The sequence below is a fragment of the Mycobacterium sp. MUNTM1 genome, assembly GCF_054660795.1.
On record NZ_BAAGDE010000019.1, the window covers coordinates 10,045 to 67,169 of the forward strand.

52 protein-coding genes and 1 pseudogene (1 of these 53 running past the window's edge) are annotated in these 57,125 nt (G+C 67.1%); 13 read left to right on the top strand and 40 right to left on the bottom strand.

Annotation, left to right across the window (positions count from 1 at the left end):
• Positions 1–115: 115 nt before the first annotated feature.
• The 16 genes from ACYQ8K_RS13065 to ACYQ8K_RS13140 all read right to left on the bottom strand — a co-directional run bounded on the left by ACYQ8K_RS13065 (position 116) and on the right by ACYQ8K_RS13140 (position 22,565).
• Positions 116–661, bottom strand: coding sequence for a DUF4190 domain-containing protein (locus ACYQ8K_RS13065; protein ID WP_459969523.1), 546 nt, complete (start codon positions 659–661; stop codon positions 116–118).
• Positions 662–791: 130 nt separating this feature from the next.
• Positions 792–1,790, bottom strand: a complete 999-nt coding sequence (locus tag ACYQ8K_RS13070; RefSeq protein WP_459969525.1) for a sensor domain-containing protein — start codon at positions 1,788–1,790, stop codon at positions 792–794.
• A 3-nt stretch (positions 1,791–1,793) separates the two neighbouring features.
• Positions 1,794–2,756, bottom strand: coding sequence for a sensor domain-containing protein (locus ACYQ8K_RS13075; RefSeq protein ID WP_459969527.1), 963 nt, complete (start codon positions 2,754–2,756; stop codon positions 1,794–1,796).
• Positions 2,757–2,773: 17 nt separating this feature from the next.
• A complete protein-coding gene (locus tag ACYQ8K_RS13080) occupies positions 2,774–3,928 on the bottom strand; it encodes a hypothetical protein (protein WP_459969658.1) in 1,155 nt (384 codons plus the stop codon).
• A gap of 23 nt (positions 3,929–3,951) precedes the next feature.
• Positions 3,952–4,884, bottom strand: coding sequence for a hypothetical protein (locus ACYQ8K_RS13085; protein ID WP_459969529.1), 933 nt, complete (start codon positions 4,882–4,884; stop codon positions 3,952–3,954).
• Positions 4,884–7,373: a GAP1-N2 domain-containing protein gene (locus ACYQ8K_RS13090; RefSeq protein ID WP_459969530.1), complete on the bottom strand. Its 2,490-nt coding sequence runs from the start codon at positions 7,371–7,373 to the stop codon at positions 4,884–4,886. Before ACYQ8K_RS13090 ends, ACYQ8K_RS13085 begins: the two co-directional genes overlap by 1 nt.
• On the bottom strand, positions 7,370–9,421 hold the full coding sequence (locus ACYQ8K_RS13095; protein ID WP_459969531.1) for a hypothetical protein: 2,052 nt from the start codon (positions 9,419–9,421) through the stop codon (positions 7,370–7,372). Before ACYQ8K_RS13095 ends, ACYQ8K_RS13090 begins: the two co-directional genes overlap by 4 nt.
• 2 nt (positions 9,422–9,423) lie before the next feature.
• A complete protein-coding gene (locus tag ACYQ8K_RS13100) occupies positions 9,424–12,075 on the bottom strand; it encodes a hypothetical protein (RefSeq protein ID WP_459969533.1) in 2,652 nt (883 codons plus the stop codon).
• A gap of 2 nt (positions 12,076–12,077) precedes the next feature.
• Positions 12,078–15,623: a tubulin-like doman-containing protein gene (locus ACYQ8K_RS13105; protein ID WP_459969534.1), complete on the bottom strand. Its 3,546-nt coding sequence runs from the start codon at positions 15,621–15,623 to the stop codon at positions 12,078–12,080.
• On the bottom strand, positions 15,623–18,574 hold the full coding sequence (locus ACYQ8K_RS13110; RefSeq protein WP_459969536.1) for a vWA domain-containing protein: 2,952 nt from the start codon (positions 18,572–18,574) through the stop codon (positions 15,623–15,625). The genes ACYQ8K_RS13105 and ACYQ8K_RS13110 overlap by 1 nt, the downstream gene beginning before the upstream one ends.
• 11 nt (positions 18,575–18,585) lie before the next feature.
• Positions 18,586–19,140 carry a hypothetical protein gene (locus ACYQ8K_RS13115; RefSeq protein WP_459969538.1) on the bottom strand — a complete coding sequence of 185 codons (555 nt, stop codon included), beginning with the start codon at positions 19,138–19,140 and terminating at the stop codon, positions 18,586–18,588.
• Positions 19,141–19,145: 5 nt separating this feature from the next.
• The gene (locus tag ACYQ8K_RS13120) at positions 19,146–19,811 is read right to left on the bottom strand and encodes a DUF4190 domain-containing protein (protein ID WP_459969540.1); all 666 of its coding nucleotides are present in this window, start codon (positions 19,809–19,811) and stop codon (positions 19,146–19,148) included.
• Between the two features lie 4 nt (positions 19,812–19,815).
• A complete protein-coding gene (locus tag ACYQ8K_RS13125) occupies positions 19,816–20,487 on the bottom strand; it encodes a DUF4190 domain-containing protein (protein WP_459969542.1) in 672 nt (223 codons plus the stop codon).
• Positions 20,488–20,858: 371 nt separating this feature from the next.
• On the bottom strand, positions 20,859–21,629 hold the full coding sequence (locus ACYQ8K_RS13130; protein ID WP_459969544.1) for an Rv3717 family N-acetylmuramoyl-L-alanine amidase: 771 nt from the start codon (positions 21,627–21,629) through the stop codon (positions 20,859–20,861).
• Between the two features lie 16 nt (positions 21,630–21,645).
• The gene (locus ACYQ8K_RS13135) at positions 21,646–21,936 is read right to left on the bottom strand and encodes a hypothetical protein (RefSeq protein WP_459969546.1); all 291 of its coding nucleotides are present in this window, start codon (positions 21,934–21,936) and stop codon (positions 21,646–21,648) included.
• Positions 21,937–22,088: 152 nt separating this feature from the next.
• Complete coding sequence (locus ACYQ8K_RS13140; protein ID WP_459969547.1) at positions 22,089–22,565, bottom strand: hypothetical protein; 477 nt, start codon at positions 22,563–22,565, stop codon at positions 22,089–22,091.
• Between the two features lie 213 nt (positions 22,566–22,778).
• Between ACYQ8K_RS13140 and ACYQ8K_RS13145 the strand changes: the two genes are divergently transcribed.
• Entirely contained in the window at positions 22,779–23,948 is a 1,170-nt protein-coding gene (locus ACYQ8K_RS13145) for an acyl-CoA dehydrogenase family protein (RefSeq protein ID WP_459969549.1), read from the top strand.
• Here ACYQ8K_RS13145 and ACYQ8K_RS13150 read toward each other — a convergent pair.
• The 5 genes from ACYQ8K_RS13150 to ACYQ8K_RS13170 all read right to left on the bottom strand — a co-directional run bounded on the left by ACYQ8K_RS13150 (position 23,928) and on the right by ACYQ8K_RS13170 (position 27,538).
• The gene (locus ACYQ8K_RS13150) at positions 23,928–24,470 is read right to left on the bottom strand and encodes a TetR/AcrR family transcriptional regulator (protein ID WP_459969659.1); all 543 of its coding nucleotides are present in this window, start codon (positions 24,468–24,470) and stop codon (positions 23,928–23,930) included. The two genes, ACYQ8K_RS13145 and ACYQ8K_RS13150, sit on opposite strands and share 21 nt — an antisense overlap.
• A 123-nt stretch (positions 24,471–24,593) precedes the next feature.
• The gene (locus ACYQ8K_RS13155) at positions 24,594–25,139 is read right to left on the bottom strand and encodes a carboxymuconolactone decarboxylase family protein (RefSeq protein ID WP_459969551.1); all 546 of its coding nucleotides are present in this window, start codon (positions 25,137–25,139) and stop codon (positions 24,594–24,596) included.
• Entirely contained in the window at positions 25,136–25,687 is a 552-nt protein-coding gene (locus ACYQ8K_RS13160) for a carboxymuconolactone decarboxylase family protein (RefSeq protein ID WP_459969553.1), read from the bottom strand. The genes ACYQ8K_RS13155 and ACYQ8K_RS13160 overlap by 4 nt, the downstream gene beginning before the upstream one ends.
• A gap of 138 nt (positions 25,688–25,825) precedes the next feature.
• Positions 25,826–26,497: a C39 family peptidase gene (locus tag ACYQ8K_RS13165; protein WP_459969555.1), complete on the bottom strand. Its 672-nt coding sequence runs from the start codon at positions 26,495–26,497 to the stop codon at positions 25,826–25,828.
• A gap of 201 nt (positions 26,498–26,698) precedes the next feature.
• Entirely contained in the window at positions 26,699–27,538 is an 840-nt protein-coding gene (locus tag ACYQ8K_RS13170; RefSeq protein WP_459969557.1) for an ANTAR domain-containing protein, read from the bottom strand.
• Between the two features lie 164 nt (positions 27,539–27,702).
• Between ACYQ8K_RS13170 and ACYQ8K_RS13175 the strand changes: the two genes are divergently transcribed.
• Positions 27,703–28,413 carry a cutinase family protein gene (locus tag ACYQ8K_RS13175; RefSeq protein ID WP_459969559.1) on the top strand — a complete coding sequence of 237 codons (711 nt, stop codon included), beginning with the start codon at positions 27,703–27,705 and terminating at the stop codon, positions 28,411–28,413.
• A gap of 53 nt (positions 28,414–28,466) precedes the next feature.
• On the opposite strand, the gene ACYQ8K_RS13180 is transcribed toward ACYQ8K_RS13175, so the two are convergent.
• From ACYQ8K_RS13180 to ACYQ8K_RS13215, 8 genes are all read right to left on the bottom strand, one after another.
• A complete protein-coding gene (locus ACYQ8K_RS13180; RefSeq protein WP_459969560.1) occupies positions 28,467–28,979 on the bottom strand; it encodes an Rv2253/PknI dimerization domain-containing protein in 513 nt (170 codons plus the stop codon).
• A 7-nt stretch (positions 28,980–28,986) separates the two neighbouring features.
• A complete protein-coding gene (locus ACYQ8K_RS13185) occupies positions 28,987–30,255 on the bottom strand; it encodes a cytochrome P450 (RefSeq protein WP_459969562.1) in 1,269 nt (422 codons plus the stop codon).
• A 24-nt stretch (positions 30,256–30,279) separates the two neighbouring features.
• Positions 30,280–30,885, bottom strand: coding sequence for a TetR/AcrR family transcriptional regulator (locus ACYQ8K_RS13190; protein WP_459969661.1), 606 nt, complete (start codon positions 30,883–30,885; stop codon positions 30,280–30,282).
• A gap of 116 nt (positions 30,886–31,001) precedes the next feature.
• The gene (locus ACYQ8K_RS13195) at positions 31,002–32,204 is read right to left on the bottom strand and encodes a thiolase family protein (protein WP_459969564.1); all 1,203 of its coding nucleotides are present in this window, start codon (positions 32,202–32,204) and stop codon (positions 31,002–31,004) included.
• Positions 32,201–32,614, bottom strand: coding sequence for a Zn-ribbon domain-containing OB-fold protein (locus tag ACYQ8K_RS13200; RefSeq protein ID WP_459969565.1), 414 nt, complete (start codon positions 32,612–32,614; stop codon positions 32,201–32,203). Before ACYQ8K_RS13200 ends, ACYQ8K_RS13195 begins: the two co-directional genes overlap by 4 nt.
• Positions 32,611–33,822: a CaiB/BaiF CoA transferase family protein gene (locus ACYQ8K_RS13205; protein ID WP_459969567.1), complete on the bottom strand. Its 1,212-nt coding sequence runs from the start codon at positions 33,820–33,822 to the stop codon at positions 32,611–32,613. Before ACYQ8K_RS13205 ends, ACYQ8K_RS13200 begins: the two co-directional genes overlap by 4 nt.
• Positions 33,823–34,875: a phosphotransferase gene (locus tag ACYQ8K_RS13210; RefSeq protein ID WP_459969569.1), complete on the bottom strand. Its 1,053-nt coding sequence runs from the start codon at positions 34,873–34,875 to the stop codon at positions 33,823–33,825. It lies immediately after the preceding gene.
• The gene (locus ACYQ8K_RS13215) at positions 34,872–36,224 is read right to left on the bottom strand and encodes an alpha/beta hydrolase domain-containing protein (protein WP_459969571.1); all 1,353 of its coding nucleotides are present in this window, start codon (positions 36,222–36,224) and stop codon (positions 34,872–34,874) included. The genes ACYQ8K_RS13210 and ACYQ8K_RS13215 overlap by 4 nt, the downstream gene beginning before the upstream one ends.
• 221 nt (positions 36,225–36,445) lie before the next feature.
• Between ACYQ8K_RS13215 and ACYQ8K_RS13220 the strand changes: the two genes are divergently transcribed.
• Entirely contained in the window at positions 36,446–36,811 is a 366-nt protein-coding gene (locus tag ACYQ8K_RS13220; protein WP_459969663.1) for a hypothetical protein, read from the top strand.
• On the opposite strand, the gene ACYQ8K_RS13225 is transcribed toward ACYQ8K_RS13220, so the two are convergent.
• From ACYQ8K_RS13225 to ACYQ8K_RS13260, 8 genes are all read right to left on the bottom strand, one after another.
• Positions 36,800–37,132 carry a cupin domain-containing protein gene (locus ACYQ8K_RS13225; RefSeq protein WP_459969665.1) on the bottom strand — a complete coding sequence of 111 codons (333 nt, stop codon included), beginning with the start codon at positions 37,130–37,132 and terminating at the stop codon, positions 36,800–36,802. The two genes, ACYQ8K_RS13220 and ACYQ8K_RS13225, sit on opposite strands and share 12 nt — an antisense overlap.
• Positions 37,133–37,234: 102 nt before the next feature.
• A complete protein-coding gene (locus ACYQ8K_RS13230) occupies positions 37,235–37,855 on the bottom strand; it encodes a TetR/AcrR family transcriptional regulator (RefSeq protein ID WP_459969667.1) in 621 nt (206 codons plus the stop codon).
• Between the two features lie 62 nt (positions 37,856–37,917).
• Entirely contained in the window at positions 37,918–38,346 is a 429-nt protein-coding gene (locus ACYQ8K_RS13235) for a nitroreductase family deazaflavin-dependent oxidoreductase (protein WP_459969573.1), read from the bottom strand.
• Complete coding sequence (locus tag ACYQ8K_RS13240) at positions 38,339–39,589, bottom strand: cytochrome P450 (RefSeq protein ID WP_459969575.1); 1,251 nt, start codon at positions 39,587–39,589, stop codon at positions 38,339–38,341. Before ACYQ8K_RS13240 ends, ACYQ8K_RS13235 begins: the two co-directional genes overlap by 8 nt.
• Positions 39,586–40,371: an SDR family NAD(P)-dependent oxidoreductase gene (locus tag ACYQ8K_RS13245; protein ID WP_459969576.1), complete on the bottom strand. Its 786-nt coding sequence runs from the start codon at positions 40,369–40,371 to the stop codon at positions 39,586–39,588. The genes ACYQ8K_RS13240 and ACYQ8K_RS13245 overlap by 4 nt, the downstream gene beginning before the upstream one ends.
• Positions 40,371–41,600 carry an amidohydrolase family protein gene (locus ACYQ8K_RS13250; RefSeq protein WP_459969579.1) on the bottom strand — a complete coding sequence of 410 codons (1,230 nt, stop codon included), beginning with the start codon at positions 41,598–41,600 and terminating at the stop codon, positions 40,371–40,373. Before ACYQ8K_RS13250 ends, ACYQ8K_RS13245 begins: the two co-directional genes overlap by 1 nt.
• Positions 41,597–43,063: an aldehyde dehydrogenase family protein gene (locus tag ACYQ8K_RS13255; RefSeq protein WP_459969581.1), complete on the bottom strand. Its 1,467-nt coding sequence runs from the start codon at positions 43,061–43,063 to the stop codon at positions 41,597–41,599. Before ACYQ8K_RS13255 ends, ACYQ8K_RS13250 begins: the two co-directional genes overlap by 4 nt.
• A gap of 104 nt (positions 43,064–43,167) precedes the next feature.
• Entirely contained in the window at positions 43,168–44,712 is a 1,545-nt protein-coding gene (locus tag ACYQ8K_RS13260; protein WP_459969583.1) for an AMP-binding protein, read from the bottom strand.
• A gap of 264 nt (positions 44,713–44,976) precedes the next feature.
• Between ACYQ8K_RS13260 and ACYQ8K_RS13265 the strand changes: the two genes are divergently transcribed.
• The 7 genes from ACYQ8K_RS13265 to ACYQ8K_RS13295 all read left to right on the top strand — a co-directional run bounded on the left by ACYQ8K_RS13265 (position 44,977) and on the right by ACYQ8K_RS13295 (position 53,490).
• Positions 44,977–46,233 carry an MCE family protein gene (locus ACYQ8K_RS13265; protein ID WP_459969585.1) on the top strand — a complete coding sequence of 419 codons (1,257 nt, stop codon included), beginning with the start codon at positions 44,977–44,979 and terminating at the stop codon, positions 46,231–46,233.
• The gene (locus ACYQ8K_RS13270; protein WP_459969587.1) at positions 46,230–47,255 is read left to right on the top strand and encodes an MCE family protein; all 1,026 of its coding nucleotides are present in this window, start codon (positions 46,230–46,232) and stop codon (positions 47,253–47,255) included. Before ACYQ8K_RS13265 ends, ACYQ8K_RS13270 begins: the two co-directional genes overlap by 4 nt.
• Positions 47,255–48,319 (top strand): MCE family protein, encoded by a 1,065-nt coding sequence (locus ACYQ8K_RS13275; protein WP_459969589.1) that lies wholly within the window; start codon positions 47,255–47,257, stop codon positions 48,317–48,319. The genes ACYQ8K_RS13270 and ACYQ8K_RS13275 overlap by 1 nt, the downstream gene beginning before the upstream one ends.
• Complete coding sequence (locus ACYQ8K_RS13280; protein ID WP_459969590.1) at positions 48,316–49,653, top strand: MCE family protein; 1,338 nt, start codon at positions 48,316–48,318, stop codon at positions 49,651–49,653. The genes ACYQ8K_RS13275 and ACYQ8K_RS13280 overlap by 4 nt, the downstream gene beginning before the upstream one ends.
• Positions 49,650–50,858 carry an MCE family protein gene (locus ACYQ8K_RS13285; protein ID WP_459969592.1) on the top strand — a complete coding sequence of 403 codons (1,209 nt, stop codon included), beginning with the start codon at positions 49,650–49,652 and terminating at the stop codon, positions 50,856–50,858. Before ACYQ8K_RS13280 ends, ACYQ8K_RS13285 begins: the two co-directional genes overlap by 4 nt.
• 2 nt (positions 50,859–50,860) lie before the next feature.
• On the top strand, positions 50,861–52,441 hold the full coding sequence (locus ACYQ8K_RS13290) for an MCE family protein (protein WP_459969669.1): 1,581 nt from the start codon (positions 50,861–50,863) through the stop codon (positions 52,439–52,441).
• 713 nt (positions 52,442–53,154) lie between these two features.
• Positions 53,155–53,490 carry a hypothetical protein gene (locus ACYQ8K_RS13295; protein WP_459969593.1) on the top strand — a complete coding sequence of 112 codons (336 nt, stop codon included), beginning with the start codon at positions 53,155–53,157 and terminating at the stop codon, positions 53,488–53,490.
• Here the strand turns inward: ACYQ8K_RS13295 and ACYQ8K_RS13300 are convergent.
• A complete protein-coding gene (locus ACYQ8K_RS13300; RefSeq protein WP_459969595.1) occupies positions 53,487–53,939 on the bottom strand; it encodes a VOC family protein in 453 nt (150 codons plus the stop codon). The genes ACYQ8K_RS13295 and ACYQ8K_RS13300 overlap by 4 nt on opposite strands.
• Positions 53,940–54,089: 150 nt before the next feature.
• Between ACYQ8K_RS13300 and ACYQ8K_RS13305 the strand changes: the two genes are divergently transcribed.
• On the top strand, positions 54,090–55,358 hold the full coding sequence (locus tag ACYQ8K_RS13305) for a cytochrome P450 (protein ID WP_459969597.1): 1,269 nt from the start codon (positions 54,090–54,092) through the stop codon (positions 55,356–55,358).
• 4 nt (positions 55,359–55,362) lie between these two features.
• Here ACYQ8K_RS13305 and ACYQ8K_RS13310 read toward each other — a convergent pair whose 3' ends face one another.
• Positions 55,363–55,962, bottom strand: coding sequence for a TetR/AcrR family transcriptional regulator (locus ACYQ8K_RS13310; RefSeq protein WP_459969671.1), 600 nt, complete (start codon positions 55,960–55,962; stop codon positions 55,363–55,365).
• Positions 55,963–56,041: 79 nt separating this feature from the next.
• Between ACYQ8K_RS13310 and ACYQ8K_RS13315 the strand changes: the two genes are divergently transcribed.
• The gene (locus tag ACYQ8K_RS13315; protein ID WP_459969598.1) at positions 56,042–56,470 is read left to right on the top strand and encodes a DUF1707 domain-containing protein; all 429 of its coding nucleotides are present in this window, start codon (positions 56,042–56,044) and stop codon (positions 56,468–56,470) included.
• Positions 56,471–56,545: 75 nt separating this feature from the next.
• A complete protein-coding gene (locus tag ACYQ8K_RS13320) occupies positions 56,546–57,067 on the top strand; it encodes an IS1096 element passenger TnpR family protein (RefSeq protein WP_459969600.1) in 522 nt (173 codons plus the stop codon).
• A 2-nt stretch (positions 57,068–57,069) separates the two neighbouring features.
• Here the strand turns inward: ACYQ8K_RS13320 and ACYQ8K_RS13325 are convergent.
• Positions 57,070–57,125 (bottom strand): annotated as a pseudogene (locus ACYQ8K_RS13325) (HipA domain-containing protein); its annotated part runs 46 nt beyond the window's last position; the annotation flags it as partial.

Here is a 57,125-nt window from a genome sequence, read left to right on the forward strand (position 1 = left end):
CACCCGCGGCTGTCTCGCCTTTCCGCAAGCCCTATTGCACCGCCCCCCCCCCGAATTCCCCCAAACCCGATACCCCCCTGCCCCTGGGGCCCGGGCCCGGGGTGGCCTCGTCAACCTATGCCACCACCTGCCCGGCGGACCATTGTTTGGATAGATCGTGAAAGTCAGTGAAATCCGCCTCGGAGTAGCCGACGGTGGCTGAAGGGTCGTAGTTTTTCGGCTCGCCGACATCTAAGGCACCCCAGCACTCGGGTCGGTCGATCTTATTTCTTCCAGCATTGACCGTGGGTTGTCGGTACGTCGCTTCAACGGTCATCGCCGGATCCCCCGTGAAGTTCTTGATGTCGTCGAGACTGGCCAGCAGGCCGTCCAGATCGGCCGGTGCCACGATCGGCGGCGGCGGGGTGGTGCTGGTGGTGGTCGTGGTGACGCGAGCTGGCGTCGTAGTCGCGGTCGCGGCGACGTGGGTTGGGGCGCTTTCGGGCAGCGTTGCGCGGACAATCAACGCGACCACCAACGCCGTGATGAACACGTACGACAAAGTCACACCGACCAAAGCGCGATCGCGGCCACGCTGTCCGGTGCGACGGATCTGCGCTAAACCCAAGTGTCCAAGGATCAATCCCGCTGGCGGGAACACGAATGCGAACACCACCGACAACGTCGCCAACACATTGGCCTCATCGCGCGGCGGGGACGCGGGTGGTTGCATTGATTGCTGCGGCCCGGGCGGTCCTCCACCGAATGGATTAGGCTGAAACGGGTTGGCACCAAAGGGATTACTCATCGGCTCACCCCGGAATCTTGCCCAGAATGTAGTTGGCGATGTCAAGCGCGGCCTGCTGGCCACGATCGGTGTCGACCAGCACGACGTTGATGTCAACGACCACATTGTTTTTGGCGGCGATCGCACGATCGTTGCGCGACCGCAGTACCGGTCCCTGGGCGGTCAAGACCATGGCGGTGATCCCGTTTCCGGCGTCGGAGGGCACACCCATCGACACCGCGACCGGCGCCGACTGCTTGCCCGGTGGCGGAAGGATGTTCATCGTCGACCCGCCGCATCTGCGCCAGATCGATACCAGGTTCGCCAACTGCCGCTGCGCACCCGGTGGGTCTCGGAAGGCCATCAGCACCTGTCCCGCCTCTTTCATCGCGGGTACGTCATGGTCGTCGATCAGCACCAACCCGAAGTACCCGACGAGGGCCTGCATATCGGTGTTGGGGGCGCCGCCGCCCATGACCGGCCAGCATTCGGGACGGTCAACGGTTGCGCTGTCGGAATCCGGGCCGGGCTTGAATGTCGGCGGCAGGGCAACGAGATTGGGGTTGGCCATGAACCTCTTGACGTCATCGATGGTCGGCAGCAACCCGGGTAGACCCGTGGGCGTGACGATGGACGACTGCGGTGCGGAGCCGGTCGAGACCGGCGCGCTGGTCCGCGACGCTGTTCGCGACGAGCCGTCGTCACCCTGCGTCGCCCACGCCACCACGGCCACCACCGTCAGCGTGATGACCGCATACGACAGCATCAGCCCAACGAGCGCGCGGTCACGGCCCCGTTCGCCGGACCGCCGGATCTGCGCCAGGCCCAGATGGGCCAGCACCGCACCGGCGGGGGCGAAGACGAACGCGAACACCACCGACAGCGTCGCAAAGACGTTGGTGCGCGGCTGCTGTGGCGGCGGCGCCGTGTAGACCGGAGGCCTCGGCGGCATGCCGTACGGCGGGCCGCCGTAAGGGTTGGCGCCAAAGGGGTTGGGGCCGAACGGCTCCTGCGGGTTCGTCATTGTTCAGCCCGGAATCTTGTTGAGGATCTGGTTGGCGACGTCCACCGCGGCTCGCCGCGCGCGGTCGATGCCGTTGCCGGTGTAGGAGACCAGCAAATCAATGACCACGTTTGCCTTGGCAGCGACCGCGTGCACGTTCAACGCACCCGGTGATGTCAATTCGACAGTGCTGATACCGTTTCCGGCGTCGATCGGCCCGCTCACCGAAACTGTGAAAGGTTGTTCGTTCGGCTTGGTGTCTTTGACCGATGCGCCATTGCAGTGCCGCCACACTGACAGAAATTTCGTCAGTTGTATTTGCGCCGCCGCCCCGTCGACATACGCTGCGACGCCAGGACCCACCGCGACCGTGTTGAATGTATCGCCGCCGCCCCCCTCGACGTACATCGCCACATAGAAGCCGAGCAGCGCCTTGCCGTCGTACACGTCCGGCACGCCCACGTCGAGCGCTCCGCGGCAGTCCGGTGGGTCGAGAGTCTCTGAGGCCAAGCGCGGCTGGTGCGCTACTCCGCCGATCGTCAGGCCCTGATCGCCGGTGATCGTCTTCACGTCGTCGAGACTCGGTATCAGCCCAGGTAAGTCGGACGGGGTGACCTGCGCAGGCGGCACCGAGGTGGGCGCGGCCGTGCGGACGGGCGTGCTGTCGGGCCGGGTCAGCCACACCACCAAAACACCGACCAGGACAACGATCACCGCATACGACAGCACGGTCCCGACCAGAGCGCGGTCACGGCCGCGCTGGCCGGTGCGCCGGATCTGTCGTAGGCCCAGGTGTCCCAGAACCGCCCCGACGGGGGCGAACACGAACGCGAACACCACCGATAACGTCGCCAGGGCATTGACCGGTGGGCGATCCGGCGCTGGTACGGGCGGCGCGGTATACACCGGAGGCCCGGCGGGGCTGCTCCCGAACGGGGCGGCACCAAATGGATTGTGCTCGAACGGATTCTGAGGGGGGATCGTCATGTCTGCCGCACGGAATCCTAGAGCACACCGAAACTCGACGTGACCCAGCGGACCGGGTCGACACAGCGGAACGGGGCGATGCCGCGGGCGTGCAGCCGCTGGCCGCTGGGTGGCTGGCCGAGGGCGGAGACGACAAAGAACCGGTGCCTCAATCGCCGTGGCGTGGAAGGGTTTTCGACGCCAGCGATGATCGAGCCGGCATTGAGTCGGGTGAGCAGGCTGCGCACCTCTTCGTGCAGCAACTGACCGTCGTTGTCGTCGTACAGCACTGAATCCGACGGGTCGCGGAGATAGGCGGCCCCGGCGTTGGACATCACCATGCTCCACTCGGAGCCGTCGACGTCGCGCAACGCCCGCAGGGCGTCGAACTTCGACAGGATGACGGCCAGCCGTGGTTCGCCGGAACCGATGGCCATCATCACATTGTTGAGCACGCCGCGCGGGTCTCCCCCGCTCACCATCTGCGGGGGCAGCAGGTCCTGCAATTGGTCCCGAATCGATTGCACACGAAGCGGATCGAACATGAAGAACACGGCCTCGGCGTTGCTGAAGAATCGAAACGGCGGTGAGTGGAGGTTCCCGGACTCCATGTCCTCACCGGCGACGTCGCGCAGCACCAGGTACCGCTGCACCCCGTGCCAGGTGCCCAGGCTGAAAATCAGCGGCTCGCGCTGGGTCGAGGTCTGGGTCATCATCGTGGGCGTCGGCGGGATCAGCCCGCGCTGGACGAACAGCGGTGTCTCGTAATGGGTGGCGTACGCGACCGCGGTCGAGCGCGTCGCGGGCGCCATGGCAAACCCGAGGTGTTCGCACAACAGCTGCAGTTGGCGGACCAGCACGGCGATGTAGAGACTCTTGCCCGTGGCGCGGGCACCCGCCATCGCGATGCAATAGGCCTGACCGTCGCGCCACCTGTCGGGCAGGGTGAAGTGGCAGACGGGGCAGATCTCGTGGACGGGACCGCGCAGCGCCTGCGCGGCGATGTTCGGCGGCGGCGGGCCGTTGTACCCGGGTGGGCGATCCCAGCGGAACATCGGCCCGATGTCGGCCTTGGCGCCCAGGAACGCCGACCCGACCTCGTCGTGGTAACGGGGCGCGCCGCTGGTCGGCGCCAACGTCCACAGGTGATGGTCGGGATCCAGAAGCGCAAAGCAGCGTGGACATTTCGTCAAGATCGCCTGCGCTGTCGGAGCGCTCATGTCAGCGCCCGAACAAGCCCGGCGGTGATCTCGTCGAGCACCTGCGGATGCGCCAGCAGTTCGGCCGAGGCGTCCTGCCCCGATCGCGGCGCCGGCAGCCTGGGCCCGGAAACCCGGCGGTCATCGGACAAGGTGATCAACGCGAATCCGCGGTGCACGCCGCTGGCCGGAAAGTCCGAACAGGCCACGGTGGCGATGTCGGTCCGCAGCCGCGACCAGCGCGCGCCCGCCGACCACCGCGGCTGCACCTTGCGTACCGCCTCGGCGAGCCCGAGGCCGGTCCCGGGGGCATGGCTGTCGACCGGGACCTTGGTGACGTCGGCGCCGACGAGCACCGCGGCCACGTCGTGAATCCCAAAGGCGTCGGCCACCCCGACGGCCACGTCGGTGGCGGCGGCCGCGCTGCCGTCGGCGAACCAGGGCCGCATCGATGCCGAACTGTTCAGCGCGACAACAAGTTCGGCGTGGGCGAGCTTGCGGTCCCGGCCGATGATGCGCCGCGCGGACGTTCGCGCGGCCGCGGCCAGTGGGCTCAGCGCCGTGTCGGCGGCCGCGGTGACCGCTACTTCGATGTGGTGGCCGGCCGGACGCAGCTCGGCGAATACCACCGCGCCGTCACCGCTGACGTCCACCGGATCGAACAGCACCTGAACCGGGTCGGCTTCGTCCGGCACATCGTGCGCGATCGCCAGGTGCACGACGGTGCCGGCGCCGAATTGCGTTGTGAACGCGGGCCGGACGGCGATGGTTACCGGACCGGTCAGCGACGGCAACACGACGTGCTGTGGGCTGGAGCGCACCACGGGCTGACCTTGTGCGGCCTGGATGTCGAGCGCGGCGTCCTGAACCGCACCGCTGATAGAGATCGAAAGCGGCCCGACGGGTATGTGCGCGCGCTGATTACGTGCGGTCAGGGCATAGATCGGCATCAGTGGTTCCTCCACATCTGTGCAGGCGGGGCCGTGAGCGGCGCGCGCTGGTCAGCGCGGCGGGTCAGCATCGTGCTCACCAGCTTCCGGTACCGCCGTGGCGGCGATCCCTCGTTGCTGCCGGCCATCCGCATCATCGTCGCCAGCACCCGCTCCTGGTCGTCGTCGCTGAACTGCCGGCTCGCGGCCAGCGCGGCGGCCGCCGCGCCCAGCACGCCATCGACGGCATCGCCCGGCTCTGCGGCGTCGGTCCGCAACAGGCTGGCCGCCACAATGTCTGCGGCCGTGACGATGTTGTTGTCCACCAGCCCCAGCACCTGCTCGCCGGCCGCTGTGGCGACCGCGGGATCGGCGGCGAGTTGTGCGGCCAGGACGGGTCGCGGTTGTCCCGCTATCAGGCCGAGGACGGCCAGCACCGCCACGCGCACCGCGCAGTCGGCATGCACTCGCCCAGGGCCGATTTCGTTCAGCGCAACATCCCACAGACCCGCGTACGCCTTTTGATGGGTGTTGATGTAGCCGCGCTGCACCCAGGACGCCGGGCTGACCATGCGCAACGCCGCGCACGCCACCGCGAGATCATCGTTGTTCGCTGCGGTGATCTCGTCGGCCAACCGGGCCAGCGATTCACCGTCGGGCGCCCCAAGCAGGGTCGGCAACAGCGAGGCCGTGCTCAGGGCGGGCCCGCCCGCCACCAGGAGCTCCGCGGGATCCCAAATATGTTGGGCCGCCAGATCATCGCGGCGCGGCGATCCATTGGCCGCGTGCCACCACAGCTCGGGAAAGGGATCCGCCTCATCGGGGTTGCGTTCGGCGCGCATGCCACACACCGCCGCCCGGGTCCACGTCGCGTCCCACGGTCGCGCACCCAGCAGTTCGGCCGGCGGGGGCATGGTGGATCCTTCGGCGAACCAATCCAGCACGGCGTCGCTGATCGGTGCGGCGCTCTCGCAACTCAGGCGCAGGGTTGCGGCGGCCGCGGCGATCCGGGTTTCGGGGCCGAGCCGGTGCGGCAGCCGCCGGGCCAGCGAGGGCCCGGTGTCCGGGTCGGCCAGCACCGCCGCGACCCGTTCGGTGAGGGCCTCAGTAAGGCGGTCGTCGTCGACGCCCGCGCGCAGTAACAGGTCGACCAGTTTGAGCAGCCGTTGCGGATCACCGCTGGCGCCGGCCCGCTGCACCGCCGGACCCAGCGCGCCGGCCAGTGACTCGGGAACCGGACGGCCGTGATAGGTGTTGGCGCTCAACGGGATCGGGCCCAGTTGGTCCAGCCAGGTGTCGTCGCCGATGGCGCGGCACAGGTAGGTCAGCGTCGCGTGCTCGCCCGCGAAGCCGGGCAGGTTCTGTTCGGCGGCCTTCCAGGCGTCGGGCGTGGTATCGCCGACGAGGGCCGAAAGCGCCTCGTCGACAAGGCGTTCGGTCGGCGATCCGGAAGTGATGCCGGCCGGCGAGTGCGCGGTGATGATCGCGTTCGCTTCGGGATGGGCAGCGGCGAATTCGTCGTCGGCGGCGATCGTGATCGCCAGCGGCCAGGCCGGGTGCAGGTCTCGATCGTCGGTTTGCGCGGCGCGACTGTCGAGTTCGTCGAGCACCGCGAGCGCCGACCGCGGATCGAGCAGCACTTCTTGTGCCATCACCGACCAGGCGGTGACGGCGATCGCCTGACCCGATGCGGTCCGATGCGGCTCGCCACCCAACTCCCCCAGGGACAGCGTCGCGGTCTCGTCGATGGCAACGAAACCGGTTGGCAGCATGTCCAAGTCGCCGACGGGCACCGCGGCCAGGTGCTGGATGGCGTGCTGCGCCGGGCCGAGTTGGTCGGCGCGGTCGAAGGTGCTGAAGTTCAGGGTGGCCGCGGTCCCCGGTGACATCAGGAAACTCACCAGGCCGATCCACTGTGCGGCCGAGTCGACGGAGACGGCGCCCAGGGCGACGGGTGCGCCGCCATCGAGGGCGGCCGCGACCGCGTCCAGCAATCCCAGCAGGGTGCCGACCCGCCAGGTGCTGGTGTCCAGCGCGAAGGCGATCGCGCTTTCCCGGGTGACGACGGGCGCGACGCCCGGCGGTTCGGCGGGCAGGGCGGCGCGCCCGACGGCCGCCGCGCCGAACGGTCGTAACCAGGCCGGCGAGCCCCATCGCTGGATGGGGCGTAGCCGCGGCGCGGAATCCGGTGCGCGGTCGAGCAATACGTGGGCGAATACGTTGCCCGGGCGTCCCGTGCTGTCGGCGCCGGCGGCAACGGTATGCCAGTAGCCCGCGGCGTCGCTGGCCCAGCGTCGGTACTCCAGCCGTCGCGGCGCCGCGTCCAACTGCTCCGGGGTCGGATAGTCGGGCAGCGGCGTGACGGGCCGAAACGCGGTGCGCACACCCGACGCCAGGCGTTGCGTTTCCTCGGGCGACAGCTCACCGGTGGTCTGCTTGACCTGCCATCCGCCCGCGCCGCCCGGCTGGTCGAAACTCGTATAGGCGAGTTGACCGTAGCGCGGGGTCATGGCGCGCCCACGCTCAACCGGAGGCTGTGCACCGGCGGATCCAACAGCGCGATGGTGCGCAGCCGCGCCGCCGAGGGCGTGTTGACGAACAATCGGATCCATCCGCGCCGGCCGCGCAGGTCGACGGCCCACGGCTCGGCGGTACCGGCGGTGGTCAGGGCCGACCACCGCAGTTCCTTAGACGGCGTGGCCGCCAGGCCGCCCTGCGCGTCCAGCGGCGCCGCGTCGAGCGCTTCACCATCGGTGGGCGACAATGGAATTCGGTCGGGGTGGTTGACCAAGACGAATGCCGGCGATCCCGGCACCTCGTATTCGGACCGCATGTAGATGGTGGCGTGCGACGGCTGCCCGGCCGGGTCGCGGCTCAACTGCACCGCGTACTGCAGCCGCAACAGGCCCGCGTATTCGATGCTGCGCACGGCCCCGATGGCGCGGCGACCGGCAGAAAACGCGACCGGCGCCAGATGCAACGAACACCCGCTGACCGGTAGTTTGCCGTTGGGCAGTTGCAGGCCGCCGTACTTCTCGTATTGCTCGACGGTGATTTCGTAGGACGTGCCGGTCAACCCGTTGCGCGGGTCGTAGCCCTTGGGCGCCAGATACACCACGACGACGGCCGCGCCCTGCGGCCAGTCGAACGTGAGAACCTGCTTGTTGCAGTATTCGGCCAGTTCGACATCCCGGATGACACCGGTGCGCACCGAACAGAAGGTCTTGCCCAGCAACGCACGACCGGCCAGCACGGTGACCGGGGTGAAGTAGGCGCGGCTCCAGTTCGTCGGCCAGGACACCCCCGACATCACCGACCGAGGCCGTCCGTCGGGACCGGGCTGCTCGGTAATCGGTTGCGTCAGGCGCAGATCCGGGGTCAGCCCGACCTGCTCGAGCGCCGCCTCGGGCAGGTCATTGGCCTCGGCGCCGGCGGACGGGCCGGTTTGGCTGCGATAGATCACCACCTCGCCGGCCGAGGGTGCCTTCCAGGTGAGTTCGAAGCCCTCCGCGGCCCCCGGCGCCGACGTCACCATCAGGTCGGTGACCGGCGTTAGGACGGCGGCGATTTCGACTTCGGCGTCGACCGGCGCGGCCAGCCGAAGCACACCGTTGACCGGAACCGCGGCCCGGATCCGATACACGTAGTGCCGCCCCGGCGCAGGGTCGGGGTCGACGAATCCGGCGCGGTTGTCGCGGTCCAGCAGGATCCGGTGCTGGGGTCCCTCGCGGCCGGCCTCCTCGGCCGGCATCCGGGACACGAACACGGTGCTGACCGCCGAAGGCACGGTCCAGCTGCCGATGACCTTGCCGTTGTCCTGCCGAACCACACAATCGCGAACCGGGCTGACGGCCACGCCCTCCGCGTGCTTGATCGGTTGTGCCGCAAGCGCTTCGGCGCGGGTGCCGCCGACGTTGACCCACACCTGGTAGTAGCGCACCGCCGCGGCCGAGGGCACCGGGTCGGCCGCGGTGGTCTCCGGGGTGGCCGCCACCAGCCGGGCCCGGTCCGGGGAGTACGGCGCGTTGTCCTCCTGCGCGACCAGCCGGTAGATCACCACGGCATCGCCGCCCGGCAGGTACGGGGTCCAGGTCAGCTCGCAGCCACCGGCGCCTTGGTCCTCGCGCGATGGCCTGACGGTGACGGCGGCCAGCGGGCCGGTCTGTTCGCCGAAGGTATACGCCGCGAAATCGCTTGCATTCAGCGGTATTTGGTCATTCGTCGCGCCTTCCGCCAGCGGCGCGGTGCCGGTCGGTGCACCGGCGGGCTCCACCGCCGACAGGGCTGCCGTCGAGCGCTGATGGCGGCCCGGTGACGACTCCGACTCCACCTCGGCCAGGACGGCCGCCAGCTCCTCGGCGTACTCGGCGACCGAGCCGGGCAGCATCGCCCGAATCTGTTCCACATCGGTGCGCCCGGACCGCAGTATCAGGCGCAGGTGGGTTTCCTTGAAGCCCGCCTTGGATACCGCCCCGGAGTCGATCAGGCGCTGGCGCCACGCGATCAGGGCGTTGAGGCGGGGGTCGTCGGCGTCGCCGGCGTGTTGCGGATCGGGCATGGCTAGAACACCAAATCCCCGCCGGGCGGCGCGTCCCGGTGTTCGGTGTGGGTGATCACCGCGGTCTTCTCCATTTCCACTCCCGACGCGGCCGCCAGCGGCACCTCGAACAGGGTGAAGTCGTAGGGTGCCAGCCCGTCGCTGGCCTGCACCACCGCGGCGCGAAAACCCAGGCCGGGACGGGCGAGTGCGGCCGTGTCGATGGCCACCGCGCAGCGGCCCGCGGTCATCGCCGCGTCGGTGAACACCGACCCGTCGAAGGGAGCAGCCTGTCCCGGCCGGTGGTCGACGACACCGGCGGCGAACTGTTCGGCGGCGACGTGCTGTCCCATCGCGGGGGCCAGTACCGCACCGGTCAGCGCTGCGCCCACACGTTCATCCTCGGCGAACATCTGCTCGACGCGCTGCCACAGTGCCTCGGCGCCGGTGGCGTGCACTTGCCCGGACGCCACCGCCGCCGACCATTGGTCCAGGCCCGACGACGTCCGGAAACCCGGCATGCGATACAGCATTTCGGGCTCCTCCCGCAGCCGGCCCGCGGCGTGGGCGACCATCTCCTGCCACGGCTTGGTCAGCCACCCGAGCGCGTAGAGGCGGCGCTGAATGGCGTGCGCCGCATCGTCGGCACGCTCGGCGCCGGGATCGGCCACGCCGACCTGGGCGCAGCGGGGCAGGCCATCCGAAATCAGTGGCGCCGGCGACCGTCCGGTGGGAGCGGGTCCGAACGGTGCGCGCAGCACCGGTCCCAGCACGCGACACCACGACAAATACTGGCCGTAGGCGGTGGACAGCCGGCTGACGTCGTGCAGCGCCGTCTGCAGATTCGCCTGCATCATGTCAAGCTGATTCTGTTGCGATTTGCGCAGATTCATCAGGGTGAACATGTCGCGCTGGGCGAACAGGAACAACGTCAGCGACACCAGAATGTAGAGGCCCAGCAGTATCCCGCCGGTGATCAACGTGTATTTCCAGCCGGTGAAGCCGGTCACCGCCAGCCCGACGAGCACGACGAGGACGCCCAACGTCGCCCAGGTCAGCGTGGCTAGGATGGTGCCAATGGCAAGGTGTCGGGCGCGCACCCGCTCGTCGATCGATATCTCGCTGGCCGCCCGCTGAATCTGTTCGGCGATTTGCGCGACCTCGGTGCGGGCCCGCCCCAAGAAGTCGGCCAGGATCGATCCGGCCTGCCACGCATAGCTTTTCGACACGTGCTGCTGCCAGCGTTCCAGTTCGGTCGACGCCCCGCGCGCCTCGACGCCGGCGGCGGGATCGGAGTAGGCGCGTTGCAGTCTCTGGCGCAGATCGGCCGCGCCCAGCACGTCGGCCGGCTCCAGGTCGCTGACGCCGATCACGGCGGCCAGCGACGTCGGGATGGCGGTGAACCGGTCCGCGCGGCTCGGCACGACGTCGGCGGCGCTGGCCACGACACCGACACCGGCACCCACTTGGATCGGGTCGAGTCCCTTCGCGCGGCGGCCGCCGTCGGCCAGGGTGAGCGCGCCGTTGACGAAGTCGGTCCACAGCGGGCTCAGGTCCTGTTGGGCCAGTCGCCCGTTGGCGCCCGATCCCCCGATGGCCGCGTTCAGCGTGTCGGCGCTGCGGCCGAGGTCCTGCCAGTCGGCGAGCTGACTACTGGTCACCACCGAGAACGCCGATTCGCGGCCGCCGAACACGGTGCCCTGCACCGTCGAGGCCAACACCGCCGACACCGATCCCTTGACCGCCGACAGCCACGCCGACGGCGCGTTGCGCAGGGCACCACCCATGAAGCGCAGGAACATCTTCAGCGCCGCCCAGATCGAGATGGCCTGCGTGGCAACATCGTCAGCGCCCATTCGCGGCCCGCGCAGCACGTCGCGATGTTTGGTCCACAGCGCGCGCGCCATCGTCTGGGTCGCCGCCGATACGTCCTCGACGTAGAGCACCGGCACCTGGCCGCCGTGCGGCAGCGGCAACCGTCCGGCCGGATCGAACAGCCGGGCCCGCAACCGGCGTTCCACCTCCGCGGTGTCCAGGCTGCGGTAGAACGCGCGCACCGCGCGCAGCGTCTGTCCTGGCAGAATTTCCACGCTGTCGAAGGGGGTCTGCTGCACGTCGGCCCACAGGCCGGCCACCGCGGCGACCACCGGGGCGGCGCGCTGGGCCAGGTCGAGCGGCTCGGCGAGGTGTCCCCACGGCACCGCGCCCAATCCGGGTGCCGGCGAATCCTCCGGCGCGATCAGCAGGTTGTGCCAGCCTTCCACCACGACCGACGAACTGAGCTGGCTGGCGCCGGCCCGACCGCTGGTGAGCAGCATCCGCAGCAGGGTAATCCCGGCTCCCCGGGCGGTGCTGCGCACCACCTGCTCGACGAACTGCTCGGCGGCCAGTGGCGCCCGCTGATCGGCCGAAGCGTCGAGCGGAACCAGTACCGCGACCCGGACCCGGTCGTAGTGCTTGGCGGTCAACACCTGTTGCAGCACAACACTTTCCGACCGGCCACCGCGCACCATCGTCGCCGTCGTGGCGGGCCCCCGGGCATCGCCGGCGTCTACCCAGACGAAGACGCCCAGTAACCCCGCGGCGGAGTAGTCGCACAGGACGCCGAGCAGCTCGTCGGTTTGCAGGTGGGGAGCCACGACCACGGTGAGGGCGGTGTCACTGGGTGCAACCATGGTCAGAACGTCCCGCCCTCGGGAATCACCACGGGCGCACCGCCATCGAGCACGGGGCCGCCCGCCGCCGCGCCGGCCGCCAGCGCCTCGGCCTCGCGCTGGATCAGGTTGATCAGCGCGCCGGTGGCCGCGTACACGTCGGGCGCCAGGTCGCGGAACATGGGCGTGTTCGACGCGGTGGTGCGGGTCGGCACGGTCGTGAACGCCCCACCGGGTGCGGCGCCTGCCATGTCCGCCGGAAGGTATTGCGCCGCAACATCGCGGATGGTGGTCAACCACTCGATGGCCGCGGCGGCGCGCTCGTCGGCGGTCTGGGCCTCGGCGACCCCGGGCACCCGAGACTGCACACCGGGTGTGCTCGAGACCCCTTGCAGGAATTCGCGCAACAGTGCCTGCGCCGACAGCGCGACGATGCCGCTGGCGGGGTCTTGGGAGTGCGCGTCGTAGAGCTCACGCAGCACGCTGTAGGGCCGCAGCGATCGCATCACCGGCGGCTCGTGCGACTGCGCGATGGCCAGCAGGATCGATTCCAGCACCGCGGGCAGCCAGTCGTAGGGGGCGTGGAACGCCGACGGCGGCGTCAGCAGCGGGTTCGGGAAGTTCAGCCACTGCCCGCTGTCGGCGTCGTAGATCCGCACCGGCTCGGTGAACGGTGACGCGGGGATCTGGATGCGGCCCAGCAACTGCCCGACGAACCAGCCGCCGGTCATGGTGCGCCGTTGTTCGTCGGTCATCGGCAGCGACGCCGAAAGTGGCCGAGAGCGGCGGTATTTCCAGAAGGCGCCGCGCCCGGGTCCCGCCGTCTGCGCCCACTGCTGGGCGGCGGGCTTGAGCACCGAGTCGAACGCCAGCGGCGAATAGTTGGGGTAGGAGCCGAAGATGTCGATGCGGGTCACGCTGTCCTCATCGGACAGCGAGCGCCCGTAATTGTCCCTCGTCGCCTGGTCGATGCGCGGATTGTTCCGGATGACTTCGAACAGTTCCCGGTCGACCGGTTGACCGGCGAACGGAATCTCGGAGAACTTGTAGCGGTACTCGGTCTGTTGGCCGGGGTGGACGCGCTGCAGCGCCTGGTCGTTGACGCTGGCCAGCGGCCGCGCCAGCGAGAGCGCCTCGGCGAACTTGGTGGCGATGTCGCGGCGGCGCGCCACCAGCTCCGACTCCGACGCCCCGGCGCCCTGCACGTAGTCGCGCAGCGACACCTTGCAGAATTCGGCGAACGACTCCCCCGGCCGCTCGACGTAGAGCCGCGCCCGGCGCAGCAATTCCACTGGGCGGGTGTGGATGTCGAACTGCGCGATCGACGGCACCCGCGCGCGGCCCGTCTCGGGGTCGGTGCCCAGCGCCCGAGTGACCCAGGTGGCGGTGCGTTCGATCAGCCCGCCGGGTGCGGCCACGCCGCCGGTGGTCTGCCACTCCCCGAGGATCACCCGCGTCGTCGCCTCTTCGATGGCGGATTGCAGCGGGATCATCGCGTTGGCGCCGGCCACCGCCTTCGGCAGGTCCGCCTCGTAGCGTCCCTTGAACGCGGTCGAATTGATCAGCAGTACTTCGTTGTTCGCCTCCGCGAACCGGCTGGGCACCAGCTCGTCGGCGTCCGCCGGCCACGCCGCGTACTGATCGGTGGCCAGGCGCGCGAGGCCCACGTCGGTCGGCGGCTCCGAGCGCGCGATCTCCAGCTGAACCATCGCCTCGCTGAGGCGGTCACGTAGCGGCACCAGCAATTCCACGCCCAGCACCCGCATCACGTCGGCGATCCGGGCGGCCGCGTCGGCGAACAGCTGACGACGCACCGTCGCGCGGAACCCGTCCACCACGGCCGCCACGATCTGGTCGGTGTTGGTCATCACGCCGTGCAGCGATTTCAGCCCGGCGTCCACCTGCGGCGAGATCGCCACGATGTCGGGCGGGCCCATGTTGCCCAGCTGCGCGACCCCCGCGGTCAGTTGGTCCTCGATGTGCCGGCGTAGCTGGTCGACAACCTCGCGGGCGAACGGCAATCCCAGCGACGCGATGGCCGCGCCGACCACCTTCTCGAGCCGGTTAGCAAAATCCTGGTGCCACTGAAAAGCCATGGCGTAGGCCGCATCCGCGCACGCCCGGGTGAGCTCGGCGCGCCGATTGTGCACGGCCTGGCGCATGGTCGGCACCCATTGTTCGGCGGCGACGCCTTCCGGGTTGGGCAGGTGGTTGCGCAGCTGCCGGTCGATGAGGCCGTTCACCGTGGACGCGACGGTGTCGGCCGTGAAGGCCTCGGTGCCGATCCAGCGGCCCAGCTGGCTCACCCGGGTCTGTTGGTCGCCGGCGCTGGGCGGCAACCCCAATTCGCCGCAGAGCGCGGCCCATTGGCTGGACAGCAGGGAGTCCAACTGCTCGGTGCTCGACGCGGGATTGCCCTTTTGCATGTGCCCGTCGAGCAGCTTATCCACGCAGCTGCGGGCCAGCCGCTGAGCGGCGTATTCGGCGTAGCGGTCGCGGCCCATGCTCAGGCTGGAGAAGCCATAGGTGCCCCAGGGCAACACATCCCACGACGAGATGCCCCAGCCCAGCAGGTCGCGATCGCCCACGGGCGACGCGGTGTTGCCCAGGTCGTAGGCGACGAACTGGTCGCTGGCCCGGCCGCTCATCATCAGCCCGGCCAGCCCGCGCGCCAGTCCGCGGTACACCGCGTACTGCGAGCCGTCACCGAACAGGGTGCGGTCGGCGCCGATGTAGCGGCCTACCGGGAACACCCGCGCGAACGGAATCGGTTCTCCCTCACCGTGATGGTGGCCCAGCGCGCGCAGGATCCGCACGTCGTGTTCGCGGGCCGCGCCGGATTGGCTGGCGACGATCTCGCCGAGCATCGCCAAGGCGTTGGCCCGCACGCCGATGATGGCGCTCTGGGGCAGCGAATCGAAAATGTCGGGGGTCACCATGAATACGCCCATCAAGCGGGGATCCAAGCCGGTGACCAAGGTCAGCAGGCGGCAGACGTCCAGCGCCATCGACGCGCCCGCGCCGCCGGCCATCGACGACACCACCAACACCAGGGGTGGTTCGTTCGGGTCGAAGCGACCCATGCCCGGCACGTCGACCGTCGACATCTCCGACACGGTCTCAACGCGAAACAGCGTGTCCCACGCGGCCTGTAACCGGGCGTGGATCTCGGCGGCCTTGCTCAGGGTGATCATCCGCCCGATCGCCCGGTACTGCCCCGCGCCGGCCGAGATCGGGATCGACACCTCCTGCGGGCTGCGCGGCGCCCAGGTGGCGATGGTGTCCAACGCCGATTCGGCCGCCAGGCGTTGCGACAGCGCACCGTCGAGAACGGCGTAGCTGCTGCCCTGCGGTCCGCACCCGACGTAGCTGCCGCCCTGGGCGGGGACGTTGGCCAGCCCTTCAGGGCCCGACTCCGCGGCGCTCGGCACGTCGATGTGCACGAACTGCCAACCGGCCAAGAGCTTTTCGATTCCAGCTGTGTGCAGTTCGGAGCGCAGTTGGTCCATCATCAGGGACAGCGTGGCGCCGCCGGAACCGCCACAGCCCACTACCAGGAATCGTCGCATCAGGTGCCCTCTCCGAACGGGTCGAATGGTTCTGGGTCAAATCGATAGGAGGGTTGGGTCGCCTCGGTCGGCGGGAGCGCGGGCGGCCCACCCTCATCGCGCTGGTCACGTTCTTCGTCGTACCGGTAGCCCGCGGCCATCGTGTCGTCCTGGCGCGGTGTCGGTTCGGGGATGGGCCGCTCCTGCGTCTCGGCGTCGTTGAAGCCGGGCGGCACCGGTCCCGTCAGCGGGGGCGGCGCGGGCCTCGGAGCCGGCGTCACCAAAGGCGCCCCTGAGAACGGCGAATCATCCCCGCCGCCAAAGGGATCGTCTCCGGACGGGGCGGCCATGACACCGGCGGGCGTGTCACCGAACGGGGAGGCCGTCTCGCCCGGCGCCGCGAACGGTGCCGTCATGCCGGCCTGCACCGCGCGCAGCCGCAATCCGGTCAGCAGGTCGGGCAGCCGCTGCGCGATGTCCTCGTAGAGCCGCTCGCGCGCGGTGGTATCGGTGGTCCCGGCCACCAACAGCAGCACCTCCGCAAAATTCTCCGGCCCGTAGGGGTTGTGCAGCAGCACCCAGGTGTTGTGCACCGCCAGTGGCAACACCGCCCGCAGGCCGGTCTTGTCCGATCCGGGCAGCTTCGACCCGACGCTGACCATTGCATCGGCGTTGACGACCACATGGCCGGAGCCGAACGGGCTGCGCCCCAGCACAACTGACAGGTTCACCCCGGCCACCGACAGCTGACGGGCGCCGCCGGGCGGCAGCCCGGTCACCGGTTGCACCAGGTCGGCGTCGGCCATCGCGAACGGTTCACCGCCGCGCAGCACCGCGTCGTGCTCGACCTCCACCGGAATGCGTTCGGCCAGCAGCGGATTGTCGGGGATCTTGCTGACCCACCACTTCGACGCGTACAGCAGTGCCAACGGAATCCCGGGACCCAGCAGCAGCGCGGCGATGAGCACCAGGATGAAGTTGGTGGTGTTGAGCGGGTTGATCATGGACGCCGTGAAGGCCACCGGCACGGTCTGCGCGTCATCCGGATTGTCCAGCGTCGAAACATGCACGGGCACAGTGCCATTGAGCCCGCCGTGGCCGTTGTGATCGGTGCGCAGGGTGACCGACAATTGGGAGCTCCCCCCTGCCTGCACCTTCAGGCAGTGCTGGCCGGAATTCATCGGCGAACCGACATGCGGCGAGCCGATGCCGTCGGGAGCGCCCGACACCGTCGCGGAATCGGTGTCGCTGATCCAGGCGCAGCCCGGTCCGGTGATGTTCAGCGTCGCGGTCGCTCCCTTGGCCCCCTCGACGGTGCCGAAGTCAATGCGTTCACCCGGGGTGGGCAGGCCGACCTTCGGCAGAATCTGCACCGGCACATCGACTTCCTGCGGCGACAATTGGGTCCCGGCGATGGGTCCGCCGTTCTGATCGGTGGTGTTCGCGGTGGTGATCACCAGCGACATCCGCAACGTCGCGTGTCCTGGCGCGACTTTGGTCAGGTCGGCGTCGACGGGTTTGGCGATGTCATCCTTGCCCGCCGCCGTCAGCAGCGGAATCGGCGCGGCGCCATCGGGACCCAGGGACGCCGACATGGTGGCCGAGCCGGCCAGGTCGGCCGGGACCATCGGCTTGCCTTGGCCGTCAACCAAACCGAAGACCAGGCCCTTGAGTGTCTGGCCGCTGTGCCAGGCGACCTTGTCGCCACCCGTCAGCGCCGGGAAGATGTCGGTGGTGATGTGGATGCTGACCTTGGACACCGCGTCCGGGTGCTGGCCGGTGGTGTCGACGTAGACGATCGCCCACTGCCCGGTCCAGTGCGGGGCGTTGCTGTTCTGCAGCGAGATCGTCTGCGCCGACTCGGATTGCCATTGATAGTTCACCGCCACGCCGTCGACGTTGACGTTCTGGGCGCCGTCCTTCTTGGGCAGCGGCAGGGTCTGCCCGGTCGGCGAGACGAGGTAGGGTTCGACGCCGGGCACGCCGCCCGAGCCCAGGATGTTGACCTCTTTGATGGACCTGTCCAGCACGAAATTATGCCGCGCCTCCGGGCACACCTTGATCTGGCATACCCCGCCCTGGTCGGTCACGCCGGGATCGGGGTTGAGGGCGTCGAAGGCGAACAGCATGTCGTCGATGTTGGCGACGGGAAAGAAGTCGCCGGGCACCGGATCCGTGATGGCGCCGCATGCCATGCCCTGCAGCCCCTTGCCGGTGCTGATCGCCGACATCACGTTGAAGTCACCGGGAGTCTGCTTGGCACCCAAGCCGATTCCCAGCATGATGATGTTGCTCGACCGCAGCTGGTCGGCTAGGCCGCTGGGGCGGCAGATCGATTGCACGGCCTTCTGGGTGGTGTCGGGGATTCCGTTCGGTGAGTCCAGCGGGACCCCGTCGGCGTACGGCTTGGTGACCGGACGGGCGGTGAAGTCGATCATGCCGTCGGAAAACCAGGCGATGGCCTGACAGCGCTGACCCTTGTCGGCTGCCCCGCTGTGCTTGGTGAGCGCCTGCCGGGCGCCGTCGAGGGCCAGCCAGTAATCGGTGTCGATGCCGGTGTTCTTCTTGGCGATGGGATCCAGCGACGCGCCGACGCCGTCGGCGGTCGAGCCGGTGAGCTGGGTCCAATCATGTTCGGGGACATAGGTGTCGGAGAACCCGGCCACCGCGACGTCGAGCTTTGCGCTCACCCGGTCGGCGTACTTGCCCAACGTCTGCACCAGGTAACGGGCGGCCTGCACTCGCGCCGCCTGCGGGTCGGTCTCCTGCAGGCTGCTCGACTCGTCGAACAACAGCAGCAGATCGCCGGCCTTCTGCGAGGCCAGGCAGGCACCGAAGCGGCTTGCGCCCGGCGAGCCGCTCGCCGACGCGACGGGCGCCCAGCCGACCGCGTTGAGCACCACGACCAGGAAGGCGGCCGCGACCACGCGCGCCAGTGCCGCAACGCCGTTGCGGCCGCGAGGTATTCGCACAGGATGGGCCACTACAACGTCCCCGCCCACAGCGCGATCTGCCAGGCCCCCACCGCGATCCCGACCAGGCAGACGGCCAGCACCACCCAATACAGCGTCGACGTCCAGGTGGGCGCCGAATAGATGGCCTCGGTGCGCCGCCTGGTGTCGACCCGGCTGAAGACCGCCAGCGCGCCGATCGCCAGCGGCCCGGCCAGCAGCCACCCGGCGACCGCGGCCGCGATCATCGGGCCGCCCAACGCGCTCACGCCGGCCAGGGCAACGCCAGCTAGAGCCAGCGCCAAGGCCACCGCGAACCACGCCAGCGGCGGGCCCGCCGTCGTCAGCGCCCCGACGCCCGCGGGAGTCGCGGTGAGTTGGCCGAACGCGTCACGCCCGCCCGTCGGGTCGAACGCGGGTGGGCCCTGAAAAGCATCCGACCGCCCCGGCGCAGGTGGTTGGTTGGCCCAGGGATCGAATCCGCCCGAAAAACCCCCACCCTGCTGCACCGGCGCCTGGCCGCCACCGGGCGGCGCCTGCTTGCCCGGCCCGAAGTCGCTGAAGTCGAAGGGGTTTGGTGCGTTCATCGGTCTCAATACGGGTTCAGGCAGAGGGCGAAGGAACGGTCGGGAGGTGCGGCCACGTACACCGAGTTGCATTGGTTGTTGGAGCGCACTCGCGCGGCAACCGTGTAGACCCCGTCGCGGTGTTCGCAGTCGACGCCGAATAAGTCCAGCGCGTCATTGCCCGTGCTGTTGCGCAGCTGCAGCTCCACGCAGGTGCCGATCGGCACGGTCGCCAGGTCGAGCTTGGGACCACGCGGCACCGTGGTGCCCGGCGCGACCGACGTGATGGTTCGGGGCGGCAGTGGCCGGGGCGGAGCGGAGCTGGACGCGGTCGTCGGCGTCGAATTGCTCGGGTGGGTGCCCCAATACACGCCGCCGAGGATCAGCAGGACGCACATCAGGTAGCCGATCACCAGGCCGGCGATCGCGGCCGGGCGTCCCCGCTCTCCGCTGCGATTGATCTGCGGCAACGCGAGATGGCCCAGCACGATGCCGGCGGGCGGAACGATCACCCCGAAGACCGGCGAGAGCACCGCCAGGGTGTTGTAGTCCGGACGCGGCTGCTGCCCGCCGAACGGTGCGCCCGGGTACCCGACCGGGGTCGTCGGCGCGCCCCCGTAGGAGACGGTGGGCGGCGGTCCGCCGAACGGGTCGCCGGACTGCGGCGCAAAAGGATCATCGCTGGGATACATCAGTTCAACCCTTGAAGTCGACGATGCAGGCGTACACGGTCTTGTTGTGGTTCCACAGCGTCGTGGGGGTCTTGCACGAGTCGTTCGACAGCAGCTGGGTCACCTGCAGCACGCCTTCGCGCACCTCGCACGCGACGGGGTAGATGGTGATGAAGTCCGCCTTCTCCGAGGGGTCCGGCTTGTTCTGCTGCACCTCGATGCAGTCGCCCACCTTCAGGTCGCTGACGGACACGCTCGGGCGCTGCGCCGGCGGAGCCGTGATCACCGTGGTGTGCGGCGGCGTCGGCGGCACGTACGGGCTGGGGGCCGCCGTCTTAACCGTGTTCGAATCGGATCCGCTGGTCGCCAGCCACACCGCCACTGCGCCGACCGCCAGCACGATGATCAAATACGAGGCCGTCAGCCCAAAGATGGCGCGGTCGCGGCCGCGCTCGTGGCGCTGGCGAATCTGGGACAGCGCCACGTGCCCCAGCGCGGCACCGGCAGGCGCGAAGACGAACGCGAAAATCGCCGACAGCGTGGCCAGCGTGTTGGTTTTCGGCGGCGACGGAAAGGCACCGGATCCGGCGGGCGGATGGCCGGGCTGGTGCTGCCCGAATGCCGGTCCCTGGCCGCCGGGCTGTCCCCCAAAAGGGTCGGCACCGAACGGATCCTGATAACCACCGCTATACGTCATCGGTGCCCCTCGATACAGGGCCGGAGCTGGTCACCCATCCCCCTCATGCCGCCATCCCATTCCCCGTCAACGCGCCGGTCCGGCGGCGTTCACCGTCACCACATGCCCTGAAACTCGAGACGTCCCACCGCAACAAATCAACATAGTCGGTGCAGGCACGATGCACTCTTTTTCCAGCAGAAGCACCTTTCGGTACTGCTACATATAGTGCTGCGCCGCGCACACGCGCAATTTAGGCTGCGGCCCAGCGTTCGCCACCCGGCCCGCCCCGACGTTAACTGTGATCCAAGTACCGGCAGGCCGCTCGCGTTGGAAACATTAGCCGACTGACGCTCGATCCCCGCCGAGCAGTTAGCTCACCCGCACCCATCTCAGCCTTTGGAGTTCAAAAACGCGACTATGCCCTGGGTGACCGCGGCGGCATATTTCGCCCGGCCGTCCGGACTTTCCATTCGCGCCAAGTCACCGGCGTTTTTCATGTTGCCCAGTTCGACCAGGACCGCGGGGTACTGGGCCAGGTTCAGCCCGGCGAGATCGTCGCGGCCATACAGGCCGTCCGAGCCGATGTAGGTGGCCGGCTGTAAACCCGACTGGACTAAGGCATCCCGCATCGCATGCGCCAGCTGCACAGCGGGCCCGGACTGGACGTCGTTGAGCGGCGGGCTGGAGTAGTTGACGTGGAATCCGCTGCCCGACGGCGGCCCACCGTCGGCATGGATGCTCACGATCGCGTCCGGGTGCATGGCATTGCCCGCCGCGGCGCGTTGGTCGATACACGGGCCCACCCCGCCGTCGCTATCGCGCGACAGCTGGGTGCGAACGCCCATCTGGTTCAGCGAATCGTTGATCAATCCCACCACGGCCCAGGTGAACGCGTGCTCGGGATAGCCGTCGTCGGCGACCGCTCCCGACGTCTGGCACGGCTTGGTGCCGCCGCGGCCGTTGGGGACCTGCTGGTTGATGGATGCGTCGTTGACGGCGTTGTGGCCCGGGTCCAGGAAGACCGCCATGCCATTGAGACCGGCCGCCGCGCGGGGGGCGGGCAGCAGCGCGCCGGCGGTGACGATCGCCGGCATGACGCCAGCGATCTTCAGGACGTCGCGGCGTGCGACGGATCGCAGCCCACCCGGGCGATCACTCACCGCGCGATGGTAGCAATCAGGATTCCTCGACAGCAGCCATCAGGGCGGCACCCACACTCTTCAGGAAGCTGGCCGGCACGCTGTAGCCACACGTCACCATCCTCAGCCTGCCCTCGTAGGTGGTAACTCCGGTCAGATACTCGCCATCGGTCTGGCTGAGTACCACCGGTCCCCACACCGCCGTCGGCCGCAAAGGGCTTGCGCCATCGAGGTTTTGCACGCCGAGGTTGGTGACCATGATGTCCCACGGGCTGATCCGGCCGAAAAGCTCCTCGGCATCGGCGGTGTCGGCATCGATGGTGATCATCTGCTCGAGCGCCAGTGAGCTCGTACGGATTCCGCGCGCCGACCGGGCGGCATTCAGGTGCGCGGTCGTCGCGCGGGTCTGCCGCTTCGAGGTTGTCAGCTATCAAACTCTCTTCTGCTTGCGAGACAGGCAAATTCGCCAAATCCTGTCCGTTAAGCGCAGCAATCACGTCGGTGAGCACGACGATGGAGCTGATTCCGTCGGCGATCGTGTGGTCGAAGGTGAGCAGCAGCGCGCTGCGCGCCGGAGCCTGCAGTCAACGCGGCGCGCATCAGCGGCGCACGCGATCGGTCGAACGGTCGGCTGAGCTCCTCAGCCGCGGCGGCCTGCCACGCCAGTTCCGGTCCCCGACGGGCGGTCAGCGCGACGCGCGCCACGGTCGCCGCGCGGTAGAAGCCCAGGCGGGTATCGGGCCGGTCCTCCACGTGTACCGACAGCAGCGGATGCCGTCGCTGGACGGCGGCTACGGCGGTCCGCACCTTGTCCGCGTGCAGCACCTGGTCGAACTCCGCCACGATCGAAAAATGAGCGGGGTTGCGCTCGCTGTATCGGTAGAAGAGCCGCTCGGCGGCCCCAAGCGGACGAACGAGAGTGGTTGCCTGCTCGTCCTGCGGGTTGTCGACGATCACCGAACCTCCAAACGCCGGTAAAGCACTGCGACACAATGCAGACGGTCTCCCGGCCGACTCGGTTCAAGTCTCCTGCCGCCCCTTGGCCCCGGCCCCCTGCGGTGAGCCACGTTTCCCACAAATCGCGACATCGACCCGACTGCGGTGAACCAGGCGATGTCAGGCGCACACCCGCCCACACACCATACTAAAAAGTATGTTACGGTCTCGTGCATGTCCGTGGTTGAAAGCCGCCCACTGCACGGCGTTACCGACGAATTCGTTGCGCGCCTGGCCGATCGCGCCGACGAGGCCGAGCAATCGCGGCGCCTGCCCGCGGAGACGATCGCCGAGTTCCGGCAGACCGAGCTGTTTCGGTTATTGCTGCCGACCCGGTTCGGTGGCCTGCAGGCCTCGTTTCCCGAACTGCTGCAACCGATCCGGCGCATGGCGCATGGCTGCGCATCGAGCGCGTGGACGCTGGGTTTCTACGCGCTGCACAACTGGATGCTGTCGCTGTTCGACCCGCGCCTCCAGGACGAGGTCTTCACGTCGGGACCCGTGCTGGCGCCGGCTCCCCTGGCACCCACCGGCCGCGGCGTACCGACCGACGGCGGAGTGCGCCTGACCGGCAGGTGGTCCTGGGCAACGGGCGCGATGGACGCCGACTGGATGATCGTCGGCGTGCTGATCGAACGCCCGGAACGCATCGATCCGGCGCTGGCCGTCGTCCCCGCCGACCAGGTGGAGGTCGTCGATACCTGGCGCACCGCCGGCATGCGCGGCACCGGCTCGCACGATCTCGTCATCACCGACGCCCTCGTTCCCGAGCATCGATTGGTGGCCGTGGCCGACATCTACGCCGGATCGGCACCGGGCGCGCGTGAGCATGGGGTCCCGACTTACCGGTGGCCGATGGTTCCGGCGCTGGCGCTGACGGCGGCAATGCCCGTGCTCGGGACCGCCGAGCGGGTGACCGAACTCTTCGCCGAACGGCTCAGCGGACGCGTGCTGGCCTACAGCGGGGTGGCGCAAAAGGATCAGCCGGCCGCGCAGATCCGGCTGGGCGAGGCCAGGGTGCGGCTCAGCGCACTGCGGGCGTTGGTCGACAAGACGGCCGCCGATATCGAGGCGATCGTGGTCGGCGGCGAACGGGTGAGCCGATCGGTGCGGGCAGACGCACGGCTGGCGGCCGCGCGCACCGTGCACGAAAGCCGGGCGATCATCGCCGATCTCATGGAGGCCTCCGGCGCCAGCGCCCATTTCTTGTCCAGCCCGATGCAGCGGGCCAAGCGCGACGTGGACATCGCCGCGGGCCATGTGGTGTTCGATTACGACACCAGTCGAGAGTTGGCCGGGGCGTTGGCGATTGGTGCGAAGATCTCACCCATCGCCATGGTCTGAAGGCTTGGTTCCGGGCTCGATCAGCATGAGGTCGAGAAATCGTTCACGTTGAGCCACCGCTTGGGCCTGCTCGGCGGAGTCGGTGAGGTGCAGCAGTCCGATGCCCGCGGCGAAGGTCGCGCCCGCACGCAGGCTGGCGTCCTCGTGGCTGAACCCGTAGTCGCGGTAGGCCTTGGTCACGGTGCGCAGCAGGTGACCGTCGGCCGCGCGGACGTTGCCGGCGGCGATCGGGTCCAAGCGTGCCCATTCGCGCATCGCCCGCTCCAGTATCCAGTGCTTGGGGCTGACCAGGTTGATCATCATGGCCGAGAGGCGTTCCCGGGGTGGCAGCGCTTCGAGCTCGGAGAGAGCCTGACGGTCGCTTTCGAGGAATCGGTTCCACGATTCGACGAGTGCGGCCCGATATTGCTCGATGTCCTCGAAGTGCCAGTAGAAGCTACCGCGGGTGACACCCGCCTGCTGGCAGAGGCGTTCGACTTTGAGCGCGCGCACGCCCTCTTCGGCGAGCACGGTGTATCCCACCTCGAGCCAGTCCTCGGCCGACAGGCGGGTCGACGGTTGCTTTCGCACCACCACGCTATGGACATTACGGGAGGCGTCCCTGGTCGGAGGGAAGATTAGGCAATCTCGGTAATTACTTTTCCCTCACCGCGTCGGTGGAACGAGTAGCCGGGCGGTGTCGTCGAGGTCCACGTCGAGCGCGTTGAGCATCAGCGCCAGGCCCGCGTAGCGGCCGATGACCATCAGCGCTTCGACGGTGGCCTCGGAACCCAGGGCCTGGTGCACCTGGTCGAAGAGCGGGGCCGCGACGCGGCGGGTGGTCACCAATTCGGTGGTCAGCCGCAGGATCGCCAGCTCGGTGGCATCGAATGGTCCTGTTTGCCAATCGGACTCGGTGGTGATGGCGTCGATGGTGGCGGCGTCGACCCCGACCGTCTGCGCGACGTCTTTGTGCTGGCCGAGTTCGTAGGCGCAGTCCATGAGATACGCAGTGCGCAGGACGATCAGTTCGCGAAGCCTTCTGGGCAGTACCGGGCTGCTCAGCGCGGCGTCGCCGGCCACCATCCAGCCGGTGAACACCTTCTCGGCGTTGGCCAGTGCGCGGTAGACGTTGAGATTGCCGCGCCGCGCGGTCAATTCGCGTGCCAGCTCGGTCATGCCTTCGGGCCGGCGATACGGGACTCGGGTCACTGGGCCAGGCCTTCGTCGGGGCTGGAGAAGGTCGGGGTGTCGATCTCCAGGTCGGCGGCGTTGAGCACCAGCGCCAGGCCGTAGTAGCAGCTGACGATCATCAGCAGTTCGGTGAGCGCCTCGTCGCCGAGCAGTGTTTGGGCGGTGGCGAAGGTGGCGTCGCCGAGGCGGCGGGTGGTGCACAACTCGGTGACGGTGTCGATGACGGTGCGTTCGTCGCCGCTGAATCCGGCCGTGTCCAGATCCGCCTTATCGCGCAGCGCGTCGATCTGTTGATCGGTGAGTCCCGCCCTGCGGCCGAAGATCACGTGCTGGGCGAGTTCGTAGGGCGAATCCTGCAGATGCCCGGTCCGCAGGATGATGATTTCGCGCATCCGCGAGGTGAAGGTGGGGCTTGTGAAGAGTTCGCCCGTCATCTGTGCCCATCCGTCAAAGATGTTGGGGGCGTTGGCGATTAAGCGCAGTACGTTGAGCGTGTCGGGGCGTGCAATGGGTTGTTGGATCCGATCGGGTTGGCGGTCGGTGCTGACCAAGGGCATTCGCGTCATTGCGGAGGTCCTTTCTCCGTGCACACAAGTTTCCTCGACTGTAGTTCCACCCGGCGGTTGATGGTGAACACCCCTGTTCGGAGCATAGGCTGTTGATTGCGTTTTGTTGCAAGTCGTTTCGCTCTTGTGCTGCAACCATCACTCGGTCACGATTGCCGAGTTGTAGTTAGGGGCCCATGCCTGCTCGAAGACGGGGATCGGAACCTGCTCGTCGCGGCCGGTGCTGATGCCACTGTCGTTGAGATGCACCACCCCGGCCTTGCTGTCGATGCCGGTGACAACCACGAAGTGGTTTGCGGAGCTTCGCTTCCCGGGCCGGTTCCAAATCGTTTCGGCATTGACGATCGCGATGATCTTGTGGTTTTGCGCCAGCTTGCGCGCCATGGCATCCGTGTGGGTCTGGATGTTCTCGGCTCTGATCCAGTAGTGCCACAGCAGTTTCGGAAGGTCGGCGATGTCGGTGGTGCCCATCGGCTTCCAGATCGGCCCGTGACCCGTTGCGCTCGGTGTGGTTTCGGCCAAAGCGATCATCTGCTGCTCGGTAGGTTCACGTCCCGTGATCTGGCCGACCACATCGGCCACCGCCATTTCCCCGCAGTCGGAACCGTGTTGCTCACGCCAGTAGGGCGCGGCGGCAACGGGATCGCCATACATTCCCAACTCATGGTCGGCGTCGGGGACGGGTGCGCCGGGATTGGCATGAACCCCAGCGGCCAATATCACCGACGACCCGGCGGCGGTGGCGCACAACAGACTGACCCGGTCAACCGTTCGTGCGGCGGTGCCCCGCGCCCGCAAGGTGCTCGTCATAGGCGCCCGTTCTCGAGCCGCCGCGGCGGCGTGTAGATGTGACGAGAAGAGGCTCAGGTATGGCCCTGAACGGATATTTAACAGAAACCTGGCGAAAATGCGGCAGCGACGCGCAGGTAGTTATCGTCATGAGATCAGGCTGTAACTTGTAACAGCCCAACCGCGGGGCGCACGTTCCTGCACCCAGCGGCCAATGCCAGCTCAGACGGCCTGCGGCGCATCGGCTTCCGGCTCGGAAGTCCCGCTGAGTTGCTGCACAAGATCGGCGGCGATAGCACGCAGCGGGACGTTCATCTCCTGGCTTTTCCGGCGAAGCAAGTCGAAGGCCTGGTCGGCGTCGATCTGGTGAATGGCCATCAGCATGCCTTTGGCCTGTTCGATGGGGGCGCGGGTTTGCAGTGCACGCTGGATGGAGTCGGCCACATCGCGGGCAGACCGGAAGCGGGAAAAGTCGCCGATCGCGCGGGACACTGCCGTGGTGAGCATGGCGAGGATCTCGGCGTCGAAGTTGTCGAACGCCGACCGCGAACGCCCATAGAGATTCAGCGACCCCAGCGTCTGGTCGTCGGTGAATAGAGGAGCCGCCAGGAAGCTGCGAATTCCTTCGTCGCGGGCGGCAGCGGCGAAGCGCGGCCACGTCGCCGCGGCGTCATCGGAGTCGACAAGCACGATGGTGCGGGTCCGGGAGGCGTCGAGGCACGGACCCTGACCGGCGTCGTATTGCTCGGTATCGACACGCAGAGTGCGTTGGTCGGTGTGGACCGCGGTATAGACGCGACCGCCCAGGTCGATGGTCACTCCCGTGCTGTCGGCGCCGTCGACGGCGTCGTGCGCGATCTCGCAGACATGCTGTAGCAGGGTCAGCAGATCGTCCTCGTCGGCGATGCTGCGACTGGCGCTGACCAGCATCTGACCCAGCATCGTCGGCGTGATCCTGCTGTCGACGGTGGCCTGGACGACCAGGTCGGCGACTTGCTCGCTGTCCTGCGCCGACGCAGCGGCCGGGAGGGAGTCGTCGGTGCGCCGATCAGGGGAAACCATCAGCACAGTGTGACACGAATTGCCGTCGGACACGCCTGCTGAGCAGGCATTCAAGCTTGGCGTGACGGCCTATGCGGAAGTGACGAACGATGGTTTCCTCGGGCGACGCCGCTGACACCGCCGACGCCGGTTTCGGCTGACCTAGCAGCGGGCATCCGCCAGCGATGAGCGCACTACGATTCACCCGTTTGCTGGGGACCGCCGTGGCAACGGCCTGGGCGTGCATGGTCAGCGCGCCCTTGCCAGTCGTGGCTGCCGCCCCGTGTCCTGACGTGGAGGTGGTATTCGCCCGCGGTACCGGCGAGCCACCCGGAGTTGGCGGGGTCGGGCAGGCTTTCGTCGACGCACTGGGGTCGCGAGTCGGCGGCAAGTCGGTCGGGGTGTACCCGGTCAATTACGAAGCCAGCGGCGATTTCAATGGTGGCATCGCTTTCGCCGCAACGGTCGTCGAGGGGATCAGGGACGCCGGCGCTCACCTGCAATCGACCGCGGCCAACTGTCCCAACACCAGAATGGTGCTCGGCGGCTATTCCCAGGGCGCCGTCGTGTCCGGTTTCGTCACGTCGGCCGCCGTGCCCAAGGAGGTTCCCGCGGAGTTTGCCTCCTCCGTGCCCCAGCCGCTGCCGCCGGAAGTGGCCCGTCACGTCGCCGCGGTGGTGCTGTTCGGAACACCGTCAAACGAGTTCTTGCGGGATGCCGGCGCGCCACCCATCACGATCGGTCCCCTATACGCGCCCAAGACCATTCAGTTGTGCGCTCCCGATGACACCATCTGCAATGGCGCGCCCCCAGGGCCGCCCGGCATCGCCCACACCCTCTATCCGGCGAACGGCATGGTCGGTCAAGGCGCGGATTTCGCTGCGAATCATTTATAGGCGTCGTGCTGCGCGCTCGGAGTTCCCCCATCGATCCGGCGCGCCGTCCGAACTCAGCTCACCTTGTCCAGCCGGAAGGGCAGCGAGATCACCAATGCTTTGTTGATGCCGCAGGCACCGCTGTCCCCCGATGTCTGATCCACGCCAGCGAGAACCGTTGACGTGGAATCGGTTGCCAGCCAACCTTTTTCATCGACAGGGTAGAACCGGTAGATCTGATGTCCGGTTCGGGAGGCACCATTGGGGCAGGGCTCCCAGTTGGGAATGTCGCGCTTGACGACGTATTCGCTCCCGTGCAGGCTCACGTCGGCGCTCCAGCCGAGGTCGCTGGTGACCCGGCCGGTGCATTCGAGCGGGGTGCTGCACGTCGTGCTGATCGTCCACTTGCTCCGGATGGTGGCTTCGTTGTGATAGATGTCGTTGGTTTTCGCCCAATCGCCGTTGGACGTAGCCGCGTACGTGCCGTTGAGTCCCCACTCGTCACCGGAGGCAGCGGCGGTCGGCACCGGGGCCCCGCCGGCAAGTGCCAGCGCCAGAGCCGGGCTCACCAACGACGTCAACCGCATCGTTCAGCTACTTGATCGGCGTGAACCGAAGGTGCAATTCATTGAGCCCGCGCAGGATGTAGGTCGGCGCGTAACTGTAGCGGCGATCCCCCGCCGGGCCGTGCACGTCTTCATTGACTCGGATATCGCCCATCCGGTCCAGGATTCGCTCAAGCGAGACCCGGCCCTCGACCCGGGCCAGCGGCGCTCCGGGGCAGCTGTGCACGCCGCGCGCGAAGGCGATGTGCTCCCGAACATTGCCGCGGTCGAGCCGGAATTCGTGTGGGTCCTCGAAGCGGTCGGGATCCCGGTTGATCGCCCCCGGACACAGCATGACCGTGGTTCCGGCCGGGATGTCGACCTCGCCGACGCGGGTCGACTTGCGCGCCAACCGGAACGCCGTCTTCACCGGGGCCTCCATCCGCAGTGTCTCCTCGATGAAGCCGGGGATAAGGCCGCGGTCAGCTCGCAGCGCCTGCTGCAAATCCGGCCGGTCGCAGAGGATTTGCAGGGCCGCGCCGAGCAGCTTGGCGGTGGTTTCTTGGCCTGCCCCGAACAGGAAGGTCGCCGAACGCACGACCTCAACCACCTCGGGGGTCGAACCGTCCGGATAACGCGCGACCGCAAGGTCACTCAGCACGTCGTCGCGGGGCTCGCGGCGCCGGTCTTCGATGTAAAAGCTGAATTTCTCGTCGAGGAATTCCAGCGGGTTGATCGCGGCAGGATCGTGATCCAGGTTGCCGGCGGTGTGCGAATTCGCCAGTGCGGAACGAAATTCCTTGTGATCGGCCTCGGGCACCCCGAGCAGGTTGGCGACGGCCAGCAGCGCGTAGGGCTTGGAGTATGCGCTCAGGAATTCGCATTCTCCGCGGCCGACGATTTCGTCCAGCTGCTGATCGGCCAGGTTCCACAGGAAGTCTTGGTTCTCTTTCAGCCGGGCAGGCGTCAGCAGCCGGCTCAGCAACGACCGGGCGCGGGTGTGCGCCGGCGGATCCATGGTGACCATGTGCTCGTGCAGCGGCATCTGCGCACGGTGCTGGTCGATCAGGCCGCTGATATCGTCGCCGGACGGCTCGAACGGCAAGGGCGGGAACGGACCTCCCACCGCGATGCAGCTGGAAAACGAGTCGACGTCTTTGTATAGCGCCATCGCTTCGTCGTAGCCGGTGATGGCGACCACTCCGTGATGCGGCTCGCGTACCACTGGGCCCTTGGCGCGCAGATAGTCGAAATATGGGTGCGGGTTGGGGACGAGGGTCGGGTCGGTGAAGAAGTCCAAGTCATCAAAGTTGTTCACTGGCAACCCTTTCTGGGCGATCGGTCATGCAACCGGCGCTCCGAGCGCGGCTTTGCAAAATTGCCAAAGGTTTTCTTCGGTGGCGTGTAGGTCCTCGTCGGTCTTTGCCGCATAGGCGTAGTAGTGGTAGATCGCGCGCTGGAGCTCGACGATGAACCAGGTGTCCCAGTCGGGATTTCGCGGACGCACCAACCCTTTATCGGCGGCGGCCGCCACCCCGGCCCGCAGCAGGTCGACGAACGGCTGCTCGGCCTCGGCGAGTTCGGTCGGGAAGATCCGGTGCAGGTGCCAATGTGCGGAGACGATGAACCGAATGCCCGACGCCTGCCGACCATCGCCGTGGAATTGCTGCAGCGGCGCGGTGATGTACGAGCGCAATCGCTCCATCGGGTCGGTCATGTCGGCGGCGGCCTTGGCCCAACGATCGCAGGCCTCGGTCATCGCGTCTCCGATGACTGCCAGCAGCAGTTCATCTTTCGAGGCGAAGTAGCGATAGAAGGTCTGCAGCGCCACACCGGCTTCGGCGACCAAATCCTGGGTGGTGAAGTCGTCCTTCACCTCGATGAGCCGCCGGGCTGCGTCGAGCATCAACCGCACCTGGTTGGCGATGCGGGTACGGGACCGCTGCACGGCCACCGATCGATCGACAGCGCGCTCTACCCACGACTCCGACGGGACTGTCACAGCGACTCCCTAAACGCCAGTGATAGTAGAACGCTATTCTGATCGATCAAAGAACGCAACTCTCAAAACGGGTCGGCGGAGTAGCACACCGCGCCGCCGAAGTGTGGCGAGGAATGGCACGCCAGCCCGATCGTCGCCTTGTCGCGTTGCCGCCCCCCGGCTCGCCGGGCCAGCTGCAGGTAGCACTCGAGCATCTGCGGGATTCCGTGCATCCTCCCGTTGCCCAGCGCACCGCCCCCCGACAACGCGGGGATGGCCCCGTGACGGTCACTGTCGATGCCCCCGGCCTCGACGAAGCGATGTGCCTCGCCGGCCGGGCACACTCCCAGGACCTCGAGCCACAACCAGACAAAGAGCGAAAAGCCGTCGTATACCTGTGGCAAATCGACGTCGGCGCCGCAGATTCCGGCGTGCTCCCACAGCCGCCGCGCCGTCTGCGCGCCGCCCTCGACGATGTCGTCCAGCGGCCAGTGCAGCGGGAGGCGCCGTCGGGCGGGCATGCCGGAGGCATAACCGGCGACATACACCGGTCGATGCGGCCCGTCCGTCGCGCGGTCGGCGGAGGTGAGCACGAACGCGGCGACGCCGTCGACGGGGATGTCGCAGTCGTAGCGGCACACCGGGTCGAACAGCATTGGCGCCGCGAGGTATTCGTCCGCGGTCAGCGGCCGGTCGTACCAGTACGACCACGGGATGCGCGCGCCGTTCTTGCGTGCCTCCACAACCACGGCCGCCATCGACTCCCGTCGCGCGCCGTACCGCCGCAGGTATTCGTTGTGCGGCAGCGCGATCATGGCCAACGGTCCGAAAAAGCCTTGCGGCGCCGTCCATTGCTGTTGGCCGCGCGCCTCACGCATCGGGTTGGCGTGGTAGCGTCCGGCCGGGTTGTGCAGGGCGCGGTGCAGCAGCACGTAGTCCGCGGCGCCGCTGGCGATCGCGTTGACGGCCATGCCCACCGATCCGGTGATCTGGCCGATGCCCTCGAAGCCGGCGACGTAACGCGCTGTGGCGCCCAGGTGTTGGGCGAGCCACGCCGATGAGACGGTGCTGACACCGTCTTCGCCGGCCTGGCCTCCCGCGCTGGGCAGCAAGCTGGAGCTGACGAACCCGTCGATCTGGTCGACGCGTCGTCCCGCGTCGGCGATGGCGGTGCGGGCGGTCTCGACGGCGAGAGCGCCCAGGGCGCAGTCCGCGCGGCGGCACACCTGGCTGTGCGCGTAGCCGACGATGGCCACCTTGTTGCTCGCCGCGAATCTGCCGCTCACGTCAGCTCGAATGCGGGAATGGCCACGCCGGGTGCGAGGTCTTCGAAACCGACGACGACGGGGGCGTTGATGCGCACCGGTGCGTCGACGCCGTCGAGCAACCGGCCGATGAGGCGCAGCTCGGCCTGTTCGACGAGTTCGACGTCGACAAGCACGAAGGGAATTTCGTCGTCAAAGCCGGGTAGGAAGGCCTGGCGCACCACGGTCCAGGATCGAACGACGCCACGTCCACTCACCGGTGTGAATTCGAACCCGGGATCGGTTGAACGGCAATGAGGGCACACCACATCGGGAGGCACGCTGAACTGCGCGCATCGAGCGCAGCGCGCGACCGTGAGCACGTGGTCGGCCGCGGCCGACCAGTATGGCGCCGAGGTCTCGTCGGGAACCGGCAGTGGCCGTCCGCTCACGGAATCACGCCCTGGTCGGCCATTTCGGCGATGCGGTCCCAGTCATACCCGAGCTCGGCCAGCAGCGCCTCGGTGTGTTCGCCGTGCTCGGGTGCGCGGCGCATCGGCGGCGCCTGCTCGTCGAGTTGCAGCGGCACCGCCGGCAATCGGTAGGCCTGACCGTCGTCGAGCCGGACCTCGCCCACATAGCCGTTGGCGATCACCTGTGGATCCTCGACCACCTCCGACACCGATTGCACTGGGGCCCAGGGTGCGTCGAGTTTGGCTAGTAGCTCTTTCCATTCGTCCAGGGTGCGGCCAGCGAAGACGGCGTCCAGCTCGGCCACGCATGCTTCGCAGTTCGCGCGCCGGGCCGCCAGGTCGGCAAACCGCGGGTCCTCGATCAGATCGGCGCGGCCGACCAGCCGGCAGAATTCCGCCCAATACCGGTCGCCCTGTAGGAACATCAGTTGGATGTGGCGGCCATCCTTGGTGCGGTAGTTACCGGTCACCGGGTTGACCTGCGGGCCGCGGCCACCGACGGGCCCGGCCTCGCCGCCATTGAGCACCGCGAGCAAATCCGACGACAACATCCACATCGCGGTGGCCAGCAGCGAGACGTCCACCACCGAGCCGGCCCCGGTCTTGGCCCGCTTGAGCAGTGCGGCCGCGATGCCGAATGCCAGTGCCATGGCCCCGTTTCGGTCGCCCATCGCACCGCGCTGGCTGATCGGGTAATCGCGTTCGGGCGGAGTCAGAATGTGGCCCACTCCCCCGCGCGCCCAAAATGCCGAGCTGTCATAGCCGGGCTGGTTGGCATCCGGGCCACGCGTTCCGAAGCCATGGCCGCGGGCGTAGATGAGGCTGGGATAGCGTTCGCGCAACGTGTCGGCGCCCAGGCCGAGCCGGCTCAGCGCCCCGGGGCGCAGGCTGGTGAGGAAAACGTCTGCGGTGGACAGCAATTCGTGCAGTATCGACATGCCGGTCTGGTGCCGCAGGTTCAGGGCCAGCGACCGCTTGCCGCGATTCGCCAGGGCCATCGAAAGGTTGACGCCGTCGCGGTCGGTGCCGATGCCCTGGGTGGCCAGCCCTCGGTACGGGTCGCCCTCGAGACGCTCGATGCGGATGACATCGGCGCCCCAATCGGCCAACAGCGCGCCGGCCACCGGGACGAAAACCCATTGCGCCAACTCGACCACGCGCAGCCCGTCAAAAGCTTCCTGGTCCATCTACTGCCCCCTCGAACTCTGCAGTGCCGACAGCGCGTCGTGATCCGCGACCGCGGTGCCCAGCCGGTGCAGCAGGGTGGCGATGATCGCCGGCTGCACTTTGGTCGTGATGCCCCACAGGTAGAAGCCGTGCACCATGCCGATCGCGATGGCACGCCATGCGTCGTCCCAGGGCGGCGGTGTGATGCCGTGCGAGGCGAGGGCATCAAGATAGTGCCGCAACAGGTCTCGTTCGGTGCGTCGCCGCTCGTCCACGGTCAGCGTCGAGGCGATGTGGTAACCGACGTCGAGAGACCACATGCCGCGTTGAACGAGTTGCCAGTCGACCAGCGATCCGGTACCGGTCGCATCGAGAAAGATGTTGCCCACGTGCGCGTCACCGTGGATGACGCATCTAGATTCGGAGACCGTCTCGGGTTCCACCAGGAGGCAGTAGGCGTCGACGAGCCGGTGCGCATCGCGAACCTCGGCGGGAACCTGCTGCCCGTTGGGCCCGTCGAAGTTGCGGCCGACGATGTCGAGGGTGGTCGGTAGCCCCCACACTTCCAGCGCCCGTCCAAGCCGTGGCGCGAGCCACGGCGCGATGGCGCAGCGAGCCGAATCCCACGTCGCCGCGTGCAGCCGCGCGAACTCGGCGAGCGTCTGTGCGGTTTGATCGGGGGTGTAGGGGCTGTTGCCGTCCAGGAACGTGGCACCTTGCGCGGCAACGTCTTCGGTGATGACGACGCCGTGCCGGGTTTCCGGATCGACGTCGGCGTAGACGCTGTGCAGCGTGCGCACGCCGGTCGCGGCGGCGAGGTTGCGATAGAAGTGGGCCTCGGGCGCGCCGATATACCGCGCGTTCCGGCCGATCTCGTTGAAGTAGCCCTTGACGCACAGGTGCCGAGAACGGCCGTCGGCACAGCGGATTGTGAATCTGGCATTGGTGGAGATCCGATCCACGATCGGACCGGGCGTCACCTCAACGACGTCGGCGCCCAGCGCGGCGGTGAGCCAATCGGGGGACAGCGCCTGTTCGAGGCTGTCCGGCACGGGAACGGTGGCCACGCTCATGCGGGTGCGGTCAGTCGGGCGAAGGCGGCATGCGCTTTGGTGGTCTGATCTTTCAGGATTGCGGCCCGATCGTCCTCCAGGAGGAAGCCCGCCCGGATGGTGTCGTCGAGGCTGGTGGTGAATTCGGCGAGGTAGGTCCGCACGTCGCCGTAGCGCTCGGCGAGCACCTCGCGGCGCAATGGCGCCTCGTGGCCCGCGAGCTGGCACAGCGGCCCGGGTGTCGAATGGGCTTCGTAGCGTGCGATCGGCACGGCGAGGAATGGCGACGGCACGCCACCGATGGCGTTGCCGAACCGGTCGACGGCCGCCTGGGCCACCGCCGCGTCGACGCTGAGCGCGATGCGCGGTGCCGTGGGCGGCGCGATGCCGTCGTCGGCCCACCGGAAGAGGTTCCGCAGGGCGGCGCGGACGAACGCCGACATCGGAAAGGTCGACCCGTCTCCGTCGCAACCGGGGATCCTGGCGGCGTGGGGTGCGCCCGCGATCTCGTACAGCCGGAAGCGATCTCCCTCTGCGTCGCTGTCCTCGCGCCGCACCGACGCACTGCCGGGGTTGACGAACTCGTCGAAGCTGAATCCTTCGACGTCGGTTTGCGGTTGGACCTCGATGACCGGAACCTCGCGCGGCGGCATCGCCGCATACTCGAAGCGCGGCAGGCCTTCTCCCACCGCGAGCGGCGTGAGGCTGGCCGCGTGACAGGCGGGGAAGAATCCGTCGTAGGCGCGACGTCCGTCGGCGGTGCGGGTCAGCGCGCCGAACGAGGCGCCGAAAGTGGCCGTATCGACGCCACTTTGGGAATAGCCGCCCAGATAGGCGTGCCGGACCGGCAGGTGGCCCAACGGGCTGGGTGGACCGCCCGCCTTGAGCACCGTGCCGATCGCGCGCAGCAGGTCCCAGACGATGTCATTGGACGGGATCTCGATGTCGGCGTAGCGCTGCGGGTCGTAGGCCTCGAGTTGCGTTGCCGAGGTGGCGCGCACCGTGATGCCGATCCACGCGTCGCCCTGCGCTTGCAGCAAGGTGGCGACATGCGACCACAAGGCGTCGCGGTCAACGCCGTACGTGGTGTTGAAAGGCTCGACGACCACCCGGCCGCTGAAGCGGGACGCGTCTTTCGGGTAGCGGGCCAGCACGCGGGTCACGTAGCGGTGTCCCTCGCTGACCACCCTGACCGGTCCGGTGGCGGGCCCGGCGTAGCAGCTGGCCGTTCCGGAGAGCAGGTACTCGAACTCTGCGTAGTCGTCCGAGAACTCCGGCAGGTCTGCGTCGAATTGGGACGGCGGCCGGGTTGCGCTGGTCTCCGAAACCCCCGAGCCGCAAGGCACCTCGTGCAACTGGGTCATGGCCATGCTGCAAGCCTTCCAGAAGCAGGCAGCGATGTCAGCAAATTTCGGATACTTTCTACCGAAAAACGCATCGTGCAAGTAGAATTGACGTCTCGGGCGATGGAAAATGAAGGTCTTCGAGGAGCGCCATGGATCCTGTGCGACGGCTCGCCCTGAAGACCTCGACGCTCGTTGGCGCTCTGACCTTCGTGGCCGTGGCATGCCCGGCAATCGCCTGTGCCGCCATGCCTTTCGGCAACTATGACCTTCACGTCGAGGGCAGATACGACTTTCACACCTGGGTGTGGGCGATCACCGCCTGCCCGGGAGGCGGCTGCGTGCACGTCAACGCCATCGCCAGGCCGGTGGCCAAGGCGTTCCCGTACGTCGGGGACGCGCGGTCGGTCGACGGCTACTACGTGTTGACCGTCGACGTTCCGGACGGCCTGCGGTGCGACGACATCTATTACGGCGCAACGGTTCCTACCCACGATGTCTACACGTGGGACCCGGGCACGCTGGCCGGATCGCTGCAATCCTCCTTCGACGCGGGTTGCCATGGTGCGCCCGCCGGCACCTACACGTATCCGTTCACGTTGTCACGCTTGTAGTTCGCGCTGCCGCTCGGCGAGATCGGCCCGCTGCCCGGCCGTTTGCATCGCGTCCATGCACTGTTGCAGTGCGAATGCCGGGTTCAGCTCGAGGGCCCGCGTTCGTTCGGGATAGATCAGGATGTGTCCGGCCGGAAAGAAATACACCTCGCCGGCGGTCGCCGTCTCGTCCGGCCACTCGGTGTTCGGATAGGTCGCACGGATCGAGCCTTCGAAGATGTATCCGTAGTGCGGACAAGTACATACGCCCCCGGGAAGTCCGCCGAGCTGGTAGAGCTGCGTGCAGTCCAGCGGTCCGGTGGTCGTGTACCCGACCTCCATGTCACCCCACTGCACCGACCGGAAATTGTCGCCGGCGGCCGGCCACCGCCCCCCTCCTGCGCTGGGCAACTCGTCCGGTTGTGCATGCGGCATGACGCACCTCTATTTCGATCGGCTACCACGCGACTTGCGTGCGGTCCCGCCCAACGCGGTCAGACAGAACTGCCACAGCTGCTCTTTGACATCGACCTCGCGCGGCGCAAAAGCATAGTAGTGGTACACCGAGCGCACCAGTTCAGTGATGAACCAGGCCGCCCATTTCGGGTCCGCGGGCGCCAACTGCCCGGCCTCGATTCCCGCGTTGATCTCGCCGAGCAGCAGATCGACGAACGGCTTCTCCGCCTCGGCGAGTTCGTCGGGGAAGATCCGGTGCAGCCGCCAGCGCGTCGACACGACGAACTTGGCGGTGCCGCCGTCGCCCTCCTCGTTGTCGAGCACATCGATGACCGCGGTGACGTAGAAGCGCAACCGCGCGACCGGATCGGGCAAGTCGCGGGCGGCCGCCGCCCAGCGGGCACACGCATCGGTCATCGCGTCCGCGATCACCGCCAGCAGCAGCTCGTCTTTCGTGGCGAAGTAGCGGTAAAAGGTCTGCAGCGCGACGCCCGCCTCCTTGACCAGCTCTTGGGTGGTGAAGCTGTCGCCCTTCTCGCGAATCAGCCGCAGGGCGGCATCGAGCATCAGCCTGACCTGGTTGGCGATGCGTTCGCGCGAACGCTGCACCGCTGCCGACCGCTCCGCGGCCCGTTCTTCAGCACGTGACACCGAAGAAATGCTAGCCGCGGTCATGCGGGTGTGAGTACAACGACGGGAATGTCGCGGTCGGTTCGGGTCTGGTAGACGTCATAGTTGGGCCACACCTCGGTCATGATCTTCCACAATCGCGGCTTCTCGGCAGCCGACGCGGTGCGCGCCACGACCGGGAATTCGTCGGCTTGTACCTGAATGCCGGCCGACGGATTGGCTTGCAGATTCAGGTACCACGACGGGTGTCGCGGCGCACCGCCCATGGAGGCCACCACCAGATAGTCGTCGCCGTCGCGGCCGAAGATCAGCGGCGAGGTGAGTTCGCGGCCGGTGCGGCGACCGGTCACCGTGAGCAGCAAGGTCGGCGCGCCGTTCCAGATGTAGCCGGTCGCGCCGCCGGTTTCCCGGTATGCGCGCACGTGGTCCTCGCCGAGCAGGGTGAGGTCGGGTTGCGAATAGTCAGACATCGAACACCACCGGTATGGCGGTCGCCCCGCGTTCGTACATGCCGACGAAGCGAGGCGGTTCGGCGTCCGGGTCGAGCCGCAGGTTCGGCAGCCGGTCGAGCAGCGCAGAGATCGCAATGATCATCTCGGCGCGGGCCACGTGCATGCCGAGGCAGATGTGTGAACCTTGCCCGAAACCCAATGACGGCTTGAACTTTCGCGCGATGTCATACTCGTCGGGACGGTCCCAGCGGGCAGGATCCCGGTTGGCCGCGCCGAGCGCGAGATGCACGACGGACCCGGCGGGGATTTCGACGCCGGCCAGTTCGGTGTCGGCCATCACCCAGCGGGAGAACATCGGGTCGGTCGGCATCCAGCGGATGGCCTCCTCGATCGCCGGCCGCAAGAGCTGACGGTCCGCCCGCACCGCCTCGAGCAGTTCGGGGCGCTGCAGCAGCGTCGTCAGCGTGGTGCCCATCTGCTTCCAGGTGGTGCCCGAACCCGCGCCGAGCAACAGCAGTACGAACGAATCGATTTCGCGATCGGTGAGCCGGTCCGTGGCGCCGTCCTCGTCGGTGAGCTCGGCTTGCACGAGGACGCTGATCAGGTCGTCGCGCGGCTCCTCGCGTCGGGCGGCGATGACCGGCTTGAGCAGGTCGACCACCTTCTGCGGATCCCGCGCCAGCGCCTCGCGGATATCGAGGGCCTGCTCGACGGGCACGCCGAAGCTGCCGGTGATGGTCAGCACTGGGATGGCCGCGCAGAAGTCGACGTTGAGTTCGGCGCGCCCTTCGTGGACCAGCCCGTCGATCAGCAGATCCACGGTCGCGGAGATCCAATTGTCAATCCACCACTTGCCATTCGCCGGCAGGAACGACGGCTGGACGAGCGCGCGATAGCGCCGGTGCTGCTCGCCGTTCATCGACAGCATGCTGTTGGTCAGGCCCAGTGGGCCGTTCTCGAGGTCGACGGGCTCTGGGGACGAGGCGAACACCTCCGGGTGACGGTAGGCGATCATGCACGAGTCGTAGTCGAACACCGTGAAGTGCGGGCTGTCCGGGTACGGCAGCCCGTGGAAGAACATCATGTCGGTGCTGCCGGTCAGCTCGTGCAGGACGCCGGGCAGCACCGGGCCCTTCTCGCGCAGCCGGTGCCACACCGGATACGGATCGTCCTCGTAAGCGCCACCGGCCCAAGCGTTATAGGAGCTACGCAGGTCGAACAGCTCGCGCAGTCGGTCGCGATCCAATGCGGGAGCGGTCATTTCGCCACGAACCCGCCGTCGACCGGCAGTGCCACCCCTGTGACATTGCGCGACGCGTCCGAGACCAGATACAGCGCGGCCTCGGCGCAGTCTTCAGCCGTGATCGCCCGGCCGAGTGGGTGTTGCCCACCAACGGCTTTGGCGATCTCGGCCTGCTGCTCCGGATCGACTTGTAGCCCACCCGCCGCCATGAAACCGGTCAGCGGCATGGCAGCCGGGCAGATGGCGTTGACACGAATTCCGAAGGGGGCCGCCTCGATTGCGACTCCACGGGTGAGCTGGATGACCCCACCCTTGGTGGCGCCGTATACCGTGCCGCCCCACCCAACCAGGCCCGCCACCGAAGCGGTGTTGAGGATGACGCCGCCGTCACCCTGTTCCTTGAAGCGCAGGACGGCGTATTTGCACCCGAGGAACACCCCGCCCAGGTTGACCGCGACCAGACGGTTGAAGTCCTCGAGCGTGTGCTCCTCGAAAATCATGCCGAGCCGCGGCGTCGGAATCCCGACGTTGTTGAACAGGATGTCGAGCCGACCGAACTGGTCGACCGCCGCCGCGATCATCGCCTGGACCTGCTGCTCGTCCGAGACGTCGGTCCCGACGGCGAAGGCGGTGCCGCCGGCCGATTCGATCTGATGCACCGTATCTTTCGCGTGGTCGACGTCGATGTCGGCAACGACCACGTTGGCGCCTTCCTCCGCGAACCGCAGCGCCGACACCCGACCCACCCCGGAGCCGGCGCCGGTGATGATGGCGCTCTTGCCGTCCAGCGCGCCGGGCATCAGGCGCTCGCGAGGACAGGAGGCTCGGCCGGCGTAAACCGGTATAGCTTCTCGGCGTTGCCGCGCAACAGCTTGTATTGCACGTTCTCCGGGAGATCCTTCATGGTGTTGCGGGCGACGCCGATGCAGTCGGGCCAGGTCGAGTCCGAGTGCGGGTAGTCCGTCTCGCACATGATGTTGTCCTCGCCGAGTTCGTCCAAACTCTTGACCGCGTGGCGGTCTTCGATGATGCAGCCGTAAATGTGATTGCGGAACGTTTCCCGGATGTCGAGTGTGTCGAGGTCGATCGCGTTGCCCGCACCCGCATGGGTGTCGAACTTTGCGCCGCGCATCACCCAGTACCGCTGCTTGTCCAGCACCTGCTCGGCCCGCTCCAGGAAGTAGGGCATCCAGCCGACCTCACCCTCGGACAGCGCGATCTTCAGCTTCGGATAGCGCTGGAACATGCCGCTGAACAACCAGGACAGCATCGTTCCCGACGTGCGCGACGCACCCCAGGTGAGGTTGGCCATGAAGGGCGCGTCCGAACAGATCTTGGGCAACGTCGACGAGGAGCCGACATGCATGCTCGCCACCATCTCGAGTTCGTTGGCCGCCGCCATCACCGGTTCCCAGTAGCCGTCGGGGTCGTGAATAGTGGGCAGCCCCAACGGTTCCGGATTCTCGGAGAACGCGAAGGACGTCACGCCCTTGGCGGCCATGCGCTCCATCTCCTTGGCGGCCAGTTTCGGGTCCCACATCGGAATCAGCATCAGCGGGATGTAGCGGCCGGGGGCGGCGCCACACCACTCCTCGACCAGCCAGTCGTTGTAGTGCTGCAGGCACTCGAAACCGAACTCGCGGTCGCTGGCCTCCATGAACAACTGCCCACAGAACCGCGTGATCGTCGGAAAGCACAGCGACGCAAGCACGCCCGAGCGATCCATGTCCTCGACGCGAGCCTTGGCGTCATAGCAGCCCGGCCGCATCTCCGAGTACGACAGCGGTTCGGGACTGAATTCCTCCTTGGACTTGCCGACGACGGCGCTCAGGCCCGAGTTCGGGTAGCGCTTGCCGTCGTAGACCCAGTTGTCCACGCCGTTGTCGTTCTTCTCCATGTGCGGGGCGCGCTCGCGGTCCTTGGCGGCCACCCGGTCGACCCACAAGTTGGGCGGCTCGAGGATGTGATCGTCGACCGAGATCAGCCAGTTCAGGTCGTATGCCTTGTTTCCGTTGGATTCTGGGCTCATTTCAATTCCCCGATCGACATGTGCTTGACCTCCTGGAATTCGCGGATGCCGTCCGGGCCGCGTTCGCGGCCCAGGCCGCTCTGCTTGTATCCCCCACTCGGTGCGTAGGCCGAGAAGACTGTGGTGTTGACGTTGACCGCTCCGGTGCGCAGCCGGCGCGCGACCTGCAGTGCGGCCGCGGCATCGGTCCCGTACACCTGACCGGACAGGCCGTAGATGCTGTCGTTGGCGATCGCCACCGCGTCGTCGACATCGCGGTAGCCCAGCACGCCGATGATCGGGCCGAAGATCTCCTCCTGCGCGGCCGGATTCGCGTTGCTGGGCAGGTCGAGCACGGTCGGTTCGAAGTAGTAGCCACGGTCAAGACCCGCCGGGCGCCCACCACCGCAGAACACCTTGCCGCCGTGTTCTTCGGCCAGCTTCACGTACTGCTCGCATTTGTCGCGCTGGGCGGCGCTGATGACGGGGCCCATCATCGCCGACTCATCGCCGGGCGGGCCGACCTTGATCGCGCCGTAGGCCGCGCTGACCGCATCCAGCACTTCGGCCTTCCTGTCCTGCGGCACAAGCATTCTGGTGGCGGCGACGCACGCCTGGCCGGCGGTGCTGAGGACCACGATCATGGCGCCACCGGCGGCGCGGTGCACGGCGTCGGGCAGGTAGATCTGCGCGGATTTCCCGCCGAGTTCCAGCGACACCCGTTTGACGGTCAGGGCGGCCTGGGCGAGGATCTTGCGGCCCGCCAGCGTCGAACCGGTGAACGACACCATGTCGATGCCCGGATCGCTGGTCAACAGCTCGGCCCCGGCAATGCCGGACTCGACGACCACACTCAGCACTCCCCGCGGCAGCCCGGCTGCGTCGGCGGCGGCGCCGAAGACCAACGACGAGATCGGGGTCAGCGGGCTGGGCCGCAGGATCACCGAATTGCCCGCCATCAACGCGGGAATCAGCTTCTGGAAGCCCATGATCAGTGCCGCGTTGTACGGCGTGATGGCGGTGACGACGCCGACGGGTTCGTGACGCCGGATGCTCAGCGCGACCCGGCCGCGCACCAGGTCATCGACGGGGACCGGGCTGGCTTCCTCGTGTGCCATCGACAGGTACAGATCGATCGTCTGTCGCGCGATGGCCGCCCCGGCACCCAGTTGCGTCATCTCGGCGAAGCGCGCCGACTGGCCGGCCTCGGCGACGAGTGTGGGAATCAGTGTGGCGCGCTCGGACTCGATGTGGTCGATGAAGGTGTGCAGCACCCGCGCCCGCTCGTGAGGCGGCATATCGGCCCACACCCCGCTGTCAAAACTGCGACGCGCCTCGGCGATCGCCCGCTGCACCTCGGCCAGCGGTGTGGCGGTGATGTCGGCAACGTGGCTTTCGTCGGCGGGATTCTCGACGCTGACGACGTCGTCGCCGGTGATCCAACTGCCCGCGACATAGGTGCGCCGTTCCGCGACGATCGCCACGTCAACTCCTAAGTATCAGGTGACGGTAGAACCGTATTCTACTTTTGCCAAAAGTTCAACTCTCAATTTTCGGCCGCCCGCAGTGCCCGGCCGTCCGTGTATCGCTACGGCTTATCCCGAACATGCTGGCGCACAACGTATTTCTGCACTTTGCCGCTGGCGGTGCGGGGAAAGTCGGCCACCTCGTGCAGTTCCTCGGGCCACTTCTGCTTGGCCACCCCGACGCGCTCGAAGTGCTCGCGGACCTCGGCTATGGTCGGCATGCCATACCCGGGCTTGAGACGCAGCGCGGCCGCGGCGTGCTCGCCGAGCCGCGCATCGGGCGCGGAAACCACGACCGCCTCGGCGACCGCCGGCATCGCGAGCAGCACTTCCTCGACCTCGAGGGCGCTGATGTTCTCGCCGCCGCGAATGATGATGTCCGACTTGCGATCGGTGATGGTCAGGTAGCCGTCGTCATCCATCACCCCGATGTCTCCGGTGTGATACCACCCGTCCTCGTCGAAGGCGCGGGCGGTCAACGCGGGATCGGTGTAGCCGACGAACAGATCCGGTCCGCGCGAGAGTATTTCGCCGTCGTCGGCCAACCGGACCTCGACGCCCGTGCGCGCCTTACCGTCGGTGAAGAGCCGCTTGTCCTCCGGTGCGGTGTGCTGCGAACCGGTGATTGACGGATGCTCTGAGCTGCCGTAGGAGCGGGTGACGACGATCCCGAGGTCCGCCAGGCGCTGGGTGACGGCCGCCGGGACGGTGGATCCACCCAATCCGATGTGTTTGATGTAGCGCAGGTGATCCGGGGTGAAGCGGGGATGGTCGAGCAGACTGGTGACGAAGTACGGCGGTCCCCCGCCGAGTGCCACGCCGTCGGCGTCCATCAGGTCGATCGCCTTGTCCGGGTCCCAGACATCGGTGAGGTCGATCGGCGCACCGTCGAGCACCGGCATCAAGAACGCGCCGAGCATGCCGATGAAATGCCCGACAGGCAGCGCGGTGAGCTGCCGCCCGAGCCCCTGCGGGTAATTGGCCAACAGCTGGCGCGTTTCGAAACCCAGTGTCTGATGGCTGTGGATCACGCCCTTGGGGTCGCTGGTGGTGCCCGACGTGAACGCGATGACCGCGGGGTTGGCGGGATCGGTCGCCACCGTGCCGTCCATCGGCTCGTCGTCGAGCAGCGCGTCAAAGCTCTCACCCACCAGCGCGACGGTCGGCACATCGGCACAGGCCTCCGGCACGTAGGTCATGCGTCCGAACCCCTCGGCGGTGATGAAGACCCGCGGCCTGACGCTGGACAGGATGTAGCGCAATTCCTTCGGCCCGTAGAAGTGGACGATCGGCACGACGACGGCGGAAAGCAGCGCCGAAGCCCAGAAGGTGACCGCCGCCTCCACCCAATTCGGTAGTTGGAAGGCGACCACGTCACCCGGGCTCACGCCTCGTGCACGGAGCCCCGCTGCCAGCCGGCGGGCCATCAGCTCGACATCGCCGAACGTCCCGGCGTAGGGCCGCACCGCGGAGTGCACGCGAAATGTGTTGTGCTGGTTGTCTTTGAGGCCGCGGGCCAGCAGATCCCCGAGCGTGTCCGGGGTCCACCAACCCCGCTCCTCGTAGCGGCGCGCCAACTCGGGCGCGACGACGCGGATACCGGTCACATTGCCCCTCCGGTGAGCTTCAGCAGTGGCCAGCGTAGAACGACACTCTCGTTTTGACCAGTATTGAAGTTCTAGGAATGCGGATGTATCGTTCTGCTCGCTACTACGTGAGATTTGTATCACACCGCGGACCGGTTGGCTTGGATGACTATGGATCGGGACAGCGTGACGGGGGTCTGTAGCCGGCATGTGCGCAGCACTTTTACTGTCGCACTGGCCTTTTGGCGCGTCGCCCCGACGTCCCGCGGCGGCGAAGGGGCCTAGGTGACCAGACGAATCCAGGCTGTGCCGGCCGGGCACCGAGCGCCCTCGCACCCGCTCGCCAGTCGACGCCCCACGTTTCGCTACGCCCGCCCGCTCGCGGGATTGGTGACGGTCATCGCCGCCGCCGCGGTCCTCGTCCTCGCGGTCATACAGTTTCGCGGCGGCTTCACCCAGACCGTGCCGGTGACGGTGGTCGCCGGCCGGGCGGGCTTGATGATGAACCCGGGGGCCAAGGTCAAGTTGCACGGTGCACCGGTGGGCAGCGTCGCCTACATTCAGGACCGACCCGATGGGCAGGCGGCCATCCATCTGGCCCTCGATCCGTCCCGGTTGCAGCTCATCCCGGCCAACGTTCTCGTCAACATCGTTGCGACGACGGCGTTCGGCGCAAAGTTCATCCAGCTGATTCCGCCGGAGAGCCCGTCGCCGCAGCGGTTGCGCGCCGGTCAGGTGCTCGACGCCGAACGCGTCACCGTCGAGATCAATTCGGTGTTCCAACAACTCACGTCGGTGCTGGCGAAGGTCGACCCCGCCAAGCTTAACCAGACGCTCGGTGCCATGGCCACCGCACTCAACGGACGCGGTGCGCGGCTGGGCCAGATGTTCAGCGACCTGAACGCGTTTCTCGGAAAGATCGAACCGAGCCTGCCGAACCTGAGCCACGACATCGACGCGACGGCCGACGTGTCCAGCGCCTACGCCGACGCGGCGCCCGACCTCATCACCGTCGCGGACCGCACGACGCGCATCAGCCAAACCCTGGTCGATGAACAGCAGAACCTCGACGCGCTGTTGATCAGTTCGATCGGCCTGGCCGACCTCGGTAACGACGTCTTGGTCTCCAATCGCGAAAAGCTGGCCGAGGTAACGCATCTGCTGACGCCGGCGACCGACCTGACCAACGAATACCACCAGGCGCTGACGTGTTCGCTGAAGGGCATGTTCCCGCTGGCGCTGCAGCCGCCGACGCCGGTGCCGGGGCTCGAGGTGTTGGGTGGTATCACGCTGGGCTCCGAGCGCTACCGGTTTCCGAAAAACCTGCCCAAGGTGGCGGCCCGGGGCGGTCCGCAGTGTGATCACGAATTGCCGGTTGCCTACAACACATTCCCGCCCTTCGACGTCGCTGATATCGGCGCCAATCCGTGGCAGTACGGACAGCAGGGCATCCTGTTGAACTCCGACGGGCTCAAGCAGTTCCTCTATGGCCCCCTGGATGGTCCCCCGCGCAATACCGCACAGATCGGGCAACCGGGATGACCGGCACCGGCCGCATCATGGTGAAGTTCGGCGTCTTCGCCGCCGTGATGCTGGCGCTGACAACCTCCCTGTTCTTCATTTTCGGCCAGTTCCGCAACGGTCCCACCCACAGTTACTCCGCGGTTTTCATCGACGCCTCGCAGCTGAAGACCGGAGATTCGGTGCGGGTGGCCGGGATTCGGGTCGGCACGGTCAACGGCATTGCGCTGCAGCCGGACAACAAGGTGGTGGTGGACTTCGACGCCGACGACGACGTCGCGCTCACCACCGGCACCCGGGCGGCCGTGCGGTACCTCAACCTGGTGGGCGACCGCTACCTCGAACTCATCATCGGGCCCGGCTCCATGCGGGTGCTGCCGGAGGGGTCGCAGATATCGATCGACCACACGATGCCCTCGCTGGATCTTGACCTGCTGCTGGGCGGACTGAAACCCGTTATCCGGGGCCTGAATCCGCAGGACGTCAACGCGCTGGCCGGTGCGCTGCTGCAGGTTTTCCAGGGACAGGGCCAGACCCTGCAGTCGCTACTGGCGAAAACGTCGTCGTTCTCCAACGACGTCGCCGGCAAGAACAAGGCCATCGAGACTTTGATCGACAACCTCAATACGGTGGTGCGGACCCTGTCGGACCAAGGGAGCCAGTTCTCCGGCGCGATCGAACGCCTGCAGCGCCTCGTCACCGAACTGGCACGTGATCGCGATCCGATCGGCGACGCGATCCAGGCGCTGGCCACCGGCACCGCCTCGGTGACCGATCTGCTCAGCGCCGCGCGGCCACCGCTTTCCGGGACGGTCGATCAGCTCAACCGCCTGGCTCCCCTGCTGGAGCACGGCAAGGGGCGCCTCGACGATGCGTTGCAGCGGGCGCCCCACAACTTCCGCAAGCTCGCCCGCACCGGCGCCTACGGCAGCTTCGTCAACTACTACATCTGCGGGCTGACGTTCCGCGTCACCGATCTGCAAGGCCGCACGGCGGTGTACCCATGGCTGAAGCAAACCGAGGGAAGGTGTGCCGAGCCCTGATGCTGAAATACCGTGGCGCACATCTCATTCGACCGGGCTTTATCGGGACGGTGCTGATCCTGCTGGTCGTCTCGGTCGGGCTGGCACCCGACCGGCTGGTGTCCTGGGCGACGACGGTCCGCTATCAGGCGTTGTTCTCCGAGGCCGGCGGGCTGTTGCCCGGCAACAAGGTTCTGGTCTCCGGTGTCAATGTCGGTACGGTTTCTCGGGTTTCACTGGATGACGACGGCAACGCCCTGGTCGATTTCGGGGTCAACGGCAAGGTCCGGCTCGGGTCGCTGAGCACCGCGCACATCCGCACCGGTTCGCTGCTGGGTGCGCGGGTGCTGACCCTGGAATCGAGCGGCGCCGGCCTGTTGCGTCCGTCGGAGGTCATCCCGTTGTCGCGGACGTCGTCGCCGTATTCGTTGACCGAGGCGGTCTCCGACATGACGACGAACCTCGCGACCACCAGCACCGACACCCTCAATCAGTCGCTGGACGCCCTGTCGGGGACGATCGAACAGATCGCCCCGCAGCTGGGCCCGACGTTCGACGGTCTGACCCGGCTGTCGCGCGCCATCAACAGCCGCGGCGAAACCCTGGACGCGCTGCTCAAGAGCGCCACCGATGTCACGGGCATCCTCTCGGAGCACAGCCAGGGGGTCAACTCGCTGATCCTCGACGGCAACGTGCTGCTCGAAACGCTGGTCAAGCGGCGCGACGCCATCGCCGAGCTGCTCGCCAACGTCTCCGCGGTCTCCAAGCAGCTGACCGGACTGGTCGCCGACAATGAAGGCAAGCTCGGCCCGACGCTGGACCGGCTGAATTCCGTTGCGGCCATGCTGGAGAAGAACCGCGACAACCTCTCCAAGGCGCTGCCCGGCCTGAAGAAGTTCGAGATCACCTCGGGCGAGTCGGTGTCAAACGGCTTCTACTACAACGCCTTTGTGCCGAATCTGGCGATACCTGAGCTGATTCAACCGTTCTTCGATTATTACTTCGGCTTCCGCCGCAACGACCCGAACATGCCGCGGGCGCTGTTCCCATGGCCGCACAACGGTATCCCGGGTGGTTCACGATGACCGCGCGCAGGCGCCTTCTGGTCGCGGCGCTGTTGGTCGGACTCTTCGTGGGCGCGAGCGGACTCCTGGTGCGGCAAGCCTTCTTTCGTCCCCTGACCATCACCGCCTACTTCCCATCGGCAACCGGGATCTACGCCGGCGACGAGATACGCGTCTCCGGGGTCAAGGTCGGGAGTGTGGCCTCGGTGCAGCCACAGCCCAGCCGGGCCAGGCTGATCCTGCATGTCGACCGCCACGTGTCGATCCCGGCCGACGCCAAGGCGATCATCGTCGCGCAAAACCTGGTGTCCGCCCGCTACGTCCAACTCACCCCCGCCTATCACCGCGGCGGCGGACCCAAGATGCGCGACGGGGCCGTGATCGATACCGACCGAACGGCGATACCCGTCGAATGGGACCAAGTCACCGAGCAATTGACCAGGCTGGCAACCGATCTGGGCCCGGCCAGTGACGTGTCGTCGACGTCGGTCAGCCGCTTCATCACCACTGCCGCCAATGCGCTCGACGGCAACGGCGAGAAGCTGCGCCAGACCCTCCGGCAGCTATCCGGGATCAGCCGGATCCTGGCCAACGGCAGCGGCAACATCGTCGATATCATCAAGAACCTGCAGAAGTTCGTCACCACGCTGCGCGACAGCAATCAACAGATCATCCAGTTCCAGAACCAGTTGACGACGCTGAGCAGCGTGCTCGACGACAGCCGGTCCGATCTGGACGCGGCGCTGTCGAATCTCTCGGTGGCGGTCGGTGAGGTGCAGCGCTTCGTCGCCGGAACCCGGGACAAGACAGCCGAACAGATTCAGCGGCTGATTACCGTCACCCAGGTTCTTGTCGATCACCGGATGGATGTGGAAAACATCCTGCACGCGGCGCCCACCGCGTTTTCCAACGGCTACAACATCTACAACCCCAATACACCCGGGGCGATGGGCAGCTTCATCATCAACAACCTGTCCAACCCGGTGCACTTTTTCTGCGACGCCATCGGGGCCGTCGCGAACGTCACTGCGGCGGAGACGGGGAAGCTGTGCGCGGAGTACGCCGGCCCGGGTATGCGCACCGCGACCCTCAACTACCTGCCCATCCCGACGAACATCATCCTGCAGCAGATCGCGACCCCCGGAAAGATCATCTACTCCGAACCGCGTCTGGCGCCCGGCGCTGAGGGGCCTTTGCCGACACCACCCGAGGCGCCGCCGGCAGTATCCGCCTACGCCGGCATCAACGGTGATTCGACCCCGCACAGCGTGCAGGACCTGCTGCTGCCCGACGATCGCCGGCCGGCGCCGGGCGATCAGCCACCGTCGCCGGACCCGGGGGCGCCGCCGTCATGACGCGATTCGGGCTTTGTATCGCAGCGTGCGCTTTGGCCGTCGGTGGCTGCTCCTTCCAGGGCGTGAACTCGTTGCCACTGCCCGGCGCGGTCGGACGCGGACCGCACGCCAGCGTCTATCACATCGAGATCGCCAATATCGGCACGCTGGAATCGAATTCGCCGGTGATGATGGCAGATGTCATCGTGGGCAGCGTCGGCAAGATGCGGGTCAAAGGCGATCACGCCGACATCGAGGTCTCGGTCAAACCCGATGTCGTGGTGCCCGGGAACGCGGTGGCCGCCGTCGGGCAGACGAGCCTGCTGGGTTCGATGCACGTGGAGCTCAATCCCCCGCTGGGCCAGCCCGCGCGGGGACGGCTGCAGCCCGGCGCCACCATCCCGCTGGACAGGTCGTCGTCGTATCCCTCGACCGAGCAGACATTGTCGGCGCTGTCGGCGGTGCTCAATTCCGGTGGCCTGGGCCAGATCGGTGACATCGTGCACAATTTCAGCGCGGCGTTGTCCGGCCACGAGACCGACGTGCGCCAACTGTTGACACGCCTCGACGAGTTCGTCGGCGTCCTGGATCAACAGCGCGACAAGATCATCGCGTCGATCGAGTCGCTGAACCGGCTCGCCGGCACGTTCGCCTCGCAGCGTGAGGTGCTCAGCCAAGCGCTGCGCAAGATCCCGCCCGCGCTCGACGTGTTGATCCGCGAACGGCCGCGCATCACCGCAGCCTTGGACAAACTGCGCGTGTTCAGTAACACCGCAACCGAATTGGTCAACGAGACCCAGGCCGACCTGGTGAAGAACCTGCAGAACCTGGCGCCGACGATCCAGGCGTTGGCCGACGTCGGCCCCGATCTCAGCACCGTTCTGGGATACGTGCCGACCTTCCCGTTCACCCAGAACTTCATCGACCGCGCGGTGCGGGGCGACTATTTCAACGTCTTCGCCGTCATCGACATGACCATTCCCCGGCTGAAGAGGACGATGCTCGCCGGCACGCGGTGGGGCGATCCGGACGCGCCGCTGGTGCCCGCGCCGGGCGATCCCTGGTTCTCGAACTACACCTATGACCCGCTCGGGTTCGGCGTCACCCGTCCGCCTCCCGTGTCGGCACCGCCTTCGCCCGGCGCACCCGCTCCGGCGCCGGCTGTCGTGGCTCCCGACATGAGTGCCATTGCGCCCGTGGATCAACCGACGCGGGGCGGCGGTTGATGCTGCTAACACGTTTCGTGCGGATCCAGCTGACCGTCTTCGCGATCGCCTCAGTGGTTGCGATGGCGTTCATGTTCTTCCAGTACATGCAGGTGCCGACGCTGCTCGGGATCGGCAAGCTCACCGTCACGTTGGAGCTGCCGGATACCGGCGGCCTGTACCGCTTCAGCAACGTGACCTATCGCGGCGTGCAGATCGGCAAGGTGACCGCCGTCGGGCCGACCGCGACCGGCGCGAAAGCCACACTGCAGCTTGACACCTCGCCGAAGGTCCCGGCCGACGTGCACGCCGCGGTGCGCAGCATGTCGGCGGTGGGCGAGCAATATGTGGATCTGGTACCGCGCTCGGACTCGGGACCCTACCTGCGCGACGGGTCGGTGATTGCCGTGCGCGACACCAGCATTCCGCGACCGGTGGGGCCGATGCTGGACAAGCTCAGCGCGTTGGTCAAGAGCATCCCGAAAGACAAGCTGGGGCAGCTGCTCGACGAGTCGTTCTCCGCGTTCAACGGTGCGGGTTATGACCTGGAGTGGTTGCTCGACTCGTCCAGCAAGCTCTCGCGCGACGCGTCGGGCGTTGTCGATCACACCCGTGCGCTGGTCGACGACGGCGCGCCGTTCCTGGACGCACAGGCCCAGACCGCCGACAAGACGCGGCGGTGGGCGCATAATCTGGCCGGGTTCACCGACCAGATGGTGACCGACGATGCGCAGTTCCGCAAGCTGCTGCACACCGGACCTGGCTTCGAACAAGAGGTTTCGCGGCTGCTAGATCAGCTGAAGCCGACGCTGCCGGTGTTCTTGGCGAATTTGAGCACCATCGGCCAGATCGGGGTGACCTATCACCCGGCGCTGGAACAGCTGCTGGTGCTGCTCCCCCCGTCCGTCGCGGCCTACGGGTCTTATGGCGTCACCAACAATCCGACCGGTTTGGCGGTCGGTGGCTTCACGCTGACCATCGCCGACCCGCCGGCCTGCACGGTCGGGTTCCTGCCGCCGTCGCAATGGCGCTCACCCGCCGATGTGAGCGAGGCCGACACCCCCGACAACCTCTACTGCAAGCTCCCGCAGGATTCGCCGATCAGCGTGCGGGGCGCGCGGAACTATCCCTGCATGGGCAAGCCCGGAAAGCGCGCTCCCACAGTCGAAATCTGCAACAGCGACAAGGAGTACGTGCCTCTGGCGGAGCGGCAGCACGCGCTGGGGCCGTATCCGCTCGACCCGAATCTGCTGTCGCAGGGCCTGCCGCCGGATGACCGGGCCGGCATCGAGAACAGGACGTTTGGTCCAGTTGACGGGACGCCGTTGCCGCCGGGGGCGGTACCCGCCGGAACACCGCCAGGGCCGCCGGCGCCGGGTTCGCTCAACCAGCCGCCGACGGCGCCCGATGCGGGTGCCGCGCCAGCGGCGCCAAGCGCGTTCAACTCCAACGGTTCTGGTGTCTCGCCGTCCGTTGCGGTGCTGCATTACGATCCGCGCACCGGGCGGTATGTCGCGCCCGATGGTCAGATGTATCGGCAGTCGGATTTGGTGCGGCCGGAGGTGGCGAAGACGTGGAAGGACATGCTGTTCGGCTCGGGTTGATGCCGAGTCTCACCACCAGATCAAGCATTCGCGCGAACCGAAGACAATCACTGGCACGCGCTTTCGGGTTCTCAATTGACTCGCCAGACTTGAAGAGTTGTGTTGCGTGGTCGCCTAGGAGTTCCTCGAGATTGGCCGAGCCCAGCTCGCGAAGGCGCGCGAGCAGCAAATTGCCATAACTGAACTTGAGGGTGGGGATGGCCAGCACGGTCTCAGGTTAGTGGGGAAGGCCAGCGGCGCAGAGCATCCGAGATGCACATGCAGTCGTGTCCGCTACGAGGCTGACTACCGTCCAATCTGTTCGGCAAGGACTGCGATTGCGCCGGTAACGCGCCGTCCCTCAGGCCGAAGATGCTGTTTAGGAGGCCGGCTCCCAGCGCCAGCCATCGTTACTCGCGCAAATAATGTCCTTGCCATCACCGGACACCCCAGATGCTCCGTGGTCGCTACTACGACAGAATTGGCCGGGCTCGTAGCAGTTGCCCTTCTTACTCAGCGGGTAGCAGCCAGAGGGCGTCGAGGGTGCAGTCGTCGAGAGCGGTGGTCCTGGAGTGGGGGCGGAGCTTGCAAAGACATTCGGTGAGCTGATGGCGAGCAGGATCATGAAGCCCGTGATTGTGAAGCCGTGCTTGCCGGTTTTCTTCACTTACCTCGACCTTTCCGCGCAATCCGATGTTTGACGTGTGTCGAACGCGAAAGCTATCAGATGCGAGATGATCAACGACGGGTTTGAAAAAACCGGTGGCAGCGATGCGCCCGAGGCCGGGGACGACAGTCTGCTTGGGACTCATCGTGTGATCCGAGTCTCAGAACTAAAAGAATTGAAACGCCATAGTTGGATGGGGCTATGGGTAATGAAGTACCAAGGTGATGCCGTCTCAAAAGATGACGCAAAAACACTGTTCGACGACCAACAGAGCCAACCCTCTGACCTGGCGCTGCCTAGCGCTGCCAATACAGCTAACCGCTACAAACGTGCAGCACGCAGTCGCGCTGAACTCGTCCGGGTGTGCAGCACCACACGAACGGAATGGCAACAATCCGACTAACGCCGCGGCGGCAACGCCGCCAACCACCCCTCCGAAAGCAACTCCAACAGCTGCCCATCCGGATCCCGGATCATCGCCATCGCCTCACCTACGGTCCCGTCGACCACCGCTCCCCCGAACTCGGCCACCCGAGCCAGCACGCCGGGAAGGTCAGACACCGAGAACGAGATGTGCGTCAGCCCAATCTGGTCCATGGCGCGCTCCGAGCCCGCGTGAACCTGGCGCTTCGAGTAATCCATCAGCTCGAGCACCAACCCATCCCGCACCAGATACGTCGCATGCACGCCGAGCGGCTCGGGCAGCCCCACCAGCTGAGAGGTCGGGCCGTCGGGCGGGTCGAGTTCCCACCAGAACTGAAACCCCAGCAGGCCCTCGTAGAAGCGGCGCGACCGCACGCGGTCGCGGACGCATAACCCAACGTGATTGAAAATCGTCCGATGGCTCGTCATGACAACCTTTCCGCAGCAAATCGGGCCCAAGCGGTCATCCGACCGGCCGCTAAGCCGCTCCCACCACCCAGCTCAACGCGCAATAATGCAAAGATAACCAATAAGCGCACCGCCGAAGAAGCAGATCACCTTCCGTTGGAGGGCTTTTCGATGGCCACACGTCCGAACGTCAGCGCCGACGCAATCGTTGACTTCGACCATCATTCCGACGCTTTCAACCTCAACGAACTCGCCGTCAACGCCGACCTACGTCAGCGATGTCCGGTGGCGTGGAACGAGAACTACGGCGGGTTCTGGTTCCTCAGCAGCTACGACGCCGTAAGCCAAACAGCCCGCAACGGCGGCACTTTCGCCCACAAGTACGAGCCGAACGCCGCCGACGGCGTCGACTATCAAGGCGAGATGGGCGTCCCCCGACCCGACGGCCAGCCGGCCCTGGGCATCGGCGAGGTCGACGGCCCCTACCACCAAGCCCTGCGGCACGCGCTCGCCCCGTTCTTCTCCCCCGGCGCCGTGGAGAAACTCAAGCCGTTCATGGAGCAATCCGCCCACTGGTTCCTCGACCAAAAAATCGAAGACGGCCACATGGACCTGGTGCTCGACTACGCCAGCCCGGTCCCGGCCATCCTGACCATGAAGCTGATGGGCCTGCCCTACGACAACTGGCACCTGTACGCGAACCTTTTTCACTCGGTCATGGCCGTCTCCCAGGACAGCGACGAGTATGCCGACGCAATCGCCAAAGTCCCCGCCATGATGGAAGAGGTCCTCGAGTTCGCCGCCCACCGACGTGCCGACGCCCGAGAAGACTTGACCAGCTTCCTCATTCAATTCGAGTTCGACGGCCGGCGCCTCACCGACGAGCAGCTGCTCAACATCCTGTGGAACCTCATCGGTGGCGGGGTCGACACCACCACCTCCCAGACCGCGCTGACCCTGCTGTATCTGGGCACCCACCCTGAGATCAGGCAGCAGCTCATCGATCACCCCGAGCTCTACCGCACCGCCACCGACGAATTCCTGCGCTACTTCTCCGTCAACCAAACCCTCAGCCGCACAGTCACTCACGACGTCGTCCTCGCCGGCCAACGCCTCCGCAAGAACGACAAAGTCGTCATCAGCTGGCTGTCGGCCAACCACGACGAAAACGAGTTCGATCGCCCCGACGAGGTCATCCTCGACCGCGCCCCCAACCGCCACGTCGCGTTCGGGCTGGGGCCGCACCGCTGCATCGGATCCCACCTGGCCCGGCTGATGTCCGGCGTGATGGTCAAGGCCGTCCTCGACCGCCTCCCCGACTTCCAAGTCGACGTGGAAAACGTCCACCAATACCTGGGCAACCCGAGCATGACCGGCCTGGGCACACTCCCCGTCACCTTCACACGGGGAACAACCCGGGAGACACCACGCCCCTGGTGATCGCTCAAAGCACTTGAGCCACAACGCCCGCGATGATGTCGTCGGGGGCCTCAACGATCCCGACGGCCCCCAGTTGGCCACCGATGGCGAGTGACGCGATGCCATGCACCAGCGACCAGAGCGGCGCGGCAACCTCCCGGGGGTCGCGACCCTCGACGATCCCCGCCTCCTGGCACTTGGTGATCGCGTCGAGCAGGTCGCCAAACGCCTGCTTGCCCGCGACCGCCACGCTCGGCTGCTCGGCCTTCAGCGACTCCGCGCCGAACATCACCTGATAGTGGTCGGGATGGGCGACGGCCCATTGCACATAGGCGCGACCGAGCTCGACGACCCGCTCCTTCGGATCCGACGCGCGCTCGGCGGCCGCGGCCAGAGCGGCGTGCAGGTCGTGGAAGCCCTGTTCGGCGACGGCGGCCAGCAGCTCGGCCTTGCCGGCGAAGTGCCGATACGGCGCCGCGGTGCTGACGCCGGCGCGCCGCGCTGCCTCGGTAAGGGTGAATCCTTTGGGACCCTTTTCGGCCACCAGCGATAGCGCGGCGCTGGTCAGGGCGTGTTTGAGATCGCCGTGGTGATAGCTCCGACGCCGTGCGGGTGACCGTTGCACTGCCATGTTGACGACATTAACATTCAGGTCTATGTTAATGCTATTCACATCGGCGACCAAGGACGACCAAGGAGACGAAATGTCGAATCTGCTGGAAACCACCTCGACGCTCGCCGGCACCCGCGACCGGGAAAAGACCGCCGACCTACTCGGTCAGGCGCTCGCCCAGGGTTATCTGCGGGTAGACGAGTACGACCAACGGCTGCAAACGGCGTTCCAGACGCACACGGCCCAGGAACTACACGAACTCCTGGCCGACCTGCCGCTCGATCGCATCCGGCGCCACGACCCCCGCCGGCGCGCCGCCCGCCTCGCCGCGGTCCGCCGCGGAATGCGGGCCCACCTTTATGCCTACCTCGCGATGTGCGTCATCGTGCTCACGGTCTGGGCCGCGGTCGCCCTGACCACCGACGCGACCTACTTCTGGCCGATCTGGCCCATCCTCGGCGCGGGAATCGGACTCGTCAGCCACGCCGTGTCGATCCCGCGCGGCAAGCAAAGTCGTTGAAATCTAACCCATTTGATAGTGCACACGTGCTGACCGCTTGCGCGCCAACGGAGTCCGCAGGCAGTATGGCTAGCCATGGCGCGAACATGGTTGTCGATCCGGGTCGATCTGATCAGCGGTCGCGGCGAGGACTATTGGCCGCGACCAGGGCGGGTCTTTGCCGCAAATCGCACGCATCGCTTCAGCCACCTCGCCGAGGCGATCGACACCGCCTTCGCCCGCTGGGACCGCGCACATCTCTGCAAATTCGAGCTGGGCGACGGCCGGGTGATCGGCCAACCCGAGTTCGACGACTTCGACCAGGGCCTCCTCGATGCCGGCGCGACAAAACTGTCGACGCTGTCCCCGGGTGAACAATTCGTTTACGAGTTCGATTTCGGCGACGGTTGGACACATCTGTGCACGGTGGGGCCGGAACCGATCGATCCGGAAGACGAATTGGGGATTGTGCCGAAATCGCCGCTTCCGTATTGGGGCTGGGGCGATATTCCCGACCAGTATGGTCGCCGGTGGATCGACGATGACGGCGAAGGCAGCGCGCCACCCGACCCTGGACTGAGCGATTTGCCGCCGCTGCAGCCGAACTGGGGCCCATAAAACCGCCAGCGCATGTAAGGCTGGGTGCAGAGCAGGTCGTACGCGGGCGTGGGTTGCC

What these genes read in the sequence shown, in the direction of transcription:
- ACYQ8K_RS13070 (WP_459969525.1), bottom strand. Translation starts at nt 1,790, where the DNA reads ATGACGAACCCGCAGGAGCCGTTCGGCCCCAACCCCTTTGGCGCCAAC.
- ACYQ8K_RS13075 (WP_459969527.1), bottom strand. Translation starts at nt 2,756, where the DNA reads ATGACGATCCCCCCTCAGAATCCGTTCGAGCACAATCCATTTGGTGCC.
- ACYQ8K_RS13085 (WP_459969529.1), bottom strand. Translation starts at nt 4,884, where the DNA reads ATGCCGATCTATGCCCTGACCGCACGTAATCAGCGCGCGCACATACCC.
- ACYQ8K_RS13090 (WP_459969530.1), bottom strand. Translation starts at nt 7,373, where the DNA reads ATGACCCCGCGCTACGGTCAACTCGCCTATACGAGTTTCGACCAGCCG.
- ACYQ8K_RS13095 (WP_459969531.1), bottom strand. Translation starts at nt 9,421, where the DNA reads ATGCCCGATCCGCAACACGCCGGCGACGCCGACGACCCCCGCCTCAAC.
- ACYQ8K_RS13100 (WP_459969533.1), bottom strand. Translation starts at nt 12,075, where the DNA reads ATGGTTGCACCCAGTGACACCGCCCTCACCGTGGTCGTGGCTCCCCAC.
- ACYQ8K_RS13105 (WP_459969534.1), bottom strand. Translation starts at nt 15,623, where the DNA reads ATGCGACGATTCCTGGTAGTGGGCTGTGGCGGTTCCGGCGGCGCCACG.
- ACYQ8K_RS13115 (WP_459969538.1), bottom strand. Translation starts at nt 19,140, where the DNA reads ATGAACGCACCAAACCCCTTCGACTTCAGCGACTTCGGGCCGGGCAAG.
- ACYQ8K_RS13120 (WP_459969540.1), bottom strand. Translation starts at nt 19,811, where the DNA reads ATGTATCCCAGCGATGATCCTTTTGCGCCGCAGTCCGGCGACCCGTTC.
- ACYQ8K_RS13125 (WP_459969542.1), bottom strand. Translation starts at nt 20,487, where the DNA reads ATGACGTATAGCGGTGGTTATCAGGATCCGTTCGGTGCCGACCCTTTT.
- ACYQ8K_RS13135 (WP_459969546.1), bottom strand. Translation starts at nt 21,936, where the DNA reads ATGATCACCATCGATGCCGACACCGCCGATGCCGAGGAGCTTTTCGGC.
- ACYQ8K_RS13145 (WP_459969549.1), top strand. Translation starts at nt 22,779, where the DNA reads ATGTCCGTGGTTGAAAGCCGCCCACTGCACGGCGTTACCGACGAATTC.
- ACYQ8K_RS13160 (WP_459969553.1), bottom strand. Translation starts at nt 25,687, where the DNA reads ATGACGCGAATGCCCTTGGTCAGCACCGACCGCCAACCCGATCGGATC.
- ACYQ8K_RS13165 (WP_459969555.1), bottom strand. Translation starts at nt 26,497, where the DNA reads ATGACGAGCACCTTGCGGGCGCGGGGCACCGCCGCACGAACGGTTGAC.
- ACYQ8K_RS13170 (WP_459969557.1), bottom strand. Translation starts at nt 27,538, where the DNA reads ATGGTTTCCCCTGATCGGCGCACCGACGACTCCCTCCCGGCCGCTGCG.
- ACYQ8K_RS13175 (WP_459969559.1), top strand. Translation starts at nt 27,703, where the DNA reads ATGAGCGCACTACGATTCACCCGTTTGCTGGGGACCGCCGTGGCAACG.
- ACYQ8K_RS13180 (WP_459969560.1), bottom strand. Translation starts at nt 28,979, where the DNA reads ATGCGGTTGACGTCGTTGGTGAGCCCGGCTCTGGCGCTGGCACTTGCC.
- ACYQ8K_RS13205 (WP_459969567.1), bottom strand. Translation starts at nt 33,822, where the DNA reads ATGGACCAGGAAGCTTTTGACGGGCTGCGCGTGGTCGAGTTGGCGCAA.
- ACYQ8K_RS13210 (WP_459969569.1), bottom strand. Translation starts at nt 34,875, where the DNA reads ATGAGCGTGGCCACCGTTCCCGTGCCGGACAGCCTCGAACAGGCGCTG.
- ACYQ8K_RS13215 (WP_459969571.1), bottom strand. Translation starts at nt 36,224, where the DNA reads ATGGCCATGACCCAGTTGCACGAGGTGCCTTGCGGCTCGGGGGTTTCG.
- ACYQ8K_RS13220 (WP_459969663.1), top strand. Translation starts at nt 36,446, where the DNA reads ATGCCTTTCGGCAACTATGACCTTCACGTCGAGGGCAGATACGACTTT.
- ACYQ8K_RS13225 (WP_459969665.1), bottom strand. Translation starts at nt 37,132, where the DNA reads ATGGAGGTCGGGTACACGACCACCGGACCGCTGGACTGCACGCAGCTC.
- ACYQ8K_RS13235 (WP_459969573.1), bottom strand. Translation starts at nt 38,346, where the DNA reads ATGTCTGACTATTCGCAACCCGACCTCACCCTGCTCGGCGAGGACCAC.
- ACYQ8K_RS13240 (WP_459969575.1), bottom strand. Translation starts at nt 39,589, where the DNA reads ATGACCGCTCCCGCATTGGATCGCGACCGACTGCGCGAGCTGTTCGAC.
- ACYQ8K_RS13245 (WP_459969576.1), bottom strand. Translation starts at nt 40,371, where the DNA reads ATGCCCGGCGCGCTGGACGGCAAGAGCGCCATCATCACCGGCGCCGGC.
- ACYQ8K_RS13250 (WP_459969579.1), bottom strand. Translation starts at nt 41,600, where the DNA reads ATGAGCCCAGAATCCAACGGAAACAAGGCATACGACCTGAACTGGCTG.
- ACYQ8K_RS13270 (WP_459969587.1), top strand. Translation starts at nt 46,230, where the DNA reads ATGACCGGCACCGGCCGCATCATGGTGAAGTTCGGCGTCTTCGCCGCC.
- ACYQ8K_RS13275 (WP_459969589.1), top strand. Translation starts at nt 47,255, where the DNA reads ATGCTGAAATACCGTGGCGCACATCTCATTCGACCGGGCTTTATCGGG.
- ACYQ8K_RS13280 (WP_459969590.1), top strand. Translation starts at nt 48,316, where the DNA reads ATGACCGCGCGCAGGCGCCTTCTGGTCGCGGCGCTGTTGGTCGGACTC.
- ACYQ8K_RS13285 (WP_459969592.1), top strand. Translation starts at nt 49,650, where the DNA reads ATGACGCGATTCGGGCTTTGTATCGCAGCGTGCGCTTTGGCCGTCGGT.
- ACYQ8K_RS13295 (WP_459969593.1), top strand. Translation starts at nt 53,155, where the DNA reads ATGATCAACGACGGGTTTGAAAAAACCGGTGGCAGCGATGCGCCCGAG.
- ACYQ8K_RS13300 (WP_459969595.1), bottom strand. Translation starts at nt 53,939, where the DNA reads ATGACGAGCCATCGGACGATTTTCAATCACGTTGGGTTATGCGTCCGC.
- ACYQ8K_RS13305 (WP_459969597.1), top strand. Translation starts at nt 54,090, where the DNA reads ATGGCCACACGTCCGAACGTCAGCGCCGACGCAATCGTTGACTTCGAC.
- ACYQ8K_RS13315 (WP_459969598.1), top strand. Translation starts at nt 56,042, where the DNA reads ATGTCGAATCTGCTGGAAACCACCTCGACGCTCGCCGGCACCCGCGAC.
- ACYQ8K_RS13320 (WP_459969600.1), top strand. Translation starts at nt 56,546, where the DNA reads ATGGCGCGAACATGGTTGTCGATCCGGGTCGATCTGATCAGCGGTCGC.